Raw genomic sequence first — 57,671 nt, forward strand, 5'->3', positions numbered from 1 at the left:
CTTATCTGCATTATTTCAGCGAGGTGCGGCAGCCGCTCAGCCGGTTGAATTATATTTTTCGGGACCAATCGTCTGTCCGCCAGCAGGCGTATGGGCTGATCATGGATATATTCCGGGAGTCGCAGGCGCAGGAAAAAGGCTACGAGATCGCCATCAGCGCCTCGATCCGCCGGCTCATGCTGCTGCTGCTGCGGAGCGATACGCAGGGCGTTCTGAACAATGAGGAGAACAGCGAGCTGTTCCGGCTGCAGCCGGTTCTGGACTATGTCGAGCAGCATCTGGACGAAAAGATCGCGATCGGGCAGGCTTGCGCCGTGCTCAATTTGAGCTATCATTACTTTATTAAATATTTTAAAAAAGCGATGGGTATGTCGTTCGTCGACTATGTCAATTACAAGCGCGTCAAAAAAGCCGAGCGCCTGCTGCTTACCCGGGATACCAGCATTATGGAGATCGGCGAAGCGGTCGGCATCCCGAACATGGCGCAGTTTTACAAGCTGTTCAAGCGCCACAACCAATGCTCGCCGAAGGAATTCAAGCAGCGGATGAAGGCCGAGCGGTAATTCCGCCCCTGGCGATCGACATGAAATAGAAATAGAAGCGCCCGCCCTCAACGGATTCACATGAGGGCGGGCGCTTCTTCGGCTTGCTTGCTTGTGCGGCTGATGGAGAGCGCGGATCGGTTAAAAAATCCGCGTTTTCCATCCGAGCAGCTTGGCGAGCGCTTCGATGTAGAAGTAGTCTCCGTAGATGAGGGAGACGTTCAGGTTTTGTCCGGCCGGCTTATGTCCGGTGCCGGCCACCAGAATCGCCTCGTGGTCGGGACGATCCCACGTGGAGTAATGCTGCGTCAGCGAGAGCAGCATGCGCTCGGCCGCTTCGCGGTATGGGCGGGCCTGTACCGCCGGCAGCGCAGCGGCCAGCTCGAGCAGTCCCGAGGCGGCGCAGGCTGCCGCCGACGTGTCGCGCGGCTCGCCTTCAAGCGTCTCCGACGCGCGGAAATCCCAATGCGCCACGTAGTCCTCCGGCAGCATGGAGATGAAATAATGCGCCACGCGCTGCGCCGCGCGCAAATATTTCGTATCGCCGGTAAAGCGATACGTGTTGGCCATGCCGTGCAGCGCCCACGACGCGCCGCGGCTCCATGCCGAGTCGGGGCCGGCGCCCTGGCCGCCCAACGACTCGATCACTTCGCCCGTCAGCGGATCGAAGCTGACGATATGGTTGACCGAACCATCCTCGCGGATGAAATGGTTCACAACGGTATCCGCATGAGCCTTGGCGATCATGCTGAAGCGCGGGTCTGCTATTTCCTCCGCCGCCCAAAACAGGATCGACAGGTTCATCGAGGAATCGACGATGGACCAGCCGGTTTTGTCCTGGTTCCATGCGCGCAGGAAATTGCCCGCCAGATTAAAGCGGCCCGCCAGGAAATTGGCGGCGTACAAGCCTCTGCGCTTGCCGTCCTCGTCGCCGGTCAGCTTATATTTGATGACGGCGGTCGGCAAATATTGAAAGCCTACATCGTGATGGAAATTGTTCGGCTGAATCATTTTCTGGTCGAATTTCTCGTCCCATTTCCACGCGGCTTCCTTGTAATGGTCCTTGCCGGTCATCTCGTGCATAATCCATAAAATCCCCGGCCAAAAGCCGGCGGTCCACCAGTCATGGCGCATATCGTCATAAATGCCGGTATCGGCGGGGGCGACATGCGGCGACTTGTCGCCGATCTGCCCGATCATCCGGTCCACCTTCGACTGCAGTGCTTCCCATAATTCAGGCAGCACCTCCTGCAGCGTCCCGGCCTGCTTCCATTTGTTCGCATCCAAAGCGGTCATATTCAACATCCTCCTTTGAGATTAACAATCGCTTAAATATGGAATTTATTTCCATATTTCCATTGCTTTTTATCCGATTACGACTTTATCGGGTTAAGACCCCCACCTCTATGGTGGGCCTTGAATCAGGTGGGGTTGAGTCCCCATCTGATTCCCCTATGTTCAGCAAAGCTGAACGAGTTCACTGCAGTTCTCCCTGCGATAAACGACCCGCGTTTCCCGCTGTTTAAACCGATATGGTAAGGAAGGCCGTACGAAGGCCCGCGCTGGCGACGCTGACAACGGACACATGCTTGCGCGAGGAACCGTTCGCGCCGTCTGTTGCATCTCCTGCGCCTGTGTTTGTGCTGGCATTTGCGCCTTCAGCCGCGCTTGCTGCTATTTGTGCGCCCGTCGCCGGCCCTGCGCTTACGCCCGCGGATGCGCCGCTCGCCGCGTTCACAGCCGCTCCGGCAGCCGCTGTGCCGCTGGCGGCTGCACCTGCCGCGACCGTTCCGGCCGTCGCGCTGCTTGCGCCGGCGCCGGACGCCGGACCGCTGGCGGAGACGAAGCCGGTTACCGGCACGCATGCCGCCGCGCCGCCGGACGGATCGACCGCGATCCGCGCCCGCCCGTTGGCCAGCTGAACCAGGCTGGAGCCGCGCACCGTGCCTTGACGGTCGATCAGCTTGCCGTCGCCCGTCAGCCCGAAGCGGACGAAGTCGGTCGCGTCGAGACAGAGCACGCCCTGCCCATCATACGCGAGCGCTTCGACCAGAATGGTGCCGTCCGCCTGCGGCTGCGCGTTCAGCCGCAGCTCGGCAGGTTGTCCCCAGCTCTCCGTCTGATACTCGAACGTCAGCTCGTCGGTTACGGTGACGCCGTTTTTCACCGCGATCACCTTCACATGGTTCGTTCCCGGCTGCAGCGCCGTTTCCCAACGCAGTCCGGCTGCCGGGAAGTTTTGCGAATCGCGCTTCTTCACCCCGAGGCTGACGCCGTTCAGGAGCAGCTCCGCTTCCGGACAGTTCGAATACACCTTAATGCTCTTCACCTCATCGGCCCGTCCCCAGCGAACCGGCATCGTATGGCCGTATATGCGCACCATCGGCTTTTCCGTCCAAAACGATTGGTAAACGTAATAGGCTTCCTTTTTCGTAAAATCGCGCTCGATAATGCCCTTCATATTCAAATACGGAATCGGCGAATCCGGACGAACCGGCGTCGCAAAATCTTTGAACGCCCATTGGGCGGCGCCCGTCAGCCAGCCCATCGTTTCTTGCGACTTCAAATACCAGTCGATCATTTCGCAGAAGTAGGTCTCCGACCAGTCGCCGTCGCGCGAGACGCGCGGCTCGCCGCCGGTCAGCATGTAATCGCCGTCGCGCTCATCCGTGCTGCCGTCGCCTTTCTTGATGAATTCGAAGCCGGTATACGTTTTCTCGACATGGCGCGCTGCCAAATTGTCCGCTCCCCATTCCATATGGAAGAAGGAATCGACCTGCTCGAACGCCTGGCGGCTGCTTTCCTCGTAATCGGTATAAATGCCCCGGTACCAGCCGGCCCAGATCGAAGGCGAGTACACGTCAATGATATCTTTGCAAAAGTCGCAGCGGCGAATCGCGGTCAATCGGCTCGGGTCCAACCGATGCGACAGCTCATGCAGTTCTTTCATAAACGCGCGAATTTCCTGCTGATCGAAATAATCGAAGTCGCATTCCCAATCGTTCTCATTGCCGAGGCCCCACAAAATAACCGAAGGGTGATTGTAATGCTGCTCGATCATCGCGGTCAGCATATCGTGGCACTGCTGCCGGTATTGCTCGCCGCCCAGACCGCCGCGGCACCATGGGATTTCTTCCCAGACGAGAATGCCGAGCTCATCGCACAGCTCAAGCACGATCCGCGACTGCTGGTAATGGCCGAGGCGAATAAAATTCGCGCCCATATCCTTGATCAGCTGCATCTCGGTGCGGATCATCTCCTCGGTCATCGCCGGCCCTACGCCTGCGTGATCCTCATGGCGGTGCGTGCCGCGCAGCAGCAGCCGCTCGCCGTTCAGCTTGAACGGGCCCTGCTTCACAAATTCGAAGCTGCGCACGCCGAAGCGCTCCGTCAGTCGGGTACCGGTTGCGCCGGGTACGTCCGCCGCTTGCCCGCTCTCGCCACCCAAGACGCCTGCTTCTCCATTTGGCTGCCCTTCCATCACAGTTGTCGCTCCGCTCCTGATGCCGGTTTCTGTCACAACTGGGACCGTATGCTGTCCTTCACCTACTCCGTCTGCTCCTCCTTCCGGCTGACCAGCCATGGAAGCTGCCGATCCACTGCCGACACCCGCTGCAGCTGCCAGCTCCACCGTGCAGCTGTACAAATACGGCTGCTCCGTCGTCCACAGCGCCGGGTTGTCCAGCCGGTACTCAACCAGCTGCTTCGCCCCGCTCCATGGCTTCGACCGCAATCCAAACCGCTCCAGCTCCCTGCCTTCGCTATCGTTCAGACGTACCGTCAGATCCAGCTCATCCTGCAGCTTCAACGGATTGTACAGCGTGCCGAGCACTGCAATCCGGCAGCTGCCGCGGTCATCGGCCAGCTCCGCCCGTACATGAACGCGCTCCAGCGAAACCGCCGGAACGTATACCAGGTTCATATACCGGTAAATCCCGCCGTACAGATTGAAATCGCTCGCATCCGACGGAATCGTCTCCAGCTCCCGGCTGTTATCGCAAGCGACAGCCACCGGAATAAGCCCCTTATATCGCTCGATCGCACGCGCTTCCTCGACCGCGTCGGTAATATCGATCGTAAACTCGTCGTAGCCGCCCAGATGCGAGCCGACTTTTTGCGTGTACACATAAACGTCCGTCCTTTGCCCCGCCCCTTCAAAATGGAGCAGCGTTCGCCCCTGTGGATAAGGATTGTTGACGTGCAGCTTCGTCCGGTACCAGCCTTGCCCCTGATAATACTTCCCGTCGGGGTCGAGCACGTCCAATCCGTTGTACGAATGCGGCAGCTCCACTGCGTGCCACGGTACATTGTAGTGATTTTGCAGCTTGTCCTGACGCCATACCTCCCAAGGTCCGCCCAAGCTTCCGCGGTGATGCTCCCATCCTTGATTCAACCGTTGCTTGATCACTTGCCTCATCCTCCTATTATCCGTTTCATTTGCGCTGCACAGGCTGTAAGTAGTCGGGACATACGTCTTGATTCTATACCGTTAGCTTAACAAAATTTGACGCGGCAATGTTTGGCCTATTTATGATAAAATGTTGCTGTGTTACGGTTGATTTTGGCGAGGTGAGACGCATTGAAAATTATGAACTATATGAACCTGAACCAGTACCCGGTCCAGCTCTCGTTCAGCCGCGACCGGACGGATGAATTTACGGACATTTTTCACGCACATCAGGGCATGGAGCTGCTGTATGTCCATCAAGGGCATGGCAATATCGTTGTCAATCAACAGATTATTGAGCAGGCCTCCGGCTATCTTGTCTTTTTTCGCCCTTTTCAGCTGCACCGCATTCATATGGAAATCGGCCCTGGCTCCCCTTATATCCGCTCCTTGTTCGTCTTCGAGCCTTCCGTGCTCGACAGCTTTCTCGCCCCGTTCGCCTCGCTGCAGCTGTTTTTCCGGCATATGTGGAAAAGCCCCGCCTGCCCGCAGGTATTTACCGGACTTCCGAAGGAACGGGTCGAGTGGCTGATGGACGATTACCGGCAGCGGCTCGCCGCCGTGCCGCCGGAAGAGCTGCTCGAGGAACAGATGCTGTTCCTTGTCGCCCTGCTGCAGCTGCTCAAAAGCTGCGAGGGATCGATTATGGTTACGGGTTCGCCGCTCAAGACGAAATCGACCGCGGCCGAGCTCGTGATGGAATGGATCGAGGAGCATTACATGGAAGAATTTCAGCTGGACCGGCTGGCCAAAGCGGTGCATTTGTCGCCGAACCATGTGTCCGCCGTATTCCGGCAAACTATCGGCGCGAACATTACCGAGTATTTGACCGCCCGCCGCATCCGCCAAGCGTGCTGGCTGCTGAAAACGAGCGACATGTCCGTGCAGGAAATCGGCCGGTCGGTCGGGCTGAGCAATTTCTCCTATTTTTGCCAGCTGTTCAAAAAGCATGTCGGGCTGAGCCCTTACCGGTTTAAAAAGTCCGAAGCGCCGCAAAGCACCCGCGCGCATGCGGGCATTCAGGAGCGATTGCCGCTTCCGTAAGCGATCGGCTCCTGGGAGATCGGCCTAAAAATAACATTCGCACTGGCGGTCCAGAGCGTACACAGAAAGCAAGGCGCTAAAAGTGAACGGCCCCGATCTGGCGAAAAGCTGCTTTGTGGAGGTTAAACGGAGAGCAGACAGCTACGAAATGGGACCTGGTCCTGCGTATTCATTCACGCAGCGGCGGCGCTTGTTTGGATTTACCCAGCGCCGCTCTCTCGAGGCCGCAGCGTAACGGACTGAGAAACCGTTATTCGGCCCGATTTCTGCTTATCGGGGTTGTAATGGACTGGAGAAGCGTTATACGGGCCGCCAATCATTGATTTGCACCTCTTGCTGCGAAATAGGGTCTCCTCGGTCCGTAACATTTTGAAAAACCATCATTTGGCCGCAAATAAGGAATCTGGGGTCCGTTACGGTAATAGTGCCGTTCGATGGACATGGATGGTGCGATTGTACAGAGCTTTACAGAGGTTTGTGGGGTTGCCGGGGTTGCTGGGGTTGCCGGGGTTGCCGGGGTTGCTGGGGTTGCSGGGGTTGCSGGGGTTGCCGGGGTTGCTGGGGTTGCKGGGGTTGCKGGGGTTGCSGGGGTTGCCGGGGTTGCTGGGGTTGCTGGGGTTGCTGGGGTTGCTGGGGTTGCGGAGATTTACCGAACTTTGGTTACTTTCGAATCTTGTACAAAAGGTAGTACTGCCAATGAGACCGCCTGTAAGAAACTGCCGCAAACAGGTGATGCAATCAGACGCGCAAAACAGGCCGACGCCAATAAATGAACATAAACGGCTGCGGCGTCATCGGGAGCGGATACGCGTTTATCAAGGTGATGCATAACGACAAAGAAACCTCCAAGCCCGCTCAATTACGCGGTATCGGAGGTTCTTCGAGTTGGCAAGCCTGACAAAATTGGCAGTACTGACGCTGCTCTGACAATTAAATCCATTCGCAAACATGCTTTTCAAGCAAAATTTTGCGGAGGGATCATTTCATATGGAGCGTGCGGTCGAGAGACGTCATGCAGCACCGCGCGCTGGAGCTGTATGCGGTACGAAAACGAATCGGGCTTGGGGCCGAAACCGAAAACCAGGTTACCAATTCACCCGCAGCCCCAGCTTGCCCATATCGTCAAAAAAGCTCGGACATGTCTTGGAGACGCAGCCGGGATCGCGCAGGCGCAAGCCGCCCGCCCGCGAACCGATCAAGGCGAGCGACATCGCCATCCGGTGATCGTCGTACGTGTCCAGCGCTTCCGCAGGCGGCTGCGGCATACCCGGATGGACGGTCAAACCGTCCCGGTGCTCCTCCGCCCGGATTCCGAGCCGCGTCAACGATTCGCAGATCGCATGAATCCGGTCGCATTCATGCTTGCGGATATGCTCGACGTCCGTAATCGTAATCGGAGCGTCGGCGAACGGGGCGATGGCGGCAAGCGTCGGCGTCTGATCCGACATTTCCTTCATACTGATCGTAAACCCGCCCTTGAGCGTCTCCGTTCCGCTCAGCTCGATCCCTTCTGAGCCGCAGAATACCCGGCATCCCATCCGCTCAAACACCTGCAGCAGACCGATGTCCGGCTGCAGCGTAGCGGCCGTCAAATTCGTGATCCGGATGCGCCCGCCGGTAAGCGCCGCATAAGCGAGAAAGTATCCGGCCGTGGACGCGTCCGCCTCCAGCTGAACGTCCTGCCCTTGATACCGCTGCGACTCCACGATAAACCGGTCGTAAGCCGCGTTATGCTCAACCGTAACACCAAACCGTTTCATCAGCTCGATCGTCATTCCGACATACGCATGCTGTACAATTTGGTCCTCTACCGTGATGACGGTACGCTGCCTGGCATAAGGACTGGCGATAAGCAGGCCGCTTAAAAACTGGCTGGACACCGCGCCCGACACCGTTACCTCCCCTCCCGCAAGGCCGCGCGCCGCGATGCGGACCGGCAGCCGGCCTTCGTCAGCCTCATACCGGATGTCGGCGCCTATGGCGTTCAGCGCATCGATCAACGGCCGGACCGGACGCTCGTTCAGCTGACTGCTGCCGGTCAGCGTCCAGCCGCCGGCGCTCCCGGCCGCCAACGCCCCGGGCAGGAAGCGGGCAATTGTGCCTGCCGCTCCGATATACAGGCTGCCGGACGGGGTCGGCCACTCTCCGCCGTTTCCCGCCAGTTCAACCGTGCCGCCCTCGACGCTGCAGCTGACTCCGAGCTTCCGCAGCGCGTCCAGGCACCAGTAGGAATCGTCGCTGCGCAATATGCCGCGCAGCGTCGAGGCTCCTTCGGCCAATGCGGCGATAATAAGAGCCCGATTCGTGTAGCTTTTGCTGCCCGATACTGCAATCGCCCCGTCGGGCGGCTCGGCCGGCGGGTGAATTTCCACTTCCCCGATATGTTGGAGCGCCGCCCACGGCGAGCGTGAGCCGGGCCCCGGTTCCAATCCGTTCATCGTCAACACCTCTTTTTCGAAGGGTCGGTGTTTTCCGCCGCTGCGCCGCGCAAATGCACCGTCATAAATAGAAATCCGGTGAAACCGAGGCGGCGGTGCATTCTCTCGAATTATTGCCTCCCTGGCTTCTGGCTTAAGCCCCCCTAGCTTGCATCGTCGGAGCCGTTAGCTTTATTATAGAGATGAAAGAGACATATAAAAAATAGAACTATTCCATATCATCCATAGAGAGGATCTATGTCATGAGCGCAATGGACCAATATAAAGTGTTTTATTACACCGTCAAATGCGGGAGCATTACAAGGGCGGCACAGGAGCTTTACATGACGCAGCCGAGCGCCAGCTATGCGATGAAGCAGCTGGAGGAGCAGCTTGGGGTGCGCCTGCTGGTGCGCAAGCCGAAAGGAGTGGAAATGACCGAGGAAGGGAAGGTACTGTTTCATTTTGTGGAGCAGGCTTACGGGCTTATTTTGGCCGGGGAGCGGAAAATCGACGAGATGAAGTCCGTGCTGAGCGGGACGATCCGGCTCGGCGCGAGCGACTCGCTGTGCAAAGCGTATTTGCTGCCGTTTCTGGCCGAATTTCATCGAAAAGCGCCCGAGGTGCGCATCTGCCTGTCCCACGGCAAAACCGAAGACATATTGAAGCGACTGGGCGACGGGGCGATCGACTGCGGCATCGTCCACCTGCCCGTCGACGACCGGATCCGCGTGCAGGCGACCCGGACGATTCAGGACTGCATCGTCGCGGGGCCGGAGTACGCCTCTTTGGCCCGGTCGCCGCTGACGCTGAAGGAGCTGACGCAGCATCCGTTCGTCATGCTGTCGGCCAACAGCCGGTCTCGCGCCTTTTTCCATGCGTTTCTTCGCACGTACGGTCTCGAGGTAACGCCCGATATCGAGCTCGGGTCGATCGATCTGCTGATCGAGTTTGTCCGCAAAGGGATGGGGATTTCGTTAATTACGAAAGATTTTATTCAAGACGATTTGGCCGCCGGGAGCCTGGTCGAGCTCAAGCTCGCCGAGCCGATCCCCTCCCGCTCCATCGGAGTGGTCACGTTGCCCGACGAAACGCTGTCCCGGGCATCGGCTTTTTTTGTCAGGGAGCTTGCGGCCCACCTCGAAGCGGTCGGAGAAAACGGCTTGGACTAGCCGCCCCTCTTATGTGAAATATCGCCGTCCGCCCTCAGCCGACGCCGTCGGGGACCGTGTCTTCCTCTTCGGCCATCGACGTCATACCGGATGCCCGGCGGTATTCCGACGGCGACATGCCGGTCTGCTTGCGGAACAGCCGGGAGAAATAATACAGCTCCATCCCGATCCCGTCAGCGATATCCGATATCGACATGTCGGTCGTGGCCAGCAGGCGGCGCGCTTTCTCCAGCCGCTTTTTGTTGACGTACATAATCGGCGATAAGCCCATCATCGACTTAAAATAGTTCATGAAATAATTCGGGTGAAAATGAACCAGCTTCGCCAATTCCTCTACCGACATCGATTCGGCCAGATGATTTTCGATATAGGAGAGCACGCTGTTAATTTTCGAATTGGTCGTCGTCACCGTCAGATGCAGCTCTTCCTCGGCGGACTGCTCGATATACCCGGAAATGATATCGAACAGGAGCGATTTGATCCGCAGCGGGGCCGATACCGCATTGCTGCCGTGCAGCTCGATCAGCTCCTGGAACTGGCGCTCCAGCTTCGACTCGTCCCGAACCTCGATCCAATGCGGCAGCTCAAGCATTTGAAACAGATTAATATCGCCCATCGTCGCCGAGAAATGGCACCAATATTTCCCCAGCGTATTGTCCGCGTTAACCGGCGAATACGACAGCTTCATGCCGGCGGGCAGCAAATACAGCTGGCCCCTGCGCGGACTATAGTCTTTGCCCCGAATATGAATCCAGCCCTCGCCCTCGCGTATAAAATAAAGCCGGTTCACATCCGTCATCATGTTGGTGGCCCGCCAATTATCCGCCGTTTTCGTATAGTGGGCGGTCTGCAGCGTAATTTGCGTATTTTCCAAATAGCTGCGAATGAGCTGCTGCTGCAGCTTATCGTGCTCCATGCGTTTCATCCCCTGTCTCTATACATCCGCAATTAGGCGCCGACGTTGGTTTAATCGCGCGATACCGGACGGACATGCATCAGCCCAACGATAACACCTTAGCATTGTGCAAATGTTTGCTACTATCATACATCCTCACGGGCCCGTTTGCATACTACAATATGTACAAATCACCGTTTCGAAACGCAGGACCATGAAGGAGGAAGCAAATCCAATGAGTGTGACCCGGCAGCAAATATTGATTTTGCATTTGGCGGATCCCGATCTCGAATCCCGTACGGTCGCTTGGGCGCTGTACGACAGCACGATTCCGAAGGGACAGCTGCAAATGAACACCGGCGATTCCAACGAGCCGCCTTATTCATCCGTACTGGATGCGATGCGGGAGGGCTGGAACGTCATCCAGCTGCCTTCGATGCCGATATTTTTAAGCGGCCGCGAGCATGAGCAGGGGCATCTGCCCTATGAATACGTTTTGGAAAGAAAGGTGACGATCGATGAGCAGCGTGGATAAGAAGCATCTCTTGACCGCCAGGCAAATGGCCGATTTTGCAATCAACGGTTACCTGAAGCTCGACGAGCTTGTACCGCAGGAGCTGAATGAGGCCGCCTACAAGGAGCAGCGCGAATTTCAGGGCAGCGGCTCGGTCTACTGGAACGAATCCAAGGTAATCCGCGATATTTTCGAGCTTCCGCAGGTGAAGGGCGCGCTGCAAAGCTTTGTCGGCCAATATCCGGTTTACGACCACTCGTTTATGCATATCGTGAGAGCCAAGCATTTGAAGGGGCAATTCTATCACGCCGATTCGGTTATCGACACCCGGCCGTTCGGCTACGATATTCAGGCGTTCTACTTCTCCCACGATGCGCCGGACGAAATGGGACCGACCCTCGTCCTGCCCGGCTCCCATCTCCGCAAGGTGAGCAACGGCAGCATCGCCCGCTACAAAAACATCGTCGGCCAAAAGCGCATGGTATCCAAGGCCGGTACGATCGGCTTCCTGCATCATGGCATTTGGCACTGCGCGCAGCCGAACTATACCGATCAGACGCGCTATGTGTTCAAGCTGCGATTGCGTCCCGGCCAAGAGCAGCGGGGCCTGTTCAATACCGACGATTACAACAGCCCGGAAGTGCGCGACATGTTCAAGAAGGCGTATCATCTGTGGTGCGGCGACGAGGCCCGCGTCAATCAGATTCAAATCGCCAAGTTTTGGCGCTTCCTGTGCGGCGACGATAAGGTCGACACGTCGTTCGAAGGCGCGCTGACCCGGATGGGCCAGTAGCCCGCAACGTTCGCGCGGTCCATAAGACCACCCTGTTTTTTAACTAAAAACAGGGTGGTTTTTTGCGATAATAGAGCTTACAATGGGATTTGATCCTACAACTGTCAGCAGGAAGGAGATTTGGGACCTACATGGCTCACGACGAACAAGCCCGAATCCGTTTCAGGCAATTGCTTGCCTTTTTTATCCCGCTTGGTTTTTCGGCAAGCCTCACGGCCTTATCGCATGTCATTATTAACAGCACGTTGGCCCGTGCAGCGAACCCCGAGCTTGTAATTGCCAGCTATGCGCTGCCGATGAGCATTATGTACATTACCGAGCGGCCTGCCCTCCTGCTCAGACAAACCTGCTCCGTTCTCGTCAGAGACCATCAATCGTTCCGGTCCATGGTGCTCGTTACCATCTATGTGCTGGGCTCCATTTTTATGCTCGATTTGCTTATCGGCTACTCCCCGCTCGGCAGGTTCGTGTTTACGCATCTGTTCGGCGCCGAGCCGGGCATGACCGACGCGATGGTGCAGGTATACCGGATCGCGATGCTTGTCACCGTATTTTCAGGCATCCGCTGCGTGTTTCATGGCATCATTATTTCGAATTTGCGGACCAAATGGCTCACGTTCGGCATGATCGTCCGTTTAACGGGCATGTATTTGCTGTCGCTTTATTTTATTAAAACGGATAGCGTGACCAGCGGCAAGGTCGGGGCGATCATCTTTTTGTTCGGTATGGTGATCGAAGCGGCCGTCAGCTTCCTGGAAGGGCGCAATCTGCTGAAAAAGGACATTCCGGCCAAGCTTAAGGATCATCCGGTCGATCGTCCCGGACATATTTTCAAATTTTACAGGCCGCTATTGTACTCCGCTTTCATCGCCGTGTTTATCGAGCCTTCGATCAACATCTACCTGGGCAAAACGAGCGATATCAAGCTCTCGATTGCCGCGTTTGCGGTTGCGGCCAGCCTGACGGAGCTGGTGCACAGCTTCTTCTCTTATATTCACCAGATCGTGCTTAACTTTTATCAAAAGGACGCCGCCGCCGTCAAACGATTCGTCGCCTTGCTCGCCCTGATGCCAAGCCTGTTCATGGCGATTCTCGCCTACAGTCCCGTCGGCGTTTTCTTTCTGGAGCATTTTATGGGCTTGAACGACCGGCTGATGCAGGAAGTGCTGTCGATTCTGCGCGTGTTCATGATCATTACCTTCGTCTATCCTTGGCTCGATTACTGCAACGGCCTGTTCATGCTGCGCAATCAGACGAAAGTATTTGTCTACTCGCAGCTGACGAACGTATGTACGGTGCTGCTTACCTTGATCACATGCGTCGCTTTTTTTCCGGGATGGAACGGCAAAATCGGGGCACTGGCCCAGTCGCTCGGAGCGCTTGTGGAAGTGACGGTGCTGCTGCTGGTGCTGGCCCGCTCGTCGCGCTGGGATAACCGGCTGCCATGGATCGCGAAGAAAGAAACGATGTAACGGTGGATGCATGTGGCGATGCTGCGGTGGTCGGTTGGTCAGCGACTGCCCGTTACGCCGTGTGTTCGAATCAAAGAGACTGCCGGAAAATGTCCGGCAGTCTCTTTGTCATATTTTCATCCTTCGGTCCATTTGCTTAACCCTTCACTCACTTCGCCGCCGGAGGGCAGAGCCGATATGGCCCCCTGCTTAGTGGTGGTAATAGCCGCAGCAATATTCGCGAAAGCGATTATTTCTTCTCGTTCCTGACAGGAAATATCATATATAGATAAATTCCGAATGTGAAGCTGATATAACAATGCTCCTATAAAAGCGTCGCCGGCCCCCGTCGTATCCAACGCGCTCACGGCATGGCCTTGCACTAATACATGATCCGTCTTTGTATGCCATACGGCCCCTTGAGCCCCACGCGTATAGATGACATGCTCAACATCACCTTGAAATAATGAAGCAATGGCTTCAACTTCATCGGTTATTCCGGTTATGAAGCTCAATTCCTCATCACTTATTTTAATTAAATGGGCCTTCGGCAAAAATTCCAGAATGGTATTGCGGCAATCCTCGGAACTGCCCCACAAGGGCAGTCGTACATTAGGATCAAAGCTGACAATACCTTTGTTTTCTTTTACGGCACGAATTGCTTTCCGATGTGCGTGCTTAACAGGAGCTTCGATCAGGTCCACGGAACAAAAATGCAAAATGTCGCCCACACCGAATTTAACATGAGCCACTTCTTCATCGTTTAGCAACAGGTCGGCACTTGGATTTCGGTAAAAGGAGAAATCTCTGTTGCCATCGAGTGTTAAACTGACAAAAGCCAGCGCGGTATTTGCTTCGCTCGTACGAAACACATACGAAACATCAACCCCCGCCCCCCTCATCGTTTCAACCAGAAAATCCCCGAATGCGTCTTCTCCCAGTTTGCCAATGAAGCTGGCTTTTCCGCCCAGCTTGGCGACTGCGCACGCCACATTGGCCGGAGCGCCGCCCGGAGCTTTTTCGAAGCTATTTACTTGCTTGAGCGGGACCCCTTTTTCGAGCGGGATAAAATCGATTAAAGCCTCGCCTATGGTAAATACTTGGGGCATAAACATGTTATTCCTCCACCGCAAGATCCCACTTGTTAAGCGTTACAACCTTGCATTCTCCCTTGGCATACAACTTGATGCCTTCTGCGCCTGCGTCAGGGTAGATTCTGCTCGTCATTACCTTCTCGCCGTCCTGTATAAACACCTCGATGGAGCACAAGTCCACGAAAATACGCAGCTTCAGTGTGCCTTCCGCCAGCTTGACAAAAGTCCGGCGCTCACCCCCCGGGCCTATTCCCGAGCGATTCCGGTTCATGATGAACAGCTGCTCCGCAACGGAATAAGTCAGGACAGTTTCATCTGTACCATTCGTACGGACCTTAAGTCCGAACTCCTGTGCATCCATGGCATCGATCACTACTTGAAGCTCGTAGCTGGTTCCGGCAAGCGCCGTTTCCCATTCGCCATTCAAGGTAACATCCCTTATTTCATTATGATTTCTTCGATATCGTTCGATCTCGGCTGCCGGTTTGAAATAGAGCCTTTCACCTGCAAGTTCAACTTCTCGGGGCAGCGTCATGGCTCCTGCCCAGCCGTGGCCGTCCTGCGTCGGCATCCCGGATTCCCACATATCCATCCAGGCGACTATAATCGTCCGCCCCTTACTGTCTTGCGTTGTTTGCGGCGCATAAAAGTCAAACCCGTAATCGATCGGGTAATACGTATCGTACTTGAAATTCCCGTTTTCCGTATTTAATTTGCCAATCATGTAAACGGTGGAATGCAAATTTTGAAAATCATTCTCTTGGGCAGGGACTCTTTGGGGTGACATGATAAGTACGTCGCTTGCACCCAGAGAGAATAAATCCGGACACTCCCAATTATCGCCAAGCTCTCCGTTGCCTTTCGCCATGACGCTTACGAATTCCCATTTGCGCAAATTCATCGAGCGATAAAGCAGAATCAACCCGTTGCCGCTGCCATCGTTGGAACCCAGGACAACATAATAGTTGCCGTCCCGCATGAACACCTTCGGGTCGCGGAAATCTTTCCTGCTGACTCCGGAAGGGACGTGATCAGAGGAGATGACGGGATTGCCTTCCCACTTTCTGAACGTAACTCCGTTATCCGATACCGCAATTCCTTGCTCTTGTACATAGCTGCCTTCCGCCCCCGTTTTCAGGTGGCCGGTATACATCAGCACCAACTTCCCATCGTACTCAATCGCGCTGCCGGAAAAGCACCCGTCTTTGTCGAACCCTTCGCCGGGAGCTAAAGCAACGGGCAAATATTCCCATCGCACCAAGTCCGTACTGACGGCATGGCCCCAATGCATATTATCCCATTTCGCGCTGTAAGGGTGATACTGATAAAACAAATGATACACATCGTTATAATGAATAAAGCCGTTCGGGTCGTTAATCCAGCCGTACTCGCCCATCAAATGGTAGTTCAACCTATAATCCGATCGTACAAGCAGCTTGTTCTCCTGAATGAACCGATCGGCTTGCTCTGTCGTAAATGCCATCAACTTTTCCTCCCTGATCATGAATGAATTTTATTCAACCCTTATTTCAGCCGCTCCCAATAGGACGTGATCTCTTCCGACCACTTTTCAATAATGGCCTGCGCCCCAAAGTTTTCAATCCGACGCTGGCCCAGCTTTCCTTCATATTCAACTAATTCCTCACGCATAGTCACAATGACCCCCTTATAGGCTGCATCATTTGCAAGATTGCAGGTTTCTCCGGGGTCGGCAGTCAGATCGAATAGCTGCTCCAGCCCTATTCGATTTCGCAGCGAATTCGGCGGAAGATCGCGGTCCCGTTCGTTCGGCATATACTCCATAACATATTTGTAACGGTCCGTCACGATGGCCCGCCCGTAATAATTGCTCTCCACATAAACGGATTTGCGCCAATCCACAACGTCATTACCTTCAATAAGCGGTCTGAGACTGCGGCCATGAGTCCCGTCCGGAGCCTCGACACCCGCATAATCGCAAATCGTCTTCATGTAATCAATCCCGGAAATGAGATGCTCCTTAATGGCTTTTCTTTTCGCGACAGACACTCCTTCGCCAAGGCATGCCGCTATGTAAGGAACCCGCAAGCTTTCCTCGTACAGCGTAAATTTTTGGAACATCCGGTGGGATGCACACGCTTCTCCATGATCGGATGTAAAAATTATGAGCGTGTTATCCTTATAACGGGTCTGTTCGAGAACATTCAACAAATTTCCGATTTCTCTGTCTACTTTTTCAATAAAACGATAATAATGCCAAATATAATAGCGCCACTGGATGTCCGACCATCTGGTTGTCGCTTTCCTGATCTTATCGTGAATCAATGCTCCGTCCATCCGGCGGCAAACGCGCTGTAATACCGTTTCATTTTCGTCATAAGAGAAGTTTTCCGGAAGCGGAGGCAATTCATCTTCATGAATAACGCCTAATCGGACAAGATCGGGAATATCATTGAACTCATGCGAATGTAAGTATTCGCAAATATCATGCGGATTGATGTAATTCACCTGTAAGTAGAATGGCTTTTTACTATTGTAACTCGTTAAAAAGTCTATAGCCGCATGAGTTGTGACATGATCGTAAACCTCAGCTCCACCTGCCATTATGTCGCGTTTGCCATTGTAATGCGTATGGAAGCTTTGCCTGACATCCCGCCCGTCGACATGCCATTTGCCGATGTGAGCCGCGTAATAGTTATTGCGATTCAGGTGAGCTCCAAGATCGGGGATGTCCTCACGCAAAATTCCGTCATTGAAAGGAACCCCCGTTTCACTGCTATACCGTCCGGTCATCCAGGTGGTCCTGGCAGGCGTGCACACAGGATCCGTCGAATAAGATCGTTGAAAAGTGACTCCATTCTCGCATAAACGGTCTAAATGAGGCGTATTTACATAACGATTACCGGCGGCGGAAAGCGCATGATATGAATGCTGGTCGGTGCTGATAAATAAAATATTCGGGTTACTCAAGGCTTGATTCCCTCCTGATCTCTAAGTACGTACGTAAATAACGTTGTCGTCATTACGACAACGCGCTGCTGCTCGTCTACCCACCAGTAGGAAGGAATAGTTCCGGTTCCATGCAAATAATAGCCTTGTATTCGCATCTTTTTTGTGCCTGAGCTCAAGATGTCCTCCTGCAGGTGTCCCAACCGTTGATGCGGATACAGCCGTTCCAGCCGTTCCAATAGCGCGAACTCCTGCACTCCGCCTTGTCCCGCTAGCACAGGAAGCGTATCAAAGAGGGTAAACTCGCTAATCAGCGGCTGCGAAAGCGGAGCCTGCCCTGCGGAGAAAGATGTGCCGGAACTGTGCAGTAATTTTACATCGGCTCTATCAGATTCCCTGAAAATTTGCCCTCTCAATGAATACGACTTAAACAAATCGTTGGATTGGATCGAGGCCGATAATTCAAATCTATCTTTCAGGCTGCGAAAATGATTGTCTTCACAGGAAAAGCTCAATTCCAAGGCTTCGCCGCTGGAAGAATCCTTTTGCCGGACATGATAGCTCCAGCCGTCCGCTTTTTTTCTGCGTTCGATACGGAGCTCTCCCAAAAGCAGCTCATCCATATTACAAATCCCTGGAAAATGATTGAAGGAATAGTTAGGCATGATAGCATAATGAATAACGCCGGGTTCCGGTTTCTTCTCTTCGATCATTTGGTTAAATTTGGTATAAAAATCAACTGTAGGGACATGATGCGACCGGTAATCAAAGCTCCAATTCAAATGGTTTTCCATAGTTCTCGTCTCCTGTCACTTACTCTATCTCTTACTTTTTACTTGTCTATCCTTCCTTGCCCGAGCCTTCCAGCATTCCTTTGATCATCATTTTATTGACGAACAAGTACATAATCAGAATAGGAAGCACACTTAATGTAGCCGCGGCCAAAACGATACCGTACTCCAGCGAGGCAGACGGATCGGCGATGCTTTTCAAGGCCACACTTACCGTAAACATCTCTTTTTTAGTTACCGCTATCAGAGGCCATAAAAAATCGTTCCATGAATTCATGAAGGTAAGAACAACTAATGAAACCAGAGCGGGAGTCAGAATAGGAAAAGCGATCTTGCCTAATATTTGCGTTTCCGTTGCCCCTTCGATACGCGCCGCTTCCATCAGCTCATTCGGCACACTCGTCACCGCAAATTGGCGAATCATAAAGATCCCGAAAGGCAAAGAGGCTTGCAGCATAGGCAGTATCAAACCTTGATAGCTGTTCGACCAACCAAATACCCGTATCATGAGATAGGTCGGAATCAGACGCGTCTCGAAAGGAATCATCATCGTAGCCAGCATTAACACGTACAGCACGTTTTTCGCCGGAAAATGATACTTGGCAAACGTATAGCCGGCCAGCAAGCAAAGGAAGGCTGCCAATATCGTGATCGAGATGGAAACGAACAAGCTGTTCAGCATATTTCGGATAAACGGCCAATCATCGATCAAAGCTGCATATTTATGAAAGTGAATTCCATTGCGCGGCCATAACGAAGGATTCAGCGATAAGATCTCAAAATTTTCTTTAAAGCTTCCAAGAATCATATATATAAACGGAAACAATGTAGCCAAAACCATGCCCCAAAGAATAGCGTAAAAGGGTATTCTATAAACGGTTCTCATGCAACGCCTCCTCCTCAGTCTGTGTTATTTGACTGCTCTGTTATTTACGTAAAACATAATCAGGCTGAATACTAGAAGAATGATAAACAAGCAGGTCGAAATGGCCGAAGCATAGCCCAATTTAAAATATTCAAATCCGTTTAAGTACATATAGTACATCAGCGTGGTGGATGAGAATTGCGGGCCGCCGTTCGTCAATACAAGCGAATCTGCAATGTTCTGAAAAATCCAGATGGTCGACATGACCATGACAAAAAAAATGACGTTGGACATCATCGGAACGGTGATGCTAAAGAAAGCTCTAACCGGGTTCGCGCCATCGATGGACGCCGCCTCATATAAGTTTTTCGGAATTTGCTGAAGACCGGCGAGCATAATGATTGCAAAATAACCGGTTACTCTCCATATATTCATAAGGGCAATCGATACTTTGGACCATTGCTCGGATTGAAGCCAAGGAATAGCGTCCATTCCGAAGATGTTATGCAATACCGCGTTAAAAATCCCGCCGTCGGTAGCAAAAAAGATGCGGAAAATAATCGCAATGACGACGATGGCCGTGATGTTGGGCAACAGGAAAAAGAAGGAAAAGAAGTTTTTCGCCTTACTGACGCCAAAATTAACCAACGAAGCGAGTACCAAAGCTAATAAGGTTCGCAGAGGAATAATGAATACCCATAAGATAAAGGTATTGGACAGCGTCTTCCAGAAGAGCGGGTCGATCATAATGGCTTTATAGTTGTCCAATCCGACATAAATTTTAGGTGAAAAACCATCCCACTGCGTGAAACTGATATATAGACCGAAAAGATTTGGATACAATTCAAAGATTAGAAAAAAGATAAAGAACGGAGCGATCCACAAGTAACAATGAAGATGACTCGTAATGCGACTCCATAAATTGTGCTGGATACTCACATAATCACTTCCCATATCAAAAGTAGGGACTGTCAGGACTATTTCTTACCATGTAAGAAACAACCGGGCAGTCCGTTTTTGCCATTCTATTCAGATCGGTTAATGCTTAATGTTTTTTACCTGGTCGCTGATGCTCTTAATGGTAGCTTCCGCTGAAACTCCGCCTTTAAAAAATTTAGCCAGCTCGACGTTCATAATCCGATCGGCCTCAGGGCTTCTCTCATCCGTATAAGCCAGTTTCGGCGCAGTCTCTACTAAAACTTTCGCTTCTTCGGAAATCAGTTTTTGATCTCCGAACGCTTTCCATGGCACGGAATCTTGCGTCAGCTTCTTTAAGCTTGGAATGTAGTTGTTTGCCATGCGTACAACGAGCCCTGGCTTATCAATTTCGGAAAATGCCTTTCCTGCTTCATCGGACATGGCCAAATATTTGATAAGCGCCTTGGCGCCTTCCGGATTTTTAGTGTTTTTATTAATAACGTAGTACTCGGAATTGTGATAGAACGATACGGGACCATCGGCTGCCAATTTCGGAGGCTGCGCATAGCTCCACTTTCCCATCCCGCCCTTGCCTTGGGGATCCAGACTTCCGGCATAGTTGGCAGCATCAGAAGTAACCGTCAACAAACCGGCAATTTTGCCTGCATTGACTTGCGTCCAAAATTCCTGGGATAAATCCTTGACCGGAGCGAAGTAACCACCATCGACCATTTTCTTTACTAAGTTTAAAGCCTCGACGCCTTTTCCTTTCGGTTCGTTCAATATTACGTTTCCTTGAGGATCAAAAAGAGTGCCGCCCATTTGCAGCAACGTGCGGTAGAACGGATTTCTCGCCTCACTAGGATCTAATACACCCATAAAATAACCGTTCTCCTTCAATTTTTGCGCTGCATTCAAATATTCATCCATCGTTTTCGGAGCCTGCAGGCCAAGCTTATCGAAGATATCTTTACGGTACAGAAACGCGCCGAGATTGGCCTGATTCGGAATACCATAGAACTTTCCGTCCTTCGTGACCGCGTCCAGAGATCCCGGCAGCAAATCTTTCGTATCGAAACTTCCGGTCAGATCCATCAACCAGCCGGATTTAATGAACTGTTGCCCTAAAAAATCGTGGATAATCATGATATCCGGTTCACCCTGGTTAGTCGAGAGCTGAAGCTTCATTTTGGTAGGATACTCTGCATAAGGAAATTTTTGATAGGAAACCTTAAGATCGGGATGCTTGCTGGCGTAGTCTTCCATTACAGCTTGAGCCGCACTGACAAGGTGGGCACCCCCCCAAAAAGATAATTCGCCTGTCGGCTCATTGCCTGCCGCAGTCTGAGAGCCGGAAGGCGAAGTTGACTTGGGTGCCGCTTCCTGCGTTGCGCTGCACGCAGTCATCATTGCAGTGAGTCCAACCATCAATACTATTGTCGAATTTCTCCATTTCATTGTTTACAATCCCCCATAAATGATAATTTGAATTGCTAATGTTTTTGTAGACCGATTGATGAAGCTTCTAATGGATATTTGCATGGAACTGATCTGAACGGAAACACCCCCTCCATTCTGAAAAATCGGTTGCGCAACCGATTTCCTAAAACTCAAATTAAAAGAGGCTAACAAGAGCCTCTGAGAACAAACTCTGTAGGCAGTCGGTAATCCTTCCTTTCCATGTCCGGATGGTCGATTCTGGCCAATATGGCCTTTGCGGTCATTTCCCCTAACGCCCGAGGAGATTGCTTAATTACGGTTAATTGCGGTTTTAATATTTGCATCCAATTGTATTCTTCCACACTGATCACCGCCAATTCGTCTGGGATTTGAATTTGCGCTTCCTGCAAATATTTTACTGCCCCAATCATCATGACATAGTTGGCGATCATCAGCGCCGTCATGTTCGAGTTCTCTATCAACTCCTTACATAGCAAATATCCGTTTTCGATGCATGAATGGGCGCTTTTTATAAGTGAAAGATCAAGGGGAATATTATAAGCTTTTAACACATCATGGTAAGCTTGAAATTTTTCATAGTTAGGAGTTACTTCAAAATCGCTTTTGATCAAGCCGATTTTCTCATGTCCCTTGCTTACAAGGTAAGAGAACGCTTCAAAAGCTCCATGGTAAATATCCGAAGTAACCGTATCAGCCCAATTGGCATGAGCCTTCGCATCTACAAACACCGTTGGATAGCTGCCCTTGATCAAATCGTCGTAGTAGCCTGCTTCGCTGCTAGAAGGAGAAATAACCAGCCCGTCGATAAGACGAGAGTTTAACATTTGGATCATCTCCTTTTCCTTCTGGACGTCACGACGTGAATTGCACAATATCATATTGTATCCGTTATCATTTAATACACTCTCCATTCCCTGAGTGACAAGCATGGAGAAAGGTTCCTCTTCTGGCAGCGGAAATATAAAGCCGATAATTTTACTTTTGTTGCTCCGCAAACTGCTGGCCACTTGACTTGGATAATAATCGAGTTCCTCCATAGCCTTCCTAACTTTCTCTATAGTCTCAGGTGCAACAAAGCGTGTTTTATTAATCACATGCGAGACAGTCGATTTCGAGACGCCGGCTCTTTGTGCAACATCGTTAATTGAGGCCATCTTTATAAACTCCTTAAAATATTATTTATATAAACATTCGCAAAACCGATTGCGCAATCGGTTTCTTAGATAGTAACACATATCCCGCAATCTTACAACATACTTTAGACGATACATACTTTAGACGATATACGATATACTTTAGACGATAAATAAGTTTATGTTGCTCGTTGCCTGAAAAACGAAATCTCGCTTCGCATATGCAACCTTCCATCCTGCCTTCGCGTTATTTTATATGAAGCCGCGCAAATGAAAAATTTATTCGCCAAGATCATCATTTACAGCATAAACCTTCAACACTTTTAGACATTCCCATGGTAAACTAAAATAGTCATGTTCAGTTGACGCGCATCATTTATTTATATATAAGGAGAATTCACATGGCTTACCGATATGAACCTCCATCTTCCGAAAAAAGGCGGGATTGGCGAGCGATCACGGTGTACATGTTGTCGGGATTTCTGGCAGGCATTTCGTTGTGGGTCGTTATTTTGTGGGCGGTTGTAAACTTTATTTAGCGCCGGGGGGACGGGGAGAGCGTGAGTAACCGATTTTTTCAGAATACGGGAGATTTGGCCGAGAAAAAGGAAGCCCGCAAGCGTACGCATTTTTCAATTCGGCTGAATGTGTTCTTTTTTTCAACCTTTTTGCTGTTTACGATACTGGTCGTACGTCTGGCTATTTTGCAGTTTGTCGAAGGTCCCCGGCTCAGTCAGGAATCGTCAAAAGTATCCAACAGCGAAAGTCCCATCGCCCCGATCCGCGGCTCGATCTTCGACCGTACCGGCTATCCCATCGCCCAGTCGCGTCCGATGCAATCCCTGTATTACCGGGTAGAAGGCGGAGTGACGAACAAGGACGAAATTATCGAGCTGGCGAAGTCGTTGGAGGGCATTTTCACCCGCTACGGGAAACCGACGCAAAAGCAGCTGTCGGCCGCCGATATTTTAAAGCTGATGGACGTCGGCTTCGATCTCGATAAGAACAAGACGAAGGAGCCGAGCTACTATTATGTGCCGCGGCGGATTAAAACCGATCTGACCAAGGAAGAAATCGCCTACCTGCTCGAGCACCGCGACGAATTCAGAGGCATCGAAGTGTTCGAGGACAGCATCCGCCTCTACGACCAGCAGACGATTGCGGCCCAGCTAGTCGGATATATGAAAAGATACAGCGCCGCGCGCAATCCGGTCTCCGGGCTCGAATATTACCGCAGCAAAACCGACGAATATCTGGATATCGAGGATGTCGGCTTCGACGGCATCGAGCTGCTGTATCAGGAGGAGCTCCGGGGCAAGAAAGGAATTAAATCGTACCCCGTCAATGCGGTGCAAAAAATTATCGGCCCCCCTACCATCACCCGTCCGGAAAAGGGACATAATCTGTTTCTGACCATTGATAAAAATGTGCAGCTTGCCACCGAGCAGGCGATCGTCGACCATCTGAACGTCCTGCGCAACCGCAGTCTTGCCGGTGAGTTCGGCTATGCGCCGAACGCACGGTCCGGCTACGCGGTGGCGATGGAAGTCGCGACAGGCAAGGTCGTCGCCATGGCCAGCATGCCCGATTACGATACGAATCTGTGGACCGGCGGCATGACAAACGATGAATACAACCAAATCAAACCGTTCGTAAACAACGGAACGATCACAACCTCCTATCCCGATTATCCGACGGAAAAGGAACGGATGCGGCATCCGTCTTCAATCGTCTATATGGGCTCGACGATTAAGCCGCTGACCATCCTGATCGGCTTGATGGAGGGCGTCATTTCGCCCGGCAGCCGGTATAACGATACCGGCTCGTTCACCTTCGGCAAAGGCAGCGGAGCGACGATTTCCAACTCGGACGGCCATGCGTACGGTCTGCTCACGCCGATGACGGCGATACAAAACTCATCCAATACCTTTATGTCGGCCATGGTCGGCATTCCTCTCTGGACCAAGTACGGCGGGGAAAAGTCGAAGGTGCTCGACGTATGGGCGGAGCATATGGCCGAATTCGGGCTCGGTGTAAAAACCGGCAGCAAGCTGCCCGGCGAATACGAGGGCTCCAACGAGTTTATTAAAAACGCCAAAACGAGCAGCTGGCAGTCGGCCATGGTGTACGCTTCATGGGGGCAGAACGAAAAATATACGACGCTGCAGTTAGCCCAGTACGCGGCAACCCTTGCAAGCCGCGGCAAACGGATGGCGCCTCAATTCGTGGAAAAAATAACGAAGTCGAACGGCGAGCTGGTGAGCGGCTTCCAGCCGGAAGTATTAAACGAGGTGAATTACCCCCGCGAATATTGGGAGACCGTTATCCGTGGGATGAAGAGCGGCGCCGAGGGTATCGAAGAGCTGCCGTTCCCGGTCGCCCGCAAAACAGGCACATCGACGCAGGACGTGCCCGGCGGCCGGGTCGACAATGCGGTATTCATCTCGTTCGCGCCCGTCGACAACCCTGTGCTGGCGGTCGCGGTCGTCGTTCCCGAAGGCCGCTTTGGCCGCTACGGAGCATCGCCGATCGCCGCCAAAATATATCAGGCCTACGATCAATATATCGGCGGACTGAGCAGTCCCGCCAAAAAATAGCGCCGCAGCTCGACCCTTACAGCCGCCGCCAGGATGATGACGATCAGCCGGGCGGCTTTTTGGCGTGAAACGCCGGGCCGGAACCACCGGCTTTTACTTGATTCGCCCGAATCCGGGACGGGTAATAATCGTTAGGCAAGATATCCCAAAGGAAGGGAGCGTGAGGATGATGATCAGTCTACTGATAACCATCGTCATGGCTATCGTCATTGGGACCATCGGTTCTGCGATAGCACCCGGTGGCATGCCTGGCGGCATCATCGGTTCCATGATTGCCGGCTTTGTCGGCGCATGGCTCGGTTCGCTGCTTCTTGGCTTCTGGGGCCCGGTCATCGGCGGTTTCGCCATTATACCGGCGATCATCGGAGCGGCAGTATTCGTGCTTCTCTTAACGTTACTGTCCAGAGCGTTGAACAGCAACCTTTTATAATCGGAAACACCCATCAATTAAAGGAGTGATCGAGCATGGAAGCAGCTGAAACCAAGCGTAATGATTTATTAATCGGAACGATTGTCGGCGGGGCGGCCGGAGCGCTAATCGCGCTGCTCCTGGCACCCAAGGCGGGCCGCGAACTGCGAGAAGATCTCATAGATACGTTCCAGTCCATCCGCTCCAAGGGACAGGAATGGCTGGAGCAGGCAGCCAGCAAGACGGCCGATACGGTCCAGTATGCCGCCGAGCAGGGCACGGAGCTGCTCGACAAGGCGCATCAGGCGACGGACCAGGCCGCTTCGGCAGCCCGCAGCGCAACGGACACGGCGGCTGAGGCGACCCACCGGGCTGTGCAAGCGGCGGAACGGACCGTTGACCGGGCCGCGGACAGGACGCATGAAGCCATCGAAGAGGTCAAATCGGCCCGGCCGTTCGACAGGACCTAACGGCAGACCCTACCCCAGCGATGACGCCCTTACCCGGGCGTTCATCCCAAGCGGCGCTTGTGATCATCGCAGGCGCCGCTTCTTCGTGTGTCCGCCGCAAACCGGACAGAGCGAGAACCCGCGCGCTTACGAGCTGCCTATTACCCGATGGCGGCTAAACCCGCCATTCCTGTCATCTCCGCGCCTCATTCCACCCGCTGAACATACACGCAAAAACCCGGCGGGTGGAGCTGCGCCATCAGCTTCACCCGCCGGGTTCGTTATTTATATTTGAGCCAGCAGAAGCGCCGCCAGGTCGTCCGGCGACTTTCTTTCCTGCAGCAGCCGTCCCACATGGTGCTTCGGCTTATCGACTTTGACAAAGTAGCCCTCCTCCAGATGGTAGCCCTGCTCCTTGGCCGCGGCGTGCAGCTTGCAGAAATGCTCGGCGGCTGCAACAGCCTCCTCCAGCCCGGCGAATGTCTCAAGCACATTACCCTTTCCCAATGGATTGATCCGGGCTTGAATACTGACTTCAAACGACCGGAGCCCTGTCTCCCGTACGAGTACGTCGCTTCCATCGCAAGCAATGCTGTGTCTGATTGTCATCATACCCACCGCCTTTATCGGATAATGAGGTACATACCTTTCATTACCCGGCCCCTACTCCGCTGAATCACCGGAATATGGAAGCGAAATCAAAGGACATACGGCTTCGCCGTCCTCCATGACGAACGGTTTGCCAAGTTTGCGCAAAGCCATGTATACAAGCGTATACTTCCGGTTCAAACCAAAATAACACATCCCCGGGGGATGTGTTATTCATTAAAAAAATCAGGCATCGCTCACACCTCTTGCATCCGAAAAAACCTGCCTCAGCTTGTCCAATGCCCGCTTTTGAATTCGCGATACGCTCATTTGCGATACGTCCAGCGCCTCCGCAATCATCCGCTGCGATTGACCCTCGACGTAAGCCAGGTGAAGCACCTGCTGCTCTTCCTTTTTTAGATGTACCATCGCCTTTTCCAGATCGAGCCGACGCTCCAGTTGCTGATATTCATCGAGATCCGCACTGAGCAGATCCCCTATCGTCGCTCCGTTTTCTTCCGAAGACAGAGGGGTATCCAACGAAACATAATGATAGTACTCCCGGCCGGCCAATATTTCTATCGTTTCCTCTACGGACAGCTCCACATCGGCGGCAATTTCCTCCACGTTCGGGGAGCGTTCCAAAGCGACGGTCAGCCGGTCGATCGCTTCCTGAATGCGTCCGCCCTTTTCCTTGACGCGGCGGGGGACCTGGACATACCACGATTTATCGCGCAAATAATTTTTCATATGTCCGATTACGCTTTTCATCATATACGGTTCGAATTGCAGGCCCTGCTCAGCATCAAACTGTTTAAAAAGCCGCAGCATCGACATTTGACCCACTTGGTACAAATCTTCGTAGAGGTCCGGACGATTGCGCGACATTTTTCCTGCAGCCATTTTCACCATGGGCTCATACTGCAGAAGCAAAGCCGTAGCAACTTCGTTGCAGCCCGTTTTCTGATATTCGCGTATCAGCTCCCGGGCATCAGATGCCGGTATCTCCGAATTAGCTTTCATACCATTTCCTCGCTTTTGCTTAAGCGTTTGGTCAGGACGACCTCGGTACCGCCTTCGCTGTTCACTTCCACTTCATCCATCAGCGCTTGCATCAAGTAAATGCCGAGCCCGCCGATTTGCGCCTCTTCCAGAGACTTGTCGTGCAGCGACTGCGCAGCCATCGCTTTTTCCGGAAAGTTGAAGCTGTGGCCTTGATCCTTCACCGTAATCCGCAGCCCATGTTCGATCATCTCAAACCGGACCTCCATCGTTCCGCTGCTTCCGGGCTCGTAAGCATGTACAACCACATTGTTGCACGCCTCCGCGACCGCCACCTTCATGTCCTCGATTTCCTCGTAGGTAAAGCCCGCTTTCGTGCAAATGCCGTACAGCGTGAGGCGGACCACATCAATAAACTCGGCTTCAGCAGGCAGCGTCATGCTGACTGTACGATTGTCAACGTTCATATTTGTCACTTCTATCCTTTCTAATTAGCATCTTTCGCAGTCTGTTGAATAAATCCGCTCAGGCCGGTCATATCGAACAACCGTTGAATTTTGGGCGGAATCTCCTCGACATCGATCGGAGCCTTCAACACATGTCTTGCCTTAAGCAGCGATAAAATAACGCCGATGCCGGTACTGTCGATATATTGCAAATCCTTCAGGTTGATGACCAGCTTACGATCGGTTTCCGCTACATAAGGGTCCGCCGCCGCCCGCAGCTCGGCCGCCTTGGACAAGTCAAGCTCTCCTTTCAAAAACAGCACGTGGCTGTCCGGCAGCAGTTGGCGTTCTATTTGAAATTGATGCTCTCGATTCATACAAACCTGCTCCTCCTTTAACACCGTCAAGGGGTGTACCGTCTCTATCTCTATTTTACCATTACCCTGAACAGATACCTAAGAAACATGACGGACCTCCGTCTGCGTCTGCTTCGGTTTGAGCTGCCGCCAAAGCTGAATCAGCACGGGAACGGCCTTCAAGGCGATCGCGAGCTTTCCCGAAGCGGCGGCCGACAGGCCGTCTTCGGCCTCGGCTTTATACTGTACGGTGCGCGCAACGGCCGCGGAAGCCTGCTTGACCGTCGATGTAATTTCTTCAGCGGCTTCACCGACCTGCTTCACCGAATCGAAGGCCGGCTCCAACGCATGCAGCTTATGAAGTACATCCGCCGTAACCGCATTCGTATGACGCAGTACATCGGAAGCATCCTTGGCAATCCCTTTCATTTCATGGCGCATTTCTTGAATGGCCGTATGAGTTTGGCTTAGTAAAGCCGACACCGAACGCAGCGTAACAATCAAAAAAGCTGTCAGTGCAACAAACGCCGCCGCTATGACAACCGCGCATATGTCCATGATCATCATTGATTCCTCCTCCGCGAGTTAATGGCATTATTCCCTTTGCCGTTATTCCGGCAGCTCACATTGTGGAGCCTGGGCGAGCTGCCGGGAAACAAAAGCGGTTATTGACCGAATGCGTTAAACAAATGAACCGATACGAGCGCGCCTGTCTCCTTATCAAGAAACAGCTTCAGGGCGCGGCCGCCTTCCTTGTACACGATGCCATCCTCCGCTTCAAAATAAGGCTGCCCCAGCCTGCTTTTCAGCACATCCGGCTTCAACGGCATCAACTGCCCGTCGATTTCAATCCGTCCCGCAGCAGCTGGCACCTTCACGAATTGGACGGCACCGTCGGACATGCCGACTGCGCAATCGTCATACATGTATACGCTCATATCCTGCAGCGGTCCGTCCCGCTCGATCGCCAGGGGCGGGCCCTTTATTTCATACAGCGTTTTCAAATCATCCGTTAACGAGATCCCGTTTACCGATGCAAGCCGGAACGGGACGGAGGTACGGTTGAACGTATCTCCCGCTGTTGGCGCTATGGTTGGCGCCGCGATCTCCTGACCCGCTACATGCGCCTGCGCAAGCTTTTCCGAAGATGTGTTAGCTGCCAAGGCTGCGAACGGGCCCGTCTCCGGTATAGTTTTCCCCAACGTCAATGCCAATGCCGGTTCCTGGGCAGCCGGCAGCGAAACCGCAATTCCCGCCGCCGCAAATCCGCAAATCAATTTTGTCAAAGTCCATCTGTTCATCCTCTTTCCCCTCCTGTCGGATCGGTTGAGTGGCAACAGTAGTTCTTTGTCCCTATAGTATTCATTACACGGAAGGACCGGTGTTGAAACGCGCTATCGATGTCCGGCCCCGGCCCAGGTCGCCAACCGCCATGGATAAACTATGCTGGCCGGACCGTGATTGTGCCGCGAACGCACGCCATGAACAATAAAAAAGTCCCCCAAAAGTGACGTGAAGCTCCGAAGCCAATTCCTATTACTTTTGGGGGAGCCCCCGGTTATCCACAGAAATTTGCTGCGCATAATTTCCTAAACAATAAAAAAACAGGCGCCGTCCGCAGCCCTGTCTGTTGTTGCTCAAATGATATTTTCAGTAAATATTTGATTTTCCTTAAAATAATAACTGCCCGACGTCGTCTTATCGATACGTCTTTCCAGCTCTTTGATTTGCAGCAGCGTCCGCGGGAACGCCTTGTGAACGACCGATATTTCACCTTCGCCCTTGGCGTTCAGGTTGACGATCAGCATACTTCTCCGCTCCTCCAGCCGATTGATCCGGAGATAGATATCTTCCTTCTGCTGCTGCCGTTCGTCGTTTTCTTCCTGCTCCGGCTGTTCGCCATTCTCCGACTCCTCCGCCTTGCTCAATTCGCCGAGCTCGATCAGCAGCTGCCGGTAGCTGCACAGCACAGCCTCCAGCTCCGTTTTGAGCTTCAGCCGGTCGAAGCCGTCGATCTGGATCGTAGTCTCCCGCTCCATCTCGTTTCCGATATACCCGGCCACTACCTGTACCCCGGCGTTGACATGCCCGCCGATAATTTTGCCGCGATTGCGGTCCAAAGTAATATATTTGGCGGACAACCGGCTGCCTATCGAGTATAAGCCGATATGGATACTATCCTTCGACTTAATGGAGCAATCGTTGGCATGCTTGACGAACACGCGGCCGCCCGCTTCGATACAGGCGCGGTTTTTTCCGAATACGCCGCCCTTTATAAATATATCTCCGGTCTCCGATATGATCCGGTTCACCATCCCGATCCCCGAATCGCTCATGATCGAAATATCGCGGGTCGCATGAACCGAATAGCCGTCCAGCACCGTTCCGGTCACTTTGACGCTGCCGTCGTATTGGATATTTCCCGTTTTCGGGCCTACGTCGCCGTCAATCGTCAATATTCCCATCACCGAAATTTGATTGAATTTCATCTGGACAACACCGGATTGTCTCGCCCTCAATACGAGCTTATCTACTTCCCTGACCTGTTTGATCGTGCTTCTGTCGTACAGCAGCGGCTTATCCTTCCCCCGCTTGGGCCGAATGACCTCACCCCGCAAATTGCGCCCCGGCATCCCGGTCGTGGCCATCATTTTTTCGCCAAGCCAATCGCCTTCCCGCACCTCATCGATAAAGCTGAGCTCGTAATGATCCACGCTGCCGTTCTGGCGAATTGAAGGCACCCGGTCGGATAATTGAAAATAGCGGATTTTGGCATCCTCTCCGTGCAGCGGATCGCAGCCTTTTGCAATGCCCTGCTCAACCTGAACCTGCAGCCCGCCCTCCAGCACTTCCTCCAATATCCCTTCCGTCACCCCGTTCTCGGCCAGCCGCTTGCGAATCCATTCGATCGTAATCGATCGTTCCAGCATGAACTGCTCCCCGGTCATATTCAGCTTTACCGCTGCCCGCATGTACTCTTTATCGAATGTAAGCTCGATTAGCGGCTTCAAAATTCCGATTTCGATCCGTTCCTTCAATCCGGTGGCAAACGCTTTGCGCAGATTGCCGAACAAGGTGATCTGAAGGCGCGGCACCTCCTTCACCACCTCGATAAATTGCTGCAGCTTGTAATCGAAGTGGTCGATCACGATGTAAACTTGTTTCTCTTCGGCTACAAGACGGAAATGCGAGTTCGCATAAATCTCCATTCCAGAGAAACTCCTTTCAACCAATAGGTACCTGTGTGCCGTCATGAGCAAACATAATTTAAGAAGCCGCACTCGGATATGAGTCATATTTTACTATAAGGCCGCGTAATTTGTCTAATAAATCCGAATATTGCAGCAACAGGAAATTTATCCGATTACGACTTTATCGGGTTAAGACCCCACCTCTAAGGTGGGCCTTGAATCAGGTGGGGTAGAGTCCCCATCTGATTCCCCGATGTTCAGTGAAGCAGAACGAGTTCACTTCCGACCGCCGCACTGACGGACTGCGTTTACCTTGCTGCCGTTTCAATCCGGGCTGCGAAATGCTCCAGCATGAGCTGCAGCTCCTTGGGCTTGACAAGCATCGGCAAATGCCCCGTTTCGAGCGTCTGCACCTTCTGCGGAGCAAAGCTCGCGATCATTTGATCCTGCCGGGACTGCGGCAGCTCCCGGTCATGCTCCAGCTTCACATACAGCTTCGGCACGTTCGGGACGAGCGTTTTCACCCGGTCCGCATAGAGCCGGATCGACTCCGGCACAAAGCTTCGCACCACGTTCACTGCCTGCTCGTCCGTAAGATCGCCGCATAATCCGCGGCGAATGGCCGAATCGGGCGGTTTCGTACCGAAAGCCCGTAACAAAACGCCCATCACCGTACGTTTGACTAACGGCATCGTCGAAAGGAAGGATCCGCCGTTCCCGGGTATAACCGCTCCGACCGCCGCAATACCGGCGAGACGGTCCGCGAATGTATGGGCCAGCCTGAGCGCCAACACTCCTCCTATCGAATGAGCGACAATAATAAACGTTTGGGCTTCCCAAGCTTCAATCTGCTTGGCCGCATAGTCGACATAATCGCGAAGCACCAGCCCCCTTCTTGCTTCCCCTGCAACCGACGCTCCTTCCGGATAAGGGAAGTCCACCCGCAAACAAGGCCGGTTCATTCCCGCCGTCACCTGATCCCAAATGCGGCTGTTTAAGCCCGCGCCATGTATAAAGACGAAGCCTGTCTGTCCGTCCTTCCGCTTCTCATTCCCCATGATGTTCATGCTGCATCTCCTCCCGATGAATACCAGAAAGCTTCAGCTCCGCTGAAAACTTATCATTCTATCATTATAAGAAAACCTCTACCGATGCCTTTCCAAGATGAGCGACCGCGATTTAAATGTAGGTTTTCTTGCAATATCAGAATGGTTCAGCTCCGCTGAAAACTTATCATTCTGATATTATAAAAAACCATCACTGACAACAGTATGTCATCCATGATGGTTATAATGGAAAGATGTATTTGCTGCCTACGGGGAATGAGGCCACCTGTTCGAAAAGGCCACTCAGTCGATAGCCCCTGCTTTGACGCGGACGGTGAACACGAACTTCGCTCCGGTCGAATACATCGGATCGAGCCGGATCGTGCCCCCGAGCAGATCGACTAAATTGCGGCAGATGGCCAGCCCGAGACCCGTCCCTCCGTATTTGCGCGTAGTCGAGGAATCGAGCTGCGTGAACGGCCGAAACAGCACGTCACGCTTGCTTTCGGGGATGCCGACGCCGGTATCCTTCACGGCGAACTCCAGCTTCAGCTCATCGCCGCAGCCGTTCAGCTTGCGGACAGCTACGTCCACACCGCCCCGCTCCGTAAACTTGACAGCGTTGCCGAGCAAATTGGCGATAATTTGCCGCAGCCTCGCTTCGTCGCCGATAATAAATTCGGGCAAGTCCGGACTGATCGCATAAGACATGGCGAGCGACTTGCGGCCGCCCTCCACCTGGAAAAGATCGAATACTTCCTGCAGGCATGTCTGCAAGTGGAACACTTCGTCGATGCGCTGCATTTTGCCGGATTCGATTTTCGATATATCCAGTATGTCGTTCAGAATGGCAAGCAGCGACGCTCCGCTCTTGCGGATCGTCTCCGCATATTCGCGCTGGTCGGCGGACAGCTCCGTATCGAGCAGCAGGTCCGCCATGGCGAGCACGCCGTTGAGCGGCGTGCGGATCTCGTGGCTCATGACCGCGAGAAATTCCGATTTGGCGCGCGCGGCCTGCTCCGCCGCCTCCTTGGCCTGCCGCAGCTCCTGCTGCCGTTCATTCAACAGCACCGTCTGCTGCTGCAGCTTTTGCTGCGTCAAATAAATATGCACAAATCCCGCTATTTTCGACTTCAGCACATGCGCGACGACAGGCTTGACGATATAATCGATCGCGCCGACCGAGTAGGCCGTAAAGGATTGATCCTTTTCCTCGTAGGCGGCTGTAACGAAAATAATCGGGACAGATTTCGTCTTCTCACGCGATTTGATCCACTGGGCCGTCTCAAAGCCATCCATACCCGGCATCTGCACATCCAGGACAATAACGGCAAAATCATACGTAAGCAAGCAGCGCAGCGCCGCCTCCCCCGAGTCCGCTTTGACCAAATGATATTGCTCATCACTCAGCAGCGCTTCCAAAGCGACCAAATTCTCAGGCTGATCGTCGACCAGAAGAATATGAATCGGTTCACTCATCCTAAGGTCTCCATTCTATTTTTGTACAACCGGCAGCCAGCTTTTTCAATTTATTTTACCATATATTTTTTCATGGGGGTTCAATACTTCATAGGACGAAGCATGCTTCGTAAACGTGATCGTTTCTTTATCGCCCAGCACCAGAATGCCCGAGCCGCTCAAGCTTTCATAGATTAAATCATGCACATGGGCCTGCAGTACGGGGTCAAAATAAATCAGCACATTGCGGCAAAAAATGACGTGAAACTCATTGAACGAGCGGTCGGTCACCAGGTTATGCTGCGCAAATACGATCCGTTCCTTAAGGGAGGGCTGGAAAGCGGCGGCATCGGAGCCCGCCGTATAATATTTGGAAAACTCATCCTTCCCTCCGGCCAAAATATAATTTTTGGTGTAAGCCTTCATTTTTTTCAACGGGAAAACGGCCTGCTCCGCGCGCTGCAGCACGTTCTCGTTCACATCGGTGGCATACAGGGTTGCCCGCTCGTACAGCCCTTCCTCCTGCAGCAAAATAGCCATCGAATACACTTCCTCCCCCGTCGAGCAGCCCGCATGCCAAATCCGGACGGAAGGCAGGCTGCGCAGCATCGGGACGACCTGCTTGCGGAAGGCGGCAAACATGCCCGGATCGCGAAACATTTCCGTTACGTGTATGACCAGATCCGAGACAAGCCGTTCCATGCACGAACGGTCATGCAGCGCTTTCGATTGCAGCTCGGAGACGGTTTTCAACCGTTCGCCGTGAATCCGGTGCCATATCCGCCTGCGCAGAGACGCATAGGCATATTGGCGAAAGTCGTAGCCATATCGGCGGTATACGCCTTCAAGCAGCAGTTCGATCTCGAGCTGCTCGAGATCGGTCATTTTTCCGTCGACGGCGTCCATACCTGGATCTTCCCGTATTTCCGTATTTTTGACCATATCCGCTCCCCCTTGCTTGCAAAGAACTGATGTCGGACCCGTTCGGCAAATTACTGACACAGCCATACCCGGATCAGGGAAAGCAGCTGCTCCGTATGAATCGGCTTTGTAATGTAATCGGAAGCGCCGGCTTGTATGCATTTTTCGCGGTCGTCCCGCATCGCCTTGGCGGTCAAGGCGATAATCGGCAAGCTTTCAAAAGCATCCATGCTGCGGATTTCCCGCATCGCTTCGTAGCCGTCCATTTCCGGCATCATGATGTCCATCAGCACAAGATCGAAGTCCGGCTCCTCCATAAGGCGGTCAAGCGCCTGTCGGCCCGTCTCCGCGAATGAAATTTGCATGTCGTAGCTCTCCAGCAAATTGGACAGCGCGAATACGTTGCGGATGTCGTCGTCGACCAACAGCACCTTTTTGCCGGCGAATACCTCTTCCTTATTGTGCAGCTTGCGCAAAATTTGCCGCTTCTCCTCAGGCAGCTTCTCCTCGACTCTGTGCAAAAACAGCGTTGTCTCGTCGAGCAGACGCTCCGGCGACCGGACATCCTTGACGATGATCGATTCCGCATACTTTTTGAGCCGGAGATGGTCCTTATGCTCCCAATTGCTGTCCGTATAAATAATAATCGGCAGGCGGCGCAGCTGCTCGTCGGCCTTGATCCGATCCAGCAGCTCAAAGGCCGCTACATCGGTCGGCGCCATGTCGATCACCATGCAGTCGAATTGCTGCCGGCCGAGCTCCGTCCAAGCCGTCTGCGCTTCCGCAGCGCTGACGATGACCACGTCGTCGTCGCCGATCAGCTCCTTCAAGCTTTTGCGCTGCCCGTTGTCGTCGCCGACGAGCAGCAGCTTCCTCGCGCCTTTTTCCAAAAAAGCTTCCAGTTGGGAAAACGCCTCCTCCAGGCTTTCCCGGCCCGACGGCTTCCGCAAATAAGCGATTGCCCCCAAAGAAAGCCCTTGCTGCACCTGATCGACGACGGAAATGACATGAATCGGAATATGGCGGGTTTCAACGTCGTTTTTCAGATGCACCAGGATCGACCAGCCGTCCACAACCGGCAGCTGAATATCCAATATAATCGCGTCGGGCTTATACTGCTTCGCCAACTGCAGCCCGGTATCCCCCCGCAGCGCGACCAGCGTTTTAAACCCGCGCCCGCGCGCCATATCCATCAAAATGCGGGCGAAATGAACGTCGTCCTCGACAATCAGCAGCGTCCGGTCGCCGTCCCGAATCGATTCGCGGTCATCCGCGACCGTCATGAGCCCGCCGGCCGAAACGGCCGACAGCGCAGCCGCGTCTGCGGACGCTACGGACGTATCAGCCTCCTCAAGCGCTCCGGCCTGAGCATGGCTCTGCGGCAGCGCAGCCAGGCTTCCCAAAACGCCGGCGCTCAATTGCTCTGCGGCTTCAGTCAATTCCAATGCCGCTGCCGCCTCGCTCCTCCGGCCGCCCATGATCGTGCCCGCAGTGCCTGCAGCGCCCGCTTTCGCTGTGCGCGGAACATACAGCATGAACGTGCTGCCTTGGCCGACCTCGCTCTCCAGCTCGATACAGCCGCCCAGCAGCCCGGCCAGCTGCCTGCTGATGGACAGGCCCAGACCGGTTCCTCCGTATTGGCGGCTCGTTGTCCCGTCCGCCTGCTGGAACGCTTCGAAGATCATCTGTTGTTTATTTGCAGGAATGCCGATGCCGGTATCGGCTACGGCAAATTCCAGATAAGCCGGATCGTTCGCAAAGGGCTGTACGGATAACGATACGCTGCCGCCGTCCGGCGTAAATTTGAACGCGTTGGACAGCAAATTTTTCAATATTTGCTGCAGCCGCAGGCTGTCGATATGCATGGCGCCGGGAACGCGCTCGTCGATTCGGATTTGATAGTCGATCCGCTTCTTCCTCGCCATCGGAACGAACGCCTTGTACAGCGAATCGGCAATATCCTGCACGAGCACGCGTTCGGAATGAAGCTCCATCCGACCCGATTCGACCTTGGCCAAATCGAGAATATCGTCGATCAGCCTGAGCAGATCGGTGCTGGAGGACAAGATCGTCTCCGCATATTCCACCTGCTTCTCCGTCAAGTTGCCACCTTTATTTTCCTTGAGCATCTGCGACAAAATAAGCAGGCTGTTCAACGGCGTACGCAACTCATGCGACATATTGGCCATAAATTCCGATTTGTATTTAGAGGCAAATGCGAGTTCCAGCGCCTGCTTTTCCAGCATATCCTTCGTATGCTCGATTTGCCGGTTAATTTCTTCGGTTTCTCTGACCTGCTCCTCCAGCAGCTTCGTTTTGCGCAGCAGCTCCTCATTCGTCTGCTCCAGCACGCCCTGCTGCTTCTGCAACAGCTCCTCGGATACTTGCAGAGCCCGGGTCTGCTCCTCCAGCTTCTCATTGGAAGCCTTCATTTCATCCTGCTGCGAAAGCAGCTCTTCCGATTGGCTCTGCAGCTCCTCGGTCAAATTCTGCGAAATGCGCAGCAGTTCCTCCACCCGCTTCTGACCTTGAATGCGGTGTATGGTGACGGCAACGACGCTGCAGAGGCTGTCCAGCAGCTGCAGCTCAAGCTCCGTCAAAGTTTTGGCGGCCGCTACCTCGAACACGGCCGTAACTTCGTTCTCGTACGATACCGGACGAACGGCAAGCGTCAAAGCCGCAATTTCGCCGTAGGCCGAGCCGATAGACCCGTACTCGGCAGGCACGTCCGTTAGTGTGATCGGCTGCCCGTCAGCGGCCGCTTGGCCTATGATCCCCTCGCCGGGCGCAATCCGCTCCGACGGGGACTTATCCGTGCGGGCATAAGCGCCGCCAAGGCGGTAACGCTTCTCCGGTCCGTCCTGCTCCATGATGTAGACGGCGCCGCTGTGCGCGCCGATAATACGGCACAGCTCGCCGATGAAGACGGCGGACATATCCTCCAGCTGCCGGATTGCCTGCAGCTCCGTCGACACATGCGCAATGTTGGTCTGCAGCCATGCCTGCTCGCTGCTCATGCGGCTCAGCTTGCGCTCATTAGCCGAAATCGTTTCCAGATCCTCGGCGATATGATTAAAAATACGGGCGATGTCGGCGAATTCGTCTGTCGTGTGGATCGGAATCCGGTAGGCGCCGGGACTCTTCCCTTTGCCGAAATTCGTAATTACGCCGGACAGCATGCCGAGCCCCCGTGTAATGCCGACGACCAGCCAGAACATGATCGCAATACCGGATACGAGGCTCAGCACTGTCAGGATCGCGGTATACTTGTAGGTTCGGCTGTTTTCATCCTCCGCCCGTATCAAGGCCTGCTCGATCCCGTCCCCCTGATATTGAATCATCGCCGAAATGCTGTCGAGAAAGTCCTGCTGCACCTCGGCTCCCGACTCGTTCCGCAGCTGATTAGCCTCTTTTTTCTGGCCGGCGCGGTACAGTCTGACCACATCGTCTTTATAGGCAATGAGCTTTTTCGCTCTGCTGCTGATTTCGGCTACCATCGGCAGCTCGGACTTGTCTTTAAACCCCGACTCCATATCTGTCAGCGATTTGTTAAGCTTAAGGCTGTCCGAACGAATCGCCTCCAAATTTTTACCCATATTGGCCGGGTCTTCATTTAAAAGCAAATTGGACAGCGCTTTCGCCAAGTCGGTCGTATTATCGCGCAGCTCCGATGCTTTTACAACCTTTACGTACCGGTTTCCGTATACTTCCTTTATGCTTGCATCGATCGTCGACAACCGGTTAATTCCTATGGCCGCAAGCGCGAACATCAGAAACATTAAAGCCCCGAATCCGATAAACAGCTTGTTTTTGATTCTCATCCCGTCCGTCGTTCCTCCTCATTTTCACACAGCGGATAGCCCTAAAGGCTCGATACAAAGATGCCCGCTGCGCTGGCGGATCATTCTTCCGATCGCTGGCTCCGATTGCTTATCGCTAACAGGAACGAAGCATCACCATGCAAATATCGTCCTCCTGCTGATCGCGGATTTCAGGCGGCAGCAGCTTGTCCACGATGGCGTCCAGCTCCTGCCCGATACAGCCGTTCAGTTCCCCGACCAATGTTTGAACTTCGTCCTCTCCTTCGCGCTCGATCGCTTCAAGAAGCCCGTCCGTATATAAAAGCAGCTGCATTTCGCCCTCGTAAGCAAGCGTCCCTTTTTGGATCTCCATCTGCTCGAAAAAACCGACCGCACAGCTACCGTGATCGAGCAGAACGGCGGGCTTTCCCGTTTCCAGCAAAATGCCGGGAGGATGCCCCGCGTTGACGTATTCGATCGTTTTATGCCGCGTATCGATCACCAAATAAATCGCCGTAAAATAATAGCTGACCGACGCATTGCGGTTCAGCTGGTTCATATACCTGTTCAGTTCTGCAATCACCGTCTCCGGCTGCACAAACCGGGTAATCGTATCCTGCATGACGGAAGAAATAAACATACAGACCAGAGAAGATGAAATCCCGTGACCCATCATATCCAGCAAAATCACTCCGTGGCGGTGTTCATCGATAGCGTACCACGAGTAATAATCGCCGGCCAGCTCGAAGGAAGGATGGTAGGAAGCGCTGATGCTGAGTCCGTCTTTGCTGAACGGATCGCTTAGCACGCCGCTTTGCACCTGCTTGGCCAAGTCAAGCTCGCTGCGAATGCGCGCTTCATTTTCCTTATGCCAGTCCTTCTCGTATTTCAAACGCAGCGCCACCCGAATGCGGGCAATCAGCTCAACCTTATTGATCGGCTTCATTACATAATCTATCGCACCGGCTTCCAGCACGTCAGCCAGCAGATTGGAATCGCCCAAGGCCGTAACGACGATAATCGGGATATCCTTCAGCGCCTCGTCCGCCTGAATGCGGCGGCATGCTTCCAGCCCGTCCATCTCCGGCATCATCATATCGAGCAATATTAAATCGACCGGCGCCTGCGGCCCCTTGCCCGTGCCGACGTTCAGCAATTGAAGCAGCTCGATGGCGGAAGGCAGCTTAATAAAATGTTCGTAGCCTGCGCTTTTCACTACTTTTTCTATGACCATGATATTGACAGGGTTGTCGTCCACGATTACGATGTTCACCTTATACTGGGCTCCTAACTTTAAGCACTGTTGTTCTACTACATTATAGCGATAATTCTACTTCTTATGTAACCTTTTTCCGGTTTAATGAATCAAAAAACGAGGCGTTTCAAGCTTTCGCCAAATGGTTAATAAAGGGCATGCCGGTCCGGTTACGGGAGCTGCCCGTACTTGATGTCAGCCGCAAATCAGCTTTGCGGAACATTTCGGGACCGTTTCACAAATAAGCGAACTCTAAAGGAGGAACAACCAAATGGACAACCAAGTCAAGTTGGTCACTCAAGAGGAGCAGGCTATTCAAGAAATCCGCGCCTTTCAAAGGCAGGGGCACAAGCTGGAAAATATTTATGTATTGGCTCATGACAGCAAGATGACGGAAGGACTTTCCAAGCTGATGAACGCGAACACTGTCGGCTTGAAGGAGGAAGGCGTTGCAGGTGCTTTCGCCAATTTATTCCGATCCCGAGGCGACGAGCTGCGTTCCAAGATGCAATCGTTAGGCTTGTCGAAAGTGGAGGCCGAACATTACGAGAGAGCGCTGGATCAAGGCAAAATTCTTGTAATGGTGTGGCATGACAATGACGATTATTATGACAGGTACGATCGTCCTTCGAACAACCGCCGTCAAGACGAGATCGTCATTCCGCCGTCGGGCATTTATTTTACGGACCGTTCCGTTTGACCGCAGCGGCACATTATTGTCCCGAAACGCCAAGCAACGCAATCGTTAAGATTGTAACTACGAAAGCCATTTTGTGACGGCGCTCAAGGAGGTGCGTGAACCATGTTAAAATGGGCGCTTATCTTTCTGGTTGTCGCTATTGTCGCAGGCATTTTCGGATTTCTCGGCATTGCTTCCGCGGCGGCGGGGATCGCCAAAGTGCTGTTCGTCCTGTTCCTGATTCTGTTTATCGCAGCCCTCGTGTTGGGTCGCAGACCATCGGCTTAAAGTCGTTTCAACAATGCGCACTTATGCCAAATTGTATTCTTATAAAAACAGGGGCTATCCCAAATGTGAATGGAAGCACCCGGTGAGATAGACCCAATAAAATATGCAAAGCCGCCTCCAACACCACTTATAAGTGGGGATGGAAGCGGCTTTTTACATGCAAAATTCATATCAACACGGGGGCTAAGAATCCGAAAATGACTTTCGGGAAAGCCCCTATGCTGCGTATAACGGGATTACCACTCGGTAACGGTGCCGTCTTCCGTACGCCATACCGGATTGCGCCATTGATGGCCGATTTTCGCCATCTCACGCACTTTGTCTTCATTGATCTCGATGCCGAGGCCCGGCTTGGTCAGCCGTTTCACGAAACCGTCCTTATATTCGAACACCGACGGGTCCGCCAGATAGTCCAGCAGATCGGAGCCCTGGTTATAATGAATACCGAGGCTTTGCTCTTGAATGAATGCATTCGGCGTGCAAAAGTCAAGCTGCAGCGACGATGCCAATGCGATCGGTCCAAGCGGGCAGTGAGGCGCAACGGCCACATCGAACGCTTCTGCCATTGCCGCGATTTTACGCACTTCCCAGATGCCCCCGGCGTGGCTTAAATCCGGCTGGATAATATCGACGCCGCCCTGCGTAAGCAGACGTTTGAAGTCCCAGCGTGTATACATTCTTTCGCCGGTTGCAATCGGAACGCTCGAGCCTTTCGTAATTTCGTGCAGCGCCTCGTTGTTCTCGGAAAGGACCGGCTCTTCGATAAACATCGGCTTGAATGGCTCCATCTCTTTAATCAGCACTTTAGCCATCGTCTTGTGGACGCGGCCGTGGAAGTCCACGCCGATGCCGTTGCCCGGACCGATCGCTTCGCGTACCGCGGCGAGGCGCTCTACCGCCTCCTGTACCTTAAGCGACGAATCGATCCACTCCATCTCGGCTGTGCCGTTCATCTTGATTGCGGTGTAGCCCTGGGCGATTTTTTCCTTTGCAGCCTCGGCCACATCGGATGGCTTGTCCCCGCCAATCCAGGCATAGACGCGCATTTTATCCTTGCATGGACCGCCCAGCAAATCGTAAACGGGTACGCCGAGGCTCTTGCCCTTAATATCCCACAGCGCCTGCTCGATGCCGGAAATCGCGCTGCTCAGGATCGGACCGCCACGATAAAATCCGCCGCGGTACAGCACCTGCCACAAATCCTCGATATGGCCCGGATCTTTGCCGATCAGAAATTCGCTCATTTCTTCTACGGCCGTACGCACCGTATCGGCTTTTCCTTCGACTACCGGCTCTCCCCAGCCGACGATTCCGTCATCCGTCGTAATTTTCAAAAACAGCCAGCGCGGAGGCACTTTAAACAATTCCATCGATTTAATTTTCATGTTGATCCTCTCCCTTATGAAATTCGAACAGCATATCTTCCAAATGACATTTCATTAAAGCGCGGGCTTGCGTCGGGTTGCGCTGGCCGATCGCTTGCGCAATCAGGAAATGATAGGACGACGCCTTCTCGTGCATGCCCGGCCATTTCATCGACTTGCGCCGGCTGTCCACGAGCAGGTCGCTCATCCGGTCCAGCATATGGAACATAACTTCATTGTGCGAAGCTTTGGCGATCAATTCATGGAAGTGGATATCTTCCTTCAAAAAATCGCGCTGCTTCTCCACCTTGCGCTTCATCGCCTGCGCAGTCGCCATGATGGCCTCCGCTTCCTCGTCGGTTGCCTTGTCCGCAGCCATCGCCGCAAGCTCCGGCTCGATGATCAGCCGCGCTTCTGTCAGCTGCAGCATCGTCGCCCGCTCGAGGAAATCGAGTCGGTCGGCTGGCGCGTCGGTCAGCTCGCTCTGAACGTAGGTGCCCCGCCCCTGCTCGATCCGCAAAATCTTTTGCTTGCCGAGAATGCGCACCGCTTCGCGCACGGAAGAAATGCCGACGCCCAGCTCCGAAGACAGCTGCTCCAGCGGGGGCAGCTGCTGTCCCTGCTTCCAAAGCCCTGATTTAATATTGCTTTTAATGCGGTCGTACACGGTTTCATACGTTAATTTTTTGGAAATAGGAACCACCTGCTGCTTTAATTATCACAATAATTCATATGATGTATTATAAATATATAACAATTCATATGATGTTTCAAGCAAATAAATTCGCCTTTATATATGGTGCCTCCGCCTTCTAAAATAAAACACCGCAGACAGGCTGCGGCGAAGGAAATGCAAATATCAAATAATCGACAAGTATGACTATTGCATCACAATGTTTTGGTGACCGGCCAAAAAGCCCCCGTCAACCGGAATGCAAATGCCCGTAATATAAGAAGCTTCCGGCGAGGCTAGAAAACAAACGGCTTGCGCCACTTCGTCGGTTCCTCCGAACCGTCCCATCGGCGTTTTGCTCAAAACCGCATCCGTAAACGACTTGTTTTTAAAATTATGGGCGTTCAAGTCGGTTTGAATATAGCCCGGGCTGACCGAGTTGACCCGGATACCGTATTTCGCCCATTCCACGGCGAGCACCTTGCTGTACTGCAGGATGCCGCCCTTTGTCGCCGCGTAAGCGCTTTGATTCGGAGTGCCGACATGCGACATCATGGAGGTGATGGTGACGATGGATCCGCTTCCCTGCTCGATCATTCGCTTGCCTGCCTCCTGACAGCTCATGAATCCGCCTCGAAGGTTGACGCCCATCACTTCATCCCAAGCTTCCACCGTATACTGCTCGGCAGGCAGCCGCCTGTTAATGCCGGCGCAATACACGAAGCTGTCGATTCGCCCGTGCAGCTCGAACGCCCGCTGCATGAATTGCCGGATGCTGTCCTGATCCTGAACGTCCAATGGAAGCCCTTGGGCGTCTCCGCCCGCCTGCCGAAGCTGTTCGGCCGTCCCCAAATATTGCTCTTCCGTCCGGCTGCCGACGATGACTTTGCTGCCGTATCCCGACAATTTCTCGGCAATCGCTTTCCCTATCCCTCTGCCGCCTCCGGCAATAACCGCTACTTGATTATGCAATCCACGCATCGTTCATTCTCCCTTCGTTTACCCCGCTTTTTCTTGCTGTACTGTATACGCTGCCGAATAATCGGCCTTGTCCGTTTACCGCGGCGGTCGCAACGAGCGCCGTGCCTGCGTCCTGCCCCCAAAAATGTTAGCGTTTTCTGCCACGTCCGGTTAGTCCATTGAAGTAACCGCGTTGTTCGAGGACGAACAGTTTACGGTTAGCGCCGCACCAACGCTCGCGGCCACGCCGGCCTTGATCGATTCAGCCTGTTTCCATCTTATCAATAGCGCCGTCCGAAGACAATTACATCCTAATCATATTTCCAGCTTTCGAACCGCATACTACAAGTACAGCTACAGACGAAACCGACGAGGGATCATAAAATGAAAGAACATATTCTCATTATTGAAGACGAAGATAAGATCGCACGCGTCCTCCAGCTGGAGCTTGAGCATGAAGGCTACTCCCCGGCCCGCTCCAAAGACGGGCGGGAAGGGTTGGATATGGCGCTGTCCCGGAGCTGGGATTTGATCCTGCTGGACATTATGCTCCCCGAGCTGAACGGCCTGGAGGTGCTCCGGCGCATCCGCCAGGCCGGCTCGCAAATTCCCGTTATTCTGCTGACAGCCAGAGATACGGTGCCCGACCGGGTAAGCGGACTCGATCAAGGCGCGAACGACTACGTGTCCAAGCCGTTTGCCATAGAGGAGCTGCTGGCGCGCATCCGCAATTTGCTCCGGATGGCTGCGATACAAGGTGAAGCGGCGGCTCAAGCCGATGACGAAATCCATCTCGACGCGCTCACGATGAATATCCGAACCCGACAGGTCAAGCGGGACGGCCGGCCGATTGAGCTGACACCCAAAGAGTTCGATTTGATGTATTATTTGGTTGCCCATCAGGGCGAGGTGCTGTCGCGCGAACAAATTTTGTCGGAGGTGTGGGGATACGATTTTATCGGCGATACGAACGTCGTTGACGTGTATATTCGCTATTTGCGGCAAAAAATTGACCAGGGCTTCCCGTGCAAGCTCATTCATACGCTTCGCGGCGTCGGCTATTTGGTCAAAGACTGCGATCCGAATTCATGAGACTGCGCATCAAAATTACACTGCTGATCGCCATTGCGCTGCTGCTCATTTTGCTGCTGTTCAATATCGTCACCTATTACACGATTGTCCGTCTGACGACGAACAGCCAGGTTCAGCTTCTGTGGAATGCCGCCAAGCCGCTTATGTCCCAGCCGCAAATTTACAACCGCGAGCGCTGGAGCGATACGGATTGGCTGCAGCCTTTTTTGATGCCGACGGGCATGATTCGCATTATCGATAAAAATTCGACCGTTCACGCCGAACTGAGCACCATCGATCAGCTCACTCAGCTTCCGGCCGATTTCAGCAGCCGCAGCTTTTCCAGAACGCTCAACACAGCCGATGCACTCATCATTTATATTCAAACCCCGATTATTAACGATAAAAACGAAACGCTCGGCGCGCTGCAAATCGCCCGTAAGCTGAACACGCTGGAACAATACCTGGGCGTGCTCGTCAATGTATTGATGCTCACGACCATGGGAGCCGTTCTGTTCGCGCTGGCGAGCGGTATGTATTTTGCCAAAATCATTTTAAGACCGATCAACGAGCTCGTATTCATTATGGAAACGAATCAGCGAAACGGCATGTTCAAAAAACTCGACCTCGCTCCTTCCAGGCACCATGACGAGCTCGGTCAGCTGATTTATACGTTTAATTCAATGATCGGACAGCTGGAGCATAACTTCAATCTGCAAAAACAATTTTTAGCCGATGCCTCCCACGAGCTGAAAACCCCGCTCACCATTATCGAAAGCTACGCCGATCTGCTTAGACGATGGGGCGGCAGCAATGAGGAGCTGCGCAGCGAAGCGATCGAGGCGATCCATTCGGAGGCGGCCCGGCTGCGCAAGCTGACCCATTCGCTATTGACAGTCGCGAATACGGAATCGGCCTACCAGATGCAATGGGAGCCGTTCAATCTGCATGAGCTCGTCAGCTCCACCTCCGCCTCGCTGCAGCAGGCTTTTCAGCGCGAGCTGCGATTCGAGCCGGATATCGCGCCGGAGGACGCAATCATGAACGGCAGCGCCGAACAAATCAAGCAGCTGCTCATCATCCTGCTTGACAATGCGATCAAGTACAGCCAAAGCGCTGTACTTATCAAGCTGCAGCACGATCCGCGCGATGCGCAGATCGTCGTGCTGCAGGTCGAGGACCACGGCATCGGCATCGCGCGCGCGGAAATCCCGCGTCTGTTCGACCGGTTTTACCGGGTCGATCAGGCGCGCAGCCGCTCCACCGGCGGGAGCGGCCTGGGGCTGTCGATCGCGCGCAATATTGTGCGGCTGCACAAAGGAACAATCGCGATCGAGAGCGAGCCTGGCGCCGGCACGCGAGTTATCGTGAAGCTGCCGCTGAACGCGGCGCCTGCGTGCCGTTAACCGCGCGGACAGCTGGCACGGCTGCTCAAAGCGGCAGCAATCCGCTTCTCACCTGGGCTTCAATGCCGCTCCTTCGGAATTTTACAACGAAAAAAAGAGTCCGCTCCAAGTCACGCACAGTGACATGAAACGGACTCCTTTTGGAGAAAAACGATCCCCTTTGGGCTTCCGGGTCTATACCTAAAAGCTATAAAACGCGGCGTGCCGTCTTATATTTCGATTTCCAGAAAGAGCTGTTCATATTCGTAATTTTAACGCCCCCGGCTCCATAGGTATGAAGCATTTTGCCGTTGCCGATATAAATGCCCACGTGATGGACCGGAGAATAAAAGAAGACGAGATCGCCCGGCTTCAAGTTATTTTTCGATACATAGGTGCCTACCTTTGATTGCGCTTTGGAGGTGCGAGGCAGTTTAACGCCATGCTTGCCATAAACATATTGTGTAAACGACGAGCAATCGAACGTGCGGGTTTGTCCGGCCTTGGCGCCAAATTTATATGGTGTGCCCATATATTTTTTACCCGTTGAAATGACGCTGCTGGCTTTGGATGAGCTGTATGCGTAAGCCGTATTGGACGGAATAGCCATTGTACCGGAAAACATAACCGAAACGCTCACAGCGGCAACCATCAATGTCTTACCCAACTGTTGTTTTTTCAGAAGTTTCATAATTCTCTCCTTTATGAACAATAGATTGGAGTACAGGATGTTTGTCCTTGTCTCGAGACACAGTATATCACGCAAAAAAAAGCCAACATGTACCAAGGCCCGCTTGAGACCTTGATACACCCGGCTTACATTTCGTTTATTAGAATAAAATAAGAATTTTTTAATGTTGACAGTATTGACAAAAAAATACGGTTGGCCGCCCCTGAACAACCGACGGCAAACCGTATATGCAATCCATGCCCAAAACCGCATGGTTGCGCGCTTTTTAAACATGCCGATTCGCGCGCCGCGAACGTCAGTGCGGTTCCTTCCGGATCGTCAAATGCTCCTCGAAGGACGGCTTGTCCGGCACGATCAAATAATGTGTTTTGCCGGGATACAGACCGATTTCCTGACCGTCACGGTATAGATGGAAGCTGTCCGTAACCGCCTTTCTCCGCCATTCGACCGGCTGCGCTTTATTACGCTGAAACAAATAGCCGGGACCGCTGCCGGTCAGCTTGATATCCCGCCGCCCCTCGTTATCCAGCACCACATGCTCCGCTCCCAGGACGACGACGTTCGAGGCCGTCAAAGGTTCGCTGCCGCCGAGATCGATATGCGGCTCGTCATTCACATACCGTGTATACTGCTTGAGCGCTTCATCGTATGCATAAGAAACTACATAGCTTTTCAACAAAAAGGTAACCTGCACCCTGGGAGCAGGCTCACCCGATATATCCGTACGGTCCGGCAAAAAAGCAGGCATCGCCGATACCGGCGTATACTCGCCGCGCAGACCGAGCTTGTCCGTGCCCGAGCGCAGCTTGGCCAGCCCGGTATACAGGTTATGCGGAGACTTGCGGAACGATTCCCGCCAAAAAAACTGACCGGCATTCGTAATTTCGTCGAGATGATCGAGTTTTTGCCGATCCAGCTGCGTATACGCATCCGGACTGCCGCCCGCATGAATCAGCACGGCATCGTAGATTTTGCCCAAGTCGATATAATAAGGCCGAATGCTTCGTACAGGACCTACGGCAACATCGGTTTTCGCGCTTTGATAAAGCGCTGCGATTCGCGTAACTTCCCCTTCGGCGAGGCTTTCATACAGTACATCCGCAGCGCCGAGGCCGGACTGCGGCCTTGCCGACGGATGATTGTTCACCATCACGAGCATCGGGCGATCGGATGCCTGTTCCTCGATCGGCATCCCCGTAAAAGGAGCCGTATAACGAGCCGCCATTTCCTTCTCGGCCGCAGGACTCTGCGACGGAGCTGCCGGCATCGGATCTGCAGGGGTCATGGCGGGGACGGACGACGTGCCCTTACCGGGCACGGAGCTGCAAGAGGCAATAAGCGCAGCGGCCGCCAATGCGGCCGCCAGACCGGTTATTTTGACCATCAACTTGCCTTCCTCCCTCCAGCCGCACCGCGAATTTTCACATATTAGGAGTGTATGCTGCTTGCCACCTATTATACAGGAAAAATTTGACGGGGTTGAGGACGATCCGGTAACGCGGCGGAAATCAAGCATGCTATTTCATCCACCAGCGAATCACATACATAATGAGCGATAGCACTACGCTAATGACGATACAGGTCACAACCGGGAAATAAAATTTGAAATTCCCTTTATCGACGGCAATGTCGCCGGGCAGCCGCCCCAAATTCAAATATTTGCCGCCGACGGCCCACAGCAGTCCTGCGACGATCATCACGATGCCGCCCACAATAAGCAGCTTGGCAACAGGATTCATGATTCACTCTCCCGTTTCAGACAATGTACAAAATTGCTTGTTAAATGCTGGCTAGCAGCGCCCGGGTTTCCTCGTTGAACTTTTTGAGCAGCTCCTTCGAGCCATACAAGCCGCTGAAATCTTCCACGCCGATATAGCCTGCGTAACCGACCGCTTTCAGGTCCGTCAGCACCTGCTTCCAATTGACGATTCCTTGCAAATTCGGCTCCCAATACGATGTCCACGCCTGGGAACCGTCCTCGCGGACTTCGGTTTTCTTCCAGCCGGTGTTCTTAATGTGGACGTGAGCCAAATAAGGTCCGAGCATTTCCATGCCCATGCGGAAATTTTCGTAGCCTTCGTGCACCATATTGCCCGGATCGAACAAAACGCCAATATGCTCGGGATTGAACTGGCTGACAAGGCGGTATACGCCGGATACGCTTGCCGTAATCGTGTTATGATGCGTTTCCAGCAAGCATTTTACGCCATACTGCTTCGCCAGCAGCTCTACGCCCTTCAAATATTCCAGCTCGAGTGCATACAGCTCGTTAAAATGCTGGGTACCGTTGTATGCCGGGACACCGACGCGAATCGTTTGCGCGCCAAGCTTTTGCGCTACCTGCAGCACACGCTCCGTTCCCTTCAAATCGCCGGCCTGCAAATACGGAGTTACGCTGACCGTTTTCAGGCCGTTGTCTTGGGCTGCGCGAGCGAACCGCTCCAGCTCGGCATCGGATGCGGAAGGGTCAATCGAGCATAGATTGCGCCGCCAGAATGACGGCTGTTCTTCCAAAGCGTCCTGCGGAATTTCTTTGAACCGCCATTCGATCCCGTCAAGTCCCGCTTCTTTGGCCGCTGCCGCAAGCTCCTCGGGCGTCAGATCGGGTGTGACGACAGTAAACACGGATAATTTCATCGTTCGTACCTCCAGCTTTTTTGGACTGTTATTGCCTAATTAAAATTATAGCAGGCTGTTCGATATATAGCTATGTTAACGTGAACAATTTCAATATTCCGAATATTGAAATTGTATTGCGCAGTTGTTTCTGCATATGATAATTTTAACTTAACGGATTGGAGCTGCTGTTTTTGTTTCCTTCTTTTTTTATGGCGCATGGAGCGCCCACGCTGGTACTCGAGCATAATCCGTATACCCGGTTTCTCCGGATTCTCGGCGCCCAGATTCCAAAGCCGCGCGGCGTCGTATTGTTCAGCGCTCATTGGGAGAGTCCGGTGCAGGCCATTTCGGGCGCCGCCCAGCCGGAAACCATCCATGATTTTTTCGGTTATCCGCAGCGGCTGTACCAATACGAATATGTGGCTCGCGGCGATATTCTGCTAAGTCTTGAAGTACAGAAGCTGCTTACGGCGGAAGGCATCGGCTGCCGCATCCACGATGAACGGGGCTTGGATCATGGCGCATGGACCGTACTGTCGCTGCTGCTGCCGCATGCCGATGTCCCGGTTGTCACCCTGTCGGTCAATCCTCGTCTTGTGCCCGAGGAGCAATACCGGATCGGGATGTCCCTCATGCCGCTGCGGGAGCAGGATTACCTGATTATAGGCAGCGGCGGCACCGTGCATAATCCCGGTTTATTGGGATGGGATGCGAAGGAAGCCGACAATTGGGCGATCGAATTCGATCAATGGCTTGCGGAGCGGATTCATATCTGGGACCTGGAAGCGCTGTTCGAATATGAACGCCGGGCGCCGTTTGCCGCCGATGCCGCGCCGACCCGCGAGCATCTGGCGCCGCTGTTTATCGGCATGGGAGCCGCGGATGTGAAGCGGAAGGCCGCTCTCCTGCATCAGCAGTATCAGTACGGGTCATTAAGCTTAAGCTGCTGGATGTTCAGTTAACGGGCATCGTTTGTAGGAGGCCTTCGTTAACGGCCAGACAACAAGAAATGAGGGACGGTCTTGTTCAACAAATTACAAGGAAACGCCAGAGGCTGCATGCTCTATGAACCGATGTTTTTGCTGCCTTACAGTCTGTACCTGACCTATGCTTCCGTCTACATGCTGGAGCTCGGCGTCAGCGAAAAACAAATCGGCCTGCTGACATCGCTCGGTCTCATTCTGCAAATTTTCACCTCGTTGATCAGCGGCTATTTGACGGACCGGATGGGCCGGAAAAGAGCGCTCATGATTTTCGATCTCGTCAGCTGGAGCACGGCAACGCTGCTCTGGGCATGCTCGCAAAACATCTGGTTTTTTCTTGCGGCGATCATCTTTAACAGCTTTCAAAAAGTGCCGAACACCGCTTGGTACTGCCTGCTGGTGGAAGACACGAAGCCTGGGGAACGGCCGCATATTTTCAATGCGCTGCAGCTGATCAATATCGTGTGCGGCTTGTTCGCGCCGCTCGGCGGGCTGCTAGTCAGCCGCCTCGGCCTTGTACCGGCCAACCGGATTATGTACCTGATCGCATTCGTCAGCATGACGCTGATGTTTATCTTCCGCAATTACGCAACGCATGAGACGGAAATCGGCCTTCGCAAAAAGCGGGAACAGGGAACGCTGCAGCCCGGGGTCATCCTCCGCGATTATTGGCAGGTCGTGAAGATGGTATTTTCCAGCACGCCGCTGCTGCTCATTTTCGGCATTTATATTCTGTACCAGTTCCAGCTTAGTATGCGCAACACTTATCTTTCCATTTACTTGGTGAAAGCGCTTCACTTCAGCGAAGCATTCATTGCCTGGTTTCCGGCCGTCACCTCGGTGTCCATGCTGCTGCTCATTCTTTTCGTGGTGCCGCGGATCAAAAGCGCTTATATTAACCGGTGCATGGTTTTCGGTTTCCTGCTTTCGGCGGCGGCAATGCTGCTGCAGGTAATGGCGCCTGTCGAAGGCACGTATTGGATTGTGTGCAGCACCATCCTGTTCGCTGTCGGCACCATTATTACATATCCTTATTTGGAGGCTTCTGTCGCCAATGTCATTCAAGACGAGGAGCGCGCCAAGGTGTTCTCGATTTTGTCGGTAATGATTTTGCTGTTCGTTTCGCCTTCGGGCATTATCGGCGGCTGGTCGTATGCCATCAATCCGCGGCTGCCGTTTATTTTGATCGTCTGCTCGTTTGCGCTGAGCGCGCTGCTCATGATCGGGTTCATCCGAAAGCAGGCTGCAGCCGCAGCCGGCGGCTCCCTCTCCGCTTGATACAGGCGTCTAAACCAAAAGTACCTTTCCCCGCTGAAACAGCGAAAGAAAGGTACTTTTCAAGCTGACGCATACATGACTTTGAAGCTGCAGCTGCTGCACGGTATTACACAGCCTCTTCTTGCCGTGTCGGCCGTCTGTTAAGCCAAATGCGGCTCCACCCATGCCAGCATATCCTGCAGCGGCTTGAAGCCAACCGTGGTCGCCACGACTTCGCCGTTTTTGAACAGCTTCATCGTCGGAATACTCATAATGCCGTAGGCTCCAGGCGTTTCCGGATTATCGTCCACATTCATTTTCGCTATCGTCAACCGGTCGCCCAGCTGTCCGTTCATTTCCTCCAACACGGGGGCGATCATTTTGCACGGACCGCACCACGGTGCCCAGAAGTCTACGAGCACGACGCCATCCTGGGCAATCGTCTCTCTGAAATTGCCATCCTCTACTTTAATCATTGCCATCGCACATCTCTCCCTTTTTATAATAAGTATTCAGCAGAGCCGAAGTTCTTCCTTCACGTCACAAACGCTGGGATCCGGCACGGAGCTTCCAAAATTAAACAAGCTTATATTTCATGAAGTAAATCGTATATCCGATTAATCGATTTTCACTCTGCGGGTCCACTGTCCGTTTCCGCTGCCATAAGGCTTATCGCCGCTTGGGGCGGCACCGTTCCGATTGGTTTCGACGGCTCGCAGCGCGCCTGCCAGTTCATTGAACCAAGCCTCATCCCGCGCCATAAGCGCCAGATCCATCAAGCTCTGCAAATCGCTCAGTTCGTTGGGCACATAGTCGTCCAGCTTATCCAGCTTCGCTAACGAGCCTTCCACCCACTCCCCAATAGCTTCCTGATGGTCGCTCTGGGTGACAAAAACTTTGACGGTGCCATTACCGCCAATCGATTCGACATAACCGATAAACCGTTCGTCGAGAAAAGAAGTGCCGCTGACCCAATCGCCGATTTGAACCGCCTGATGTTTTGCCCATACCATAATGACCACGCTCCTTATTTGATGACCTTAGAAAAACTGAAACTATTTCAATAACAGTTGGGATAAAATAAAATCAATTAGCCGTTTTTTGCCGGTTGTTTCGTATTCGTGTTAGCAAGCGTTCAAACATTCGTCAACGGCTCGGTACCAACTGCTAGATACTGATACTGATACTGATACTGATTCAATTCCAATTACAGTTTCGATACAAAACCTTCTACGATTTTCTCATCTGCATTTCTCTCACTTGATTCAGCACATCCTGAATGGTTGATTGATGGAAATAATCGATCAGCTGCTTCTCGGCGCCCGCAAAAATATGATCCATCACGCTCGCCATGTTGCATGCAATCATGCAATCCTGATCCAGATCTCCCGAACACCAATTCGGCTTCACGGATCCCATGGAGGTCAGACGATAAACTTCCGCGAGCGTTACCTGCTCCGGTTCGCAATTCAGCAGGAAACCGCCGCCCTGCCCTTCCTTCGCCGCTACATAGCCTTGCTTGCGCAGCAGCGCCATCACCTTGCGTACTCTTGCCGGATGGGTGCACACATTGTAGGCTATCATATCGCTAGTCGCCATATGATCCGGCCGATAAGCAAGCAGGACCAAGCTATGAACCGCTATTGTAAACTCGCTATTCACAAGATGTCCTCCCCACTGTGCCGCCATGCAACTAAGATATACTGTTATTATATTTATTACAGTTATCTTTGTCAAGTGTATTCGCCCCGCTCCTATTTACTGAATGACTATGGGCCAATAGGACAAACTAATATCATACTACAGCATGGGGTGAAGGTCAGCATGTGGGATGAAATGATTATATATGTTCAAAATTACTGGCTCCCGATCGTGCTGCTGATCGGACTTGCCGTTGCTGTAACGATTGCCTACATCCATTGGGACAAAATAGAAATCAGGGGCAGCGGGCGAAAGTGAACTCGTTCAGCTTTGCTGAACATCGGGGAATCAGATGGGGACTCTCCCCCACCTGTTTCAAGGCCCACCTTAGAGGTGGGGGTCTTAACCCGATAAAGTCGTAATCGGATAAACCCGACTCGGCACCGACGCATATACGAAGGTAACCCGTCTTGGCCGTCCTCATGGACAAGCGCGCGTATGTCGCGGTTGTGCGAAGCGAAGCCGGCTATAACCAGCTCTTATACGTTATATACAACTGGAAAGAGGCTGTCTAAAGCGGATTCGCTTCGCACAGCCTCTTCAGCATTTCGTCAAAACAGGGTGAACAGCGCCCGCCGCGCGCGGTACAACCGCACCTTTTATACAAGCGCTTTTTTAGCGATATCCGTGCGGTAATGCTTGCCTTGAAACTGAATGCGATCCGCTGCCGTATAGGCTTTCGCGCGCGCTTCTGCGATATTGGCGCCGAGCGCGGTGACCCCCAGCACGCGGCCCCCGTTAGTCACAAGCCCACCATCCTTCAGTGCGGTTCCGGCATGAAAGACGAGCGCATCCCCGACATCCTCCAGCCCTTCGATCGGCAGCCCTTTCGGATACGAAGCCGGGTAGCCCTCCGAAGCGAGAATGACGCATACCGCAGCTTCTTCGCTCCATTGAATATCCATTTGCTCGAGATGGCCGTTCACCGCCGCCAGGAAAATATCGAGCAGATCGGTTTTGAGCCGCGGCAGCACGACCTGGGTCTCAGGGTCGCCGAAGCGCGCGTTGAACTCGATCGTTTTGGGGCCTTCCGATGTGATCATCAGCCCGGCGAACAGCACGCCGCGGAACGGGCGGCCTTCGCTGACCATCGCAGCCGCGGTCGGCTTGATGATCGTCTCGATCGCTTCGTCGATCACCGATTGAGGAATGTGAGACAGCGGTGTGTATGTACCCATGCCGCCCGTGTTCGGGCCTTGATCATTATCGAATACCGCCTTATGGTCCTGCGCAGGCACCATCGGGCGTACGACATGACCGTCGACGAACGACAGAATCGACATTTCCTGGCCGCTCAAAAATTGCTCGATTACGACCTGATCGCCGGACGCGCCGAATATTTTGGAAACCATCATATCATGCAGCGCCTTCTCGGCTTCTTCCATCGATTGGGCGACGACAACGCCTTTGCCCGCAGCCAAGCCGTCCGCCTTGATGACAACCGGAATTTGCTGCTTGCGCAAATAGCTGAGTGCCTCGTCATAGTTTTCAAACGATTCGTAAGCTGCAGTCGGAATGTTATATTTTTTAAACAGCTGCTTGGAAAACACTTTGCTCGATTCGAGAATCGCCGCATTTTGGCGCGGGCCGAACACCGGAATCCGCTTCGCCTCCAAATGGTCGACGATCCCTTCCGACAACGGGTCATCCGGTCCGATGACGACCAAATCAATCGCATGATCCAACGCGAATTGTCCGATTTCCTCAAATTGATTCACCTGCAGGGGCACGCATTCCGCGACCCCGGCAATGCCGCCGTTGCCCGGCGCACAGTACAGCTCCTGCACCTTCGGGCTTTTTTTCAACGCCCAGCAAATCGCATGCTCGCGGCCTCCGCCGCCAACGACTAATACCCGCACTCCGCGCACCTCCTACTTGTTGATGACCCGCATATCCGTCTCGCCGGACGCGGTTGTTACCGTTTTGACCAGCAGCGAAATTTTGTTCTCGCCGTTCAACCGGTCCCAATAAGCACGAGCTGTCTGTTCGATATCGTCATAGACCGGCACCAGCACAGGCTCCCCGTTGAACGATGGAAGCGGATTGCCGTCGGCCGAATACGTATGAATACAGTGGCCATAGCCGGTGATGCCTTGCTCGTAATGGAAAAACTGGCGCAGCGTCTGCTCCGGATTGCCCGCATTCGTTTTCAGAATCGACAGCTTGTATTGGCACTGCTTGTTATTAAGATCGATAAGACCGGAAATTCTTGGCGTATAGTTCGGCGCGTCCGGTTCGAATGTTCTCGTTGTCAGAGCTTGCTCGAAGGTCCCGCCATTCTGCAAAGCTTCAAAAATCGTATCGGTCTGGTCGCCGTTCGTTACGATATGCGCGCCGCCTGCGGCTCTGACCGGATAATAAATGATAAGCGAAGGGTCCGTCAGCTTCGCCGGGTCTTTCGCTTCCGTCCGGACAAAGCCGTTCGGCTCCTGTACGAAAATACGGTTGCGGCTGTTCTCGCTCCGCCCCATAATCCAATATACCTGCACGAGCCGCTTGCCGTCCGGCGTCAATCCGATGACGATGCCGCGCCCCGGGTACGGGTTGTGCTTCAACGCGTCGAGGTTTTGCTCGGCTGCGCTGTTCCATTGAGTTGCTGCTGTCACTGCTGTTTCCTCCTTAGTGATGGAATAAACGAACGCCCGAATAGGTCATAACCATACCGTAATCGTTAGCGGCTTGCACAACTTCTTCGTCGCGCATCGAGCTGCCGGCCTGCACCACATATTTCACTCCGCTGCGGCTCGCCCGGTCGATATTGTCGCGGAACGGCAGGAATGCGTCCGAGCCGTAAGTGACGCCCTGCAGCTTATTCAGCCATTCGCGCTTCTCCTCGCGCGTCAAACGCGGCGGCACCTCCGTAAAGCAGCTTTCCCAGCTCGCATTTTCCACGGCGGTCACTTCATCCTCGAGCCAAAGATCGATCGCGTTGTTTTGCTCGGCGCGCGACAGACCTGGACGGAACGACATCGAGAGCGCTCTTGGATGCTGGCGCAAAAACCAGCGGTCCGCTTTGTCGCCGGCAAGGCGTGTGCAATGAATTCTCGATTGCTGCCCGGCGCCGATTCCGATCGTTTGACCGTCGAGCGCATAGCAGATCGAGTTGGATTGCGTATACTTTAACGTAATCAGGCTGACCAGCATGTCGCGCTTCGCGGAATCCGGCAGCTCCTTGTTGTTCGTGACGATATTCGTCAACGCCGACTCGTCGATCACCGCGTTGTTGCGCTGCTGCTCCAAAGTCATGCCGAACAGGTTGCGCTTTTCAATCGGATCGGCCGCATACTCGGGATCGATTTGCAAAATGAGATAGCCGCCGTTTTTCTTTTCTTTCAAAATTTGCAAAGCTTCCTCGGTATAGCCCGGCGCGACGACAAGGTCGGATACTTCCCGTTTCAACAGCTTGGCCGTCGATGCGTCGACAATGTCGCTCAAAGCGGCACAATCACCGAACGAGGACATCCGGTCAGCGCCTCTCGCTCTCGCATAAGCCGTTGCCAGCGGGGACAGCTCGAGCCCGTCGACAAAATAAGCCTTGGCCAACTCGGGGCTCATCGGCGCATAGACAGCCGCTCCAGCCGGACTGACATGCTTGAACGATGCCGCCGCAGGCAGTCCTGTCGCCTGGCGCAGCTCGCGGGCAAGCTGATAGCTGTTAAGCGCGTCGAGCAGATTGATAAAGCCGGGATCGCCATTGACCACCTTAAGCGGCAGCGGGCCGTGTTCGCTGTAAATTTTGGCTTCCTTTTGGTGCGGGTTCATCCCGTAGCGCAAATGTATCTCGTTCGGATTACTCATTCATTATCCCTTCCTCACTGGTTATAGTAGTGGTCGTACCATCGTCCCGCAGCCGGACTTGTCCGAGCGCGATCCGTTCTATAACTTCGGGCAGCAGCGCATGCTCGATCGCATGAATGCGCGCCGCCAGGCTTTGTTCCGTGTCCTCCGGCCCGATATCCACACTCCGCTGGGCGATGATCGGCCCCGTATCCATTCCGCCGTCGACATAATGAACCG

The 57,671-nt window shown here is 53.3% G+C and carries 54 protein-coding genes (2 of these 54 running past the window's edge); 16 read left to right on the plus strand and 38 right to left on the minus strand.

Going from position 1 to position 57,671, the window contains the following annotated elements:
• Positions 1-563, plus strand: the 3' portion of a protein-coding gene (locus E1757_RS20530; protein WP_133231561.1) for a helix-turn-helix domain-containing protein. It extends 346 nt beyond the left edge of the window; the window shows 563 of its 909 coding nt (coding positions 347-909); the start codon falls outside the window, past its left edge; the stop codon is at positions 561-563.
• A gap of 120 nt (positions 564-683) precedes the next feature.
• Here E1757_RS20530 and E1757_RS20535 read toward each other — a convergent pair whose 3' ends face one another.
• Positions 684-1,838, minus strand: a complete 1,155-nt coding sequence (locus E1757_RS20535; RefSeq protein WP_133231563.1) for a glycoside hydrolase family 88 protein — start codon at positions 1,836-1,838, stop codon at positions 684-686.
• Between the two features lie 226 nt (positions 1,839-2,064).
• The gene (locus tag E1757_RS36565; RefSeq protein ID WP_246079332.1) at positions 2,065-4,950 is read right to left on the minus strand and encodes a glycoside hydrolase family 2 protein; all 2,886 of its coding nucleotides are present in this window, start codon (positions 4,948-4,950) and stop codon (positions 2,065-2,067) included.
• Positions 4,951-5,130: 180 nt separating this feature from the next.
• Between E1757_RS36565 and E1757_RS20550 the strand changes: the two genes are divergently transcribed.
• Complete coding sequence (locus E1757_RS20550) at positions 5,131-6,033, plus strand: AraC family transcriptional regulator (protein WP_133231742.1); 903 nt, start codon at positions 5,131-5,133, stop codon at positions 6,031-6,033.
• Between the two features lie 1,085 nt (positions 6,034-7,118).
• Here the strand turns inward: E1757_RS20550 and aroA are convergent.
• Positions 7,119-8,471, minus strand: a complete 1,353-nt coding sequence (gene aroA, locus E1757_RS20560) for a 3-phosphoshikimate 1-carboxyvinyltransferase (protein WP_133231565.1) — start codon at positions 8,469-8,471, stop codon at positions 7,119-7,121.
• A gap of 242 nt (positions 8,472-8,713) precedes the next feature.
• On the opposite strand from aroA, the gene E1757_RS20565 reads away from it, so the two are divergent.
• A complete protein-coding gene (locus tag E1757_RS20565) occupies positions 8,714-9,622 on the plus strand; it encodes a LysR family transcriptional regulator (protein WP_133231567.1) in 909 nt (302 codons plus the stop codon).
• A 34-nt stretch (positions 9,623-9,656) separates the two neighbouring features.
• Here E1757_RS20565 and E1757_RS20570 read toward each other — a convergent pair whose 3' ends face one another.
• Positions 9,657-10,538: a helix-turn-helix domain-containing protein gene (locus tag E1757_RS20570; protein WP_133231569.1), complete on the minus strand. Its 882-nt coding sequence runs from the start codon at positions 10,536-10,538 to the stop codon at positions 9,657-9,659.
• 214 nt (positions 10,539-10,752) lie between these two features.
• Between E1757_RS20570 and E1757_RS20575 the strand changes: the two genes are divergently transcribed.
• The 3 genes from E1757_RS20575 (at position 10,753) to E1757_RS20585 (ending at position 13,296) form a co-directional block, all read left to right on the plus strand.
• Positions 10,753-11,052, plus strand: a complete 300-nt coding sequence (locus E1757_RS20575; RefSeq protein WP_133231571.1) for a hypothetical protein — start codon at positions 10,753-10,755, stop codon at positions 11,050-11,052.
• Positions 11,036-11,824, plus strand: a complete 789-nt coding sequence (locus E1757_RS20580) for a phytanoyl-CoA dioxygenase family protein (protein ID WP_133231573.1) — start codon at positions 11,036-11,038, stop codon at positions 11,822-11,824. The genes E1757_RS20575 and E1757_RS20580 overlap by 17 nt, the downstream gene beginning before the upstream one ends.
• A gap of 131 nt (positions 11,825-11,955) precedes the next feature.
• Positions 11,956-13,296, plus strand: a complete 1,341-nt coding sequence (locus E1757_RS20585) for a multi antimicrobial extrusion protein MatE (protein ID WP_133231575.1) — start codon at positions 11,956-11,958, stop codon at positions 13,294-13,296.
• A 116-nt stretch (positions 13,297-13,412) separates the two neighbouring features.
• On the opposite strand, the gene E1757_RS20590 is transcribed toward E1757_RS20585, so the two are convergent.
• The 8 genes from E1757_RS20590 to E1757_RS20625 form a co-directional block, all read right to left on the minus strand.
• Entirely contained in the window at positions 13,413-14,384 is a 972-nt protein-coding gene (locus tag E1757_RS20590) for a carbohydrate kinase family protein (protein ID WP_133231744.1), read from the minus strand.
• A 7-nt stretch (positions 14,385-14,391) separates the two neighbouring features.
• Positions 14,392-15,852: a glycoside hydrolase family 32 protein gene (locus tag E1757_RS20595; protein ID WP_133231577.1), complete on the minus strand. Its 1,461-nt coding sequence runs from the start codon at positions 15,850-15,852 to the stop codon at positions 14,392-14,394.
• 41 nt (positions 15,853-15,893) lie between these two features.
• Positions 15,894-17,318 (minus strand): sulfatase-like hydrolase/transferase, encoded by a 1,425-nt coding sequence (locus E1757_RS20600; RefSeq protein WP_133231579.1) that lies wholly within the window; start codon positions 17,316-17,318, stop codon positions 15,894-15,896.
• Positions 17,315-18,091: a hypothetical protein gene (locus E1757_RS20605; RefSeq protein WP_133231581.1), complete on the minus strand. Its 777-nt coding sequence runs from the start codon at positions 18,089-18,091 to the stop codon at positions 17,315-17,317. Before E1757_RS20605 ends, E1757_RS20600 begins: the two co-directional genes overlap by 4 nt.
• A 46-nt stretch (positions 18,092-18,137) precedes the next feature.
• Positions 18,138-18,974, minus strand: coding sequence for a carbohydrate ABC transporter permease (locus E1757_RS20610; protein ID WP_133231583.1), 837 nt, complete (start codon positions 18,972-18,974; stop codon positions 18,138-18,140).
• A 24-nt stretch (positions 18,975-18,998) separates the two neighbouring features.
• The gene (locus E1757_RS20615; protein WP_165972203.1) at positions 18,999-19,892 is read right to left on the minus strand and encodes a carbohydrate ABC transporter permease; all 894 of its coding nucleotides are present in this window, start codon (positions 19,890-19,892) and stop codon (positions 18,999-19,001) included.
• Positions 19,893-19,991: 99 nt separating this feature from the next.
• On the minus strand, positions 19,992-21,329 hold the full coding sequence (locus tag E1757_RS20620; RefSeq protein WP_133231587.1) for an ABC transporter substrate-binding protein: 1,338 nt from the start codon (positions 21,327-21,329) through the stop codon (positions 19,992-19,994).
• A gap of 167 nt (positions 21,330-21,496) precedes the next feature.
• Positions 21,497-22,486, minus strand: a complete 990-nt coding sequence (locus tag E1757_RS20625; protein ID WP_133231589.1) for a LacI family DNA-binding transcriptional regulator — start codon at positions 22,484-22,486, stop codon at positions 21,497-21,499.
• Positions 22,487-23,025: 539 nt separating this feature from the next.
• Here E1757_RS20625 and E1757_RS20630 point away from each other — a divergent pair.
• The 3 genes from E1757_RS20630 (at position 23,026) to E1757_RS20640 (ending at position 25,941) form a co-directional block, all read left to right on the plus strand.
• Positions 23,026-25,062 carry a peptidoglycan D,D-transpeptidase FtsI family protein gene (locus E1757_RS20630; protein ID WP_133231591.1) on the plus strand — a complete coding sequence of 679 codons (2,037 nt, stop codon included), beginning with the start codon at positions 23,026-23,028 and terminating at the stop codon, positions 25,060-25,062.
• A 169-nt stretch (positions 25,063-25,231) separates the two neighbouring features.
• Complete coding sequence (locus tag E1757_RS20635) at positions 25,232-25,492, plus strand: GlsB/YeaQ/YmgE family stress response membrane protein (protein ID WP_133231746.1); 261 nt, start codon at positions 25,232-25,234, stop codon at positions 25,490-25,492.
• A 35-nt stretch (positions 25,493-25,527) separates the two neighbouring features.
• A complete protein-coding gene (locus E1757_RS20640) occupies positions 25,528-25,941 on the plus strand; it encodes a YtxH domain-containing protein (RefSeq protein ID WP_133231593.1) in 414 nt (137 codons plus the stop codon).
• A 264-nt stretch (positions 25,942-26,205) separates the two neighbouring features.
• On the opposite strand, the gene E1757_RS20645 is transcribed toward E1757_RS20640, so the two are convergent.
• From E1757_RS20645 to E1757_RS20705, 12 genes are all read right to left on the minus strand, one after another.
• Positions 26,206-26,532, minus strand: a complete 327-nt coding sequence (locus tag E1757_RS20645) for a hypothetical protein (RefSeq protein ID WP_133231595.1) — start codon at positions 26,530-26,532, stop codon at positions 26,206-26,208.
• 222 nt (positions 26,533-26,754) lie between these two features.
• Positions 26,755-27,531, minus strand: a complete 777-nt coding sequence (locus tag E1757_RS20650) for a sigma-70 family RNA polymerase sigma factor (protein ID WP_133231597.1) — start codon at positions 27,529-27,531, stop codon at positions 26,755-26,757.
• On the minus strand, positions 27,528-27,977 hold the full coding sequence (rsbW, locus tag E1757_RS20655) for an anti-sigma B factor RsbW (protein WP_133231599.1): 450 nt from the start codon (positions 27,975-27,977) through the stop codon (positions 27,528-27,530). The genes E1757_RS20650 and rsbW overlap by 4 nt, the downstream gene beginning before the upstream one ends.
• Before the next feature lie 20 nt (positions 27,978-27,997).
• Entirely contained in the window at positions 27,998-28,333 is a 336-nt protein-coding gene (locus E1757_RS20660) for an STAS domain-containing protein (protein ID WP_133231601.1), read from the minus strand.
• A 78-nt stretch (positions 28,334-28,411) separates the two neighbouring features.
• Positions 28,412-28,879, minus strand: a complete 468-nt coding sequence (locus E1757_RS20665; protein WP_133231603.1) for a DUF948 domain-containing protein — start codon at positions 28,877-28,879, stop codon at positions 28,412-28,414.
• A gap of 98 nt (positions 28,880-28,977) precedes the next feature.
• Entirely contained in the window at positions 28,978-29,613 is a 636-nt protein-coding gene (locus tag E1757_RS20670; RefSeq protein WP_133231605.1) for a hypothetical protein, read from the minus strand.
• Between the two features lie 336 nt (positions 29,614-29,949).
• Complete coding sequence (locus tag E1757_RS20675) at positions 29,950-31,521, minus strand: flagellar assembly protein A (protein WP_133231607.1); 1,572 nt, start codon at positions 31,519-31,521, stop codon at positions 29,950-29,952.
• A 290-nt stretch (positions 31,522-31,811) separates the two neighbouring features.
• A complete protein-coding gene (locus E1757_RS20685) occupies positions 31,812-32,570 on the minus strand; it encodes an alpha/beta fold hydrolase (protein WP_246079334.1) in 759 nt (252 codons plus the stop codon).
• Between the two features lie 282 nt (positions 32,571-32,852).
• Entirely contained in the window at positions 32,853-34,028 is a 1,176-nt protein-coding gene (locus tag E1757_RS20690; protein ID WP_133231609.1) for an ATP-binding protein, read from the minus strand.
• Between the two features lie 45 nt (positions 34,029-34,073).
• Entirely contained in the window at positions 34,074-34,949 is an 876-nt protein-coding gene (locus E1757_RS20695) for a CheR family methyltransferase (RefSeq protein ID WP_165972204.1), read from the minus strand.
• 50 nt (positions 34,950-34,999) lie between these two features.
• Positions 35,000-38,749 carry a response regulator gene (locus E1757_RS20700; RefSeq protein WP_133231611.1) on the minus strand — a complete coding sequence of 1,250 codons (3,750 nt, stop codon included), beginning with the start codon at positions 38,747-38,749 and terminating at the stop codon, positions 35,000-35,002.
• Between the two features lie 115 nt (positions 38,750-38,864).
• A complete protein-coding gene (locus E1757_RS20705; protein WP_133231613.1) occupies positions 38,865-40,001 on the minus strand; it encodes a fused response regulator/phosphatase in 1,137 nt (378 codons plus the stop codon).
• Positions 40,002-40,254: 253 nt separating this feature from the next.
• Here E1757_RS20705 and E1757_RS20710 point away from each other — a divergent pair, with 253 nt between their 5' ends.
• The gene (locus E1757_RS20710) at positions 40,255-40,683 is read left to right on the plus strand and encodes a YflT domain-containing protein (protein ID WP_133231615.1); all 429 of its coding nucleotides are present in this window, start codon (positions 40,255-40,257) and stop codon (positions 40,681-40,683) included.
• 102 nt (positions 40,684-40,785) lie between these two features.
• Positions 40,786-40,950: a DUF1328 domain-containing protein gene (locus E1757_RS20715; protein WP_133231617.1), complete on the plus strand. Its 165-nt coding sequence runs from the start codon at positions 40,786-40,788 to the stop codon at positions 40,948-40,950.
• A 236-nt stretch (positions 40,951-41,186) separates the two neighbouring features.
• On the opposite strand, the gene dgoD is transcribed toward E1757_RS20715, so the two are convergent.
• The 3 genes from dgoD to E1757_RS20730 form a co-directional block, all read right to left on the minus strand.
• On the minus strand, positions 41,187-42,335 hold the full coding sequence (gene dgoD, locus E1757_RS20720; RefSeq protein WP_133231619.1) for a galactonate dehydratase: 1,149 nt from the start codon (positions 42,333-42,335) through the stop codon (positions 41,187-41,189).
• Positions 42,325-43,017 carry a FadR/GntR family transcriptional regulator gene (locus E1757_RS20725; protein WP_246079336.1) on the minus strand — a complete coding sequence of 231 codons (693 nt, stop codon included), beginning with the start codon at positions 43,015-43,017 and terminating at the stop codon, positions 42,325-42,327. Before E1757_RS20725 ends, dgoD begins: the two co-directional genes overlap by 11 nt.
• A gap of 177 nt (positions 43,018-43,194) precedes the next feature.
• The gene (locus E1757_RS20730) at positions 43,195-43,968 is read right to left on the minus strand and encodes an SDR family NAD(P)-dependent oxidoreductase (RefSeq protein WP_133231621.1); all 774 of its coding nucleotides are present in this window, start codon (positions 43,966-43,968) and stop codon (positions 43,195-43,197) included.
• 363 nt (positions 43,969-44,331) lie between these two features.
• On the opposite strand from E1757_RS20730, the gene E1757_RS20735 reads away from it, so the two are divergent.
• Positions 44,332-45,039, plus strand: coding sequence for a response regulator transcription factor (locus tag E1757_RS20735; RefSeq protein ID WP_133231623.1), 708 nt, complete (start codon positions 44,332-44,334; stop codon positions 45,037-45,039).
• A complete protein-coding gene (locus E1757_RS20740) occupies positions 45,036-46,424 on the plus strand; it encodes a sensor histidine kinase (protein ID WP_133231625.1) in 1,389 nt (462 codons plus the stop codon). Before E1757_RS20735 ends, E1757_RS20740 begins: the two co-directional genes overlap by 4 nt.
• Before the next feature lie 187 nt (positions 46,425-46,611).
• On the opposite strand, the gene E1757_RS20745 is transcribed toward E1757_RS20740, so the two are convergent.
• The 4 genes from E1757_RS20745 to E1757_RS20760 form a co-directional block, all read right to left on the minus strand.
• The gene (locus E1757_RS20745; protein WP_425464857.1) at positions 46,612-47,028 is read right to left on the minus strand and encodes a C40 family peptidase; all 417 of its coding nucleotides are present in this window, start codon (positions 47,026-47,028) and stop codon (positions 46,612-46,614) included.
• Positions 47,029-47,389: 361 nt separating this feature from the next.
• Positions 47,390-48,478, minus strand: a complete 1,089-nt coding sequence (locus E1757_RS20750) for a DUF3048 domain-containing protein (protein ID WP_246079346.1) — start codon at positions 48,476-48,478, stop codon at positions 47,390-47,392.
• Positions 48,479-48,611: 133 nt separating this feature from the next.
• On the minus strand, positions 48,612-48,833 hold the full coding sequence (locus E1757_RS20755) for a DUF2905 domain-containing protein (protein ID WP_133231629.1): 222 nt from the start codon (positions 48,831-48,833) through the stop codon (positions 48,612-48,614).
• Positions 48,834-48,873: 40 nt separating this feature from the next.
• A complete protein-coding gene (locus tag E1757_RS20760; RefSeq protein ID WP_133231631.1) occupies positions 48,874-49,731 on the minus strand; it encodes a sugar phosphate isomerase/epimerase family protein in 858 nt (285 codons plus the stop codon).
• 173 nt (positions 49,732-49,904) lie between these two features.
• Between E1757_RS20760 and E1757_RS20765 the strand changes: the two genes are divergently transcribed.
• Together E1757_RS20765 and E1757_RS20770 are read left to right on the plus strand one after the other, a co-directional pair.
• The gene (locus E1757_RS20765) at positions 49,905-50,675 is read left to right on the plus strand and encodes a DODA-type extradiol aromatic ring-opening family dioxygenase (RefSeq protein WP_133231633.1); all 771 of its coding nucleotides are present in this window, start codon (positions 49,905-49,907) and stop codon (positions 50,673-50,675) included.
• A gap of 60 nt (positions 50,676-50,735) precedes the next feature.
• The gene (locus E1757_RS20770) at positions 50,736-51,974 is read left to right on the plus strand and encodes an MFS transporter (protein ID WP_246079340.1); all 1,239 of its coding nucleotides are present in this window, start codon (positions 50,736-50,738) and stop codon (positions 51,972-51,974) included.
• A gap of 140 nt (positions 51,975-52,114) precedes the next feature.
• Here E1757_RS20770 and trxA read toward each other — a convergent pair whose 3' ends face one another.
• The 3 genes from trxA to E1757_RS20785 form a co-directional block, all read right to left on the minus strand.
• Complete coding sequence (trxA, locus tag E1757_RS20775; RefSeq protein WP_133231635.1) at positions 52,115-52,435, minus strand: thioredoxin; 321 nt, start codon at positions 52,433-52,435, stop codon at positions 52,115-52,117.
• 135 nt (positions 52,436-52,570) lie between these two features.
• Positions 52,571-52,966 (minus strand): hypothetical protein, encoded by a 396-nt coding sequence (locus E1757_RS20780; RefSeq protein ID WP_133231637.1) that lies wholly within the window; start codon positions 52,964-52,966, stop codon positions 52,571-52,573.
• 217 nt (positions 52,967-53,183) lie between these two features.
• Complete coding sequence (locus E1757_RS20785) at positions 53,184-53,615, minus strand: RrF2 family transcriptional regulator (protein WP_133231639.1); 432 nt, start codon at positions 53,613-53,615, stop codon at positions 53,184-53,186.
• A gap of 162 nt (positions 53,616-53,777) precedes the next feature.
• On the opposite strand from E1757_RS20785, the gene E1757_RS36920 reads away from it, so the two are divergent.
• On the plus strand, positions 53,778-53,912 hold the full coding sequence (locus E1757_RS36920) for a hypothetical protein (protein WP_281282522.1): 135 nt from the start codon (positions 53,778-53,780) through the stop codon (positions 53,910-53,912).
• Between the two features lie 341 nt (positions 53,913-54,253).
• Here E1757_RS36920 and purD read toward each other — a convergent pair whose 3' ends face one another.
• The 4 genes in view from purD to purN are tightly spaced (at most 13 nt apart) and all read right to left on the minus strand, a layout consistent with a single transcriptional unit that may run on beyond the window.
• Positions 54,254-55,513 (minus strand): phosphoribosylamine--glycine ligase, encoded by a 1,260-nt coding sequence (gene purD / locus E1757_RS20790; protein WP_133231641.1) that lies wholly within the window; start codon positions 55,511-55,513, stop codon positions 54,254-54,256.
• A gap of 12 nt (positions 55,514-55,525) precedes the next feature.
• Positions 55,526-56,260 (minus strand): IMP cyclohydrolase, encoded by a 735-nt coding sequence (locus tag E1757_RS20795; RefSeq protein ID WP_133231643.1) that lies wholly within the window; start codon positions 56,258-56,260, stop codon positions 55,526-55,528.
• Between the two features lie 13 nt (positions 56,261-56,273).
• A complete protein-coding gene (locus tag E1757_RS20800) occupies positions 56,274-57,452 on the minus strand; it encodes a phosphoribosylaminoimidazolecarboxamide formyltransferase (RefSeq protein ID WP_133231645.1) in 1,179 nt (392 codons plus the stop codon).
• Positions 57,445-57,671 carry the 3' end of a phosphoribosylglycinamide formyltransferase gene (gene purN / locus E1757_RS20805; RefSeq protein WP_133231647.1) on the minus strand. It continues 457 nt past the right edge of the window, so 227 of the gene's 684 nt are visible here — the last part of the coding sequence; its start codon lies off the right edge, out of view — the gene reads right to left on this strand; the stop codon is at positions 57,445-57,447. The genes E1757_RS20800 and purN overlap by 8 nt, the downstream gene beginning before the upstream one ends.

Source organism: Paenibacillus piri (assembly GCF_004354045.1).
Lineage (GTDB): Bacteria > Bacillota > Bacilli > Paenibacillales > NBRC-103111 > Paenibacillus_S > Paenibacillus_S piri.

What these genes read in the sequence shown, in the direction of transcription:
- E1757_RS20730 (WP_133231621.1), bottom strand. Translation starts at nt 43,968, where the DNA reads ATGCGTGGATTGCATAATCAAGTAGCGGTTATTGCCGGAGGCGGCAGA.
- E1757_RS20565 (WP_133231567.1), top strand. Translation starts at nt 8,714, where the DNA reads ATGAGCGCAATGGACCAATATAAAGTGTTTTATTACACCGTCAAATGC.
- E1757_RS20690 (WP_133231609.1), bottom strand. Translation starts at nt 34,028, where the DNA reads ATGAGTGAACCGATTCATATTCTTCTGGTCGACGATCAGCCTGAGAAT.
- E1757_RS20590 (WP_133231744.1), bottom strand. Translation starts at nt 14,384, where the DNA reads ATGCCCCAAGTATTTACCATAGGCGAGGCTTTAATCGATTTTATCCCG.
- E1757_RS20740 (WP_133231625.1), top strand. Translation starts at nt 45,036, where the DNA reads ATGAGACTGCGCATCAAAATTACACTGCTGATCGCCATTGCGCTGCTG.
- E1757_RS20550 (WP_133231742.1), top strand. Translation starts at nt 5,131, where the DNA reads ATGAACTATATGAACCTGAACCAGTACCCGGTCCAGCTCTCGTTCAGC.
- E1757_RS20635 (WP_133231746.1), top strand. Translation starts at nt 25,232, where the DNA reads ATGATCAGTCTACTGATAACCATCGTCATGGCTATCGTCATTGGGACC.
- E1757_RS20575 (WP_133231571.1), top strand. Translation starts at nt 10,753, where the DNA reads ATGAGTGTGACCCGGCAGCAAATATTGATTTTGCATTTGGCGGATCCC.
- E1757_RS20675 (WP_133231607.1), bottom strand. Translation starts at nt 31,521, where the DNA reads ATGGAGATTTATGCGAACTCGCATTTCCGTCTTGTAGCCGAAGAGAAA.
- E1757_RS20645 (WP_133231595.1), bottom strand. Translation starts at nt 26,532, where the DNA reads ATGATGACAATCAGACACAGCATTGCTTGCGATGGAAGCGACGTACTC.
- E1757_RS20715 (WP_133231617.1), top strand. Translation starts at nt 40,786, where the DNA reads ATGTTAAAATGGGCGCTTATCTTTCTGGTTGTCGCTATTGTCGCAGGC.
- E1757_RS20570 (WP_133231569.1), bottom strand. Translation starts at nt 10,538, where the DNA reads ATGGAGCACGATAAGCTGCAGCAGCAGCTCATTCGCAGCTATTTGGAA.
- E1757_RS20700 (WP_133231611.1), bottom strand. Translation starts at nt 38,749, where the DNA reads ATGAGAATCAAAAACAAGCTGTTTATCGGATTCGGGGCTTTAATGTTT.
- E1757_RS20660 (WP_133231601.1), bottom strand. Translation starts at nt 28,333, where the DNA reads ATGAATCGAGAGCATCAATTTCAAATAGAACGCCAACTGCTGCCGGAC.
- E1757_RS20670 (WP_133231605.1), bottom strand. Translation starts at nt 29,613, where the DNA reads ATGAACAGATGGACTTTGACAAAATTGATTTGCGGATTTGCGGCGGCG.
- E1757_RS20755 (WP_133231629.1), bottom strand. Translation starts at nt 48,833, where the DNA reads ATGAATCCTGTTGCCAAGCTGCTTATTGTGGGCGGCATCGTGATGATC.
- E1757_RS20535 (WP_133231563.1), bottom strand. Translation starts at nt 1,838, where the DNA reads ATGACCGCTTTGGATGCGAACAAATGGAAGCAGGCCGGGACGCTGCAG.
- rsbW (WP_133231599.1), bottom strand. Translation starts at nt 27,977, where the DNA reads ATGAACGTTGACAATCGTACAGTCAGCATGACGCTGCCTGCTGAAGCC.
- E1757_RS20580 (WP_133231573.1), top strand. Translation starts at nt 11,036, where the DNA reads ATGAGCAGCGTGGATAAGAAGCATCTCTTGACCGCCAGGCAAATGGCC.
- E1757_RS20650 (WP_133231597.1), bottom strand. Translation starts at nt 27,531, where the DNA reads ATGAAAGCTAATTCGGAGATACCGGCATCTGATGCCCGGGAGCTGATA.
- E1757_RS20585 (WP_133231575.1), top strand. Translation starts at nt 11,956, where the DNA reads ATGGCTCACGACGAACAAGCCCGAATCCGTTTCAGGCAATTGCTTGCC.
- E1757_RS20625 (WP_133231589.1), bottom strand. Translation starts at nt 22,486, where the DNA reads ATGGCCTCAATTAACGATGTTGCACAAAGAGCCGGCGTCTCGAAATCG.
- E1757_RS20760 (WP_133231631.1), bottom strand. Translation starts at nt 49,731, where the DNA reads ATGAAATTATCCGTGTTTACTGTCGTCACACCCGATCTGACGCCCGAG.
- E1757_RS20640 (WP_133231593.1), top strand. Translation starts at nt 25,528, where the DNA reads ATGGAAGCAGCTGAAACCAAGCGTAATGATTTATTAATCGGAACGATT.
- E1757_RS20605 (WP_133231581.1), bottom strand. Translation starts at nt 18,091, where the DNA reads ATGGAAAACCATTTGAATTGGAGCTTTGATTACCGGTCGCATCATGTC.
- E1757_RS20610 (WP_133231583.1), bottom strand. Translation starts at nt 18,974, where the DNA reads ATGAGAACCGTTTATAGAATACCCTTTTACGCTATTCTTTGGGGCATG.
- dgoD (WP_133231619.1), bottom strand. Translation starts at nt 42,335, where the DNA reads ATGAAAATTAAATCGATGGAATTGTTTAAAGTGCCTCCGCGCTGGCTG.
- E1757_RS20745 (WP_425464857.1), bottom strand. Translation starts at nt 47,028, where the DNA reads ATGTTTTCCGGTACAATGGCTATTCCGTCCAATACGGCTTACGCATAC.
- aroA (WP_133231565.1), bottom strand. Translation starts at nt 8,471, where the DNA reads ATGAACGGATTGGAACCGGGGCCCGGCTCACGCTCGCCGTGGGCGGCG.
- E1757_RS20800 (WP_133231645.1), bottom strand. Translation starts at nt 57,452, where the DNA reads ATGAGTAATCCGAACGAGATACATTTGCGCTACGGGATGAACCCGCAC.
- E1757_RS20735 (WP_133231623.1), top strand. Translation starts at nt 44,332, where the DNA reads ATGAAAGAACATATTCTCATTATTGAAGACGAAGATAAGATCGCACGC.
- E1757_RS20595 (WP_133231577.1), bottom strand. Translation starts at nt 15,852, where the DNA reads ATGGCATTTACGACAGAGCAAGCCGATCGGTTCATTCAGGAGAACAAG.
- E1757_RS20620 (WP_133231587.1), bottom strand. Translation starts at nt 21,329, where the DNA reads ATGAAATGGAGAAATTCGACAATAGTATTGATGGTTGGACTCACTGCA.
- E1757_RS20665 (WP_133231603.1), bottom strand. Translation starts at nt 28,879, where the DNA reads ATGATGATCATGGACATATGCGCGGTTGTCATAGCGGCGGCGTTTGTT.
- E1757_RS20780 (WP_133231637.1), bottom strand. Translation starts at nt 52,966, where the DNA reads ATGGTATGGGCAAAACATCAGGCGGTTCAAATCGGCGATTGGGTCAGC.
- E1757_RS20685 (WP_246079334.1), bottom strand. Translation starts at nt 32,570, where the DNA reads ATGAACATCATGGGGAATGAGAAGCGGAAGGACGGACAGACAGGCTTC.
- E1757_RS20750 (WP_246079346.1), bottom strand. Translation starts at nt 48,478, where the DNA reads ATGGTCAAAATAACCGGTCTGGCGGCCGCATTGGCGGCCGCTGCGCTT.
- E1757_RS36920 (WP_281282522.1), top strand. Translation starts at nt 53,778, where the DNA reads ATGTGGGATGAAATGATTATATATGTTCAAAATTACTGGCTCCCGATC.
- E1757_RS20710 (WP_133231615.1), top strand. Translation starts at nt 40,255, where the DNA reads ATGGACAACCAAGTCAAGTTGGTCACTCAAGAGGAGCAGGCTATTCAA.
- trxA (WP_133231635.1), bottom strand. Translation starts at nt 52,435, where the DNA reads ATGGCAATGATTAAAGTAGAGGATGGCAATTTCAGAGAGACGATTGCC.
- E1757_RS20695 (WP_165972204.1), bottom strand. Translation starts at nt 34,949, where the DNA reads ATGGTCAAAAATACGGAAATACGGGAAGATCCAGGTATGGACGCCGTC.